This window comes from Pseudomonas sp. UBA6753, from assembly GCF_002453565.1.
In the GTDB taxonomy this organism is placed as follows: Bacteria; Pseudomonadota; Gammaproteobacteria; order Pseudomonadales; family Pseudomonadaceae; genus Aquipseudomonas; species Aquipseudomonas putida_Z.
Genome location: NZ_DKHD01000032.1, coordinates 414021 through 460001 on the forward strand (window position 1 = coordinate 414021; position 45981 = coordinate 460001).

Consider the following 45981-nt stretch of genomic DNA (forward strand, 5'->3'; position numbering starts at 1 on the left):
CCCGCGAAGAGGCCGGTAAAGGCAGCGAAAAATCAGGCAGTGGCACGCAGCTCGCGGGCAGCTGCGACCATGTTCACCAGCGCTGCCTCGGTCTCTGGCCAGCCACGGGTCTTCAGCCCGCAATCCGGGTTGACCCACAGGCGCTCGGCCGGGATACGCCGGGCAGCCTTGCGCAGCAGCTTGACCATTTCCTCACGGGTGGGCACCCGTGGCGAGTGAATGTCATACACACCCGGGCCGATCTCGTTGGGGTAGGCGAACCGCTCGAACGCCGCCAGCAGCTCCATGTCCGAGCGCGAGGTCTCGATGGTGATCACGTCGGCATCCATCGCCGCGATCGACTCGATCACGTCGTTGAACTCGCTGTAGCACATGTGGGTGTGGATCTGGGTTTCGTCACGCACCCCCGAGGCACACAGGCGGAAGGCCTCGGTGGCCCACTCCAGGTAATGGGCCCAGGCGCCGTGGCGCAGCGGCAAGCCTTCACGGAAGGCCGCTTCGTCGATCTGCACGATCCTGATACCCGCCGCTTCCAGGTCGACCACTTCGTCGCGGATCGCCAGCGCCAGCTGGCGCGCCTGCACTTCGCGGCTCACGTCTTCACGCGGGAACGACCACATCAGCATGGTCACCGGGCCGGTCAGCATGCCCTTCATCACCTTGCTGGTCAGGCCCTGGGCGTACTTTATCCATTCCACGGTCATGGCCTTCGGCCGGCTCAGGTCGCCAACGATCACCGCAGGCTTCACGCAGCGCGAACCATAGCTCTGAACCCAGCCAAAGCGGGTGAACACATAGCCATCGATCTGCTCGGCGAAGTACTCGACCATGTCGTTGCGCTCAGCCTCGCCGTGCACCAGCACATCCAGGCCCAGGTCCTCCTGGATTTTCACCGCATGGCGGATCTCGCTGTGCATGGCCTCGACGTAATCGGCCTCGGTCAGCTTGCCCTGCCTGTAGGCCTGGCGTGCCAGGCGAATCGCCGAGGTCTGCGGGAACGAACCGATGGTGGTGGTCGGGAACGCCGGCAGGTCGAGCCCCGCACGCTGCTTGGCGATACGTTGGGCAAACGCCGACTGACGCTGGCTATCAGCGGGCTTGATGGCCGCCAGGCGGGCCTGCACGGCCGGCTTGTGAATACGCGGCGAAGCGGCGCGGCTGGCCTGCACGGCCTGGCTCTGGGCCAATGCGGCGGCCACGTCGTCGGCTTGTGGGGCATTGATGGCCTTGGCCAGCAGCGCTACTTCCTGGCACTTCTGCACGGCGAAGGCAAGCCAGCTGTGCAGTTCGGCATCAAGCTGGTCTTCACGGTCCAGGTCCACCGGGCTGTGCAGCAGCGAGCAGGATGGCGCCACCCACAGCCGCTCACCCAGGCGCTCATGGGCATGGCGCAGTACCTCCAGCGCCTTTTCCAGGTCGCAGCGCCAGACGTTGCGGCCGTTGACCAGGCCCAGCGACAGCACCTTGTAGGCCGGCAGGCGGTCGAGGATGGTCGGGTACTGCTCGGGCGCACGTACCAGGTCGATGTGCAGGCCATCGACCGGCAGGTTGGCGGCCAGGCCCAGGTTGTCTTCCAGGCCGCCGAAGTAGGTGGCGATCAGCTTCTTCAGTGGCGCCCGCTGAAGGATGTTGTAGACGCGCTCGTAGCCATTCTTCCAGTCCTGAGGCAGGTCCAGGGCCAGGATCGGCTCATCGATCTGCACCCATTCCACGCCTTGGGCAGCCAGGCGGTTGAGGATCTGGTCATACAGCGGCAGCAGGCGATCGAGCAGCTCCAGCTTGTCGAAATCGCCACCCTTGGCCTTGCCCAGCCACAGGTAGGTCAGCGGGCCGATCACCACCGGTTTGACCGCGTGGCCCAGGGCCTGGGCTTCTGCCACTTCTTCGAACAGTTGCTCCCAGCTCAGGGCGAACTGCTGGTCGGCGGTGAATTCTGGGACCAGGTAGTGGTAGTTGGTATCGAACCACTTGGTCATTTCCTGGGCGTGCGCGCCGCCGCAGCAGCTGTCACCCACGGCGCCACGGGCCATGGCGAACAGGGTTTGCAGGGTTGGCCTGGCAGCGTCGTGGCTGCGGAAACGCTGCGGGATCACGCCGAAGGTCAGCGAGTGGGTGAGCACCTGGTCGTACCAGGCGAAGTCGCCGACCGGCAGCAGTTCGATGCCGGCGTCTTTCTGCACCTGCCAGTGGCGGGCACGCAACTCGCGACCGACGGCGCGCAGGCCGGCTTCGTCGAGTTCACCCTTCCAGAAGGCTTCCTGGGCCTTTTTCAGCTCGCGATCGCGGCCGATACGTGGAAAGCCCAGGTTGTGTGCCAGTGCCATGTCTTGTCCCTCAGCATGCATAAATGAATGAGGGGGATTTTCCGGGCACCGGCATCTTGAGACAAACTCATTAAATTTGAGATGAACTCAAGGTTTTCTCATGTTGATGATTTTGTACTGCCTGCACTGGCCCCTTCGCGGGCATGCCCGCTCCCACAGGGTTCCCACATGCTTCAAGGTTCATGCATTACCTGTGGGAGCGGGCGCGCCCGCGAAGAGGCCGGCACAGGCAAACCCCGGATGTCTCATTCAGAGCACCACCCTGCGCATCCGGACATGACCCCACCCGCCTTCTGCCGCACAATGCCACCCTGACCAAACCAGGTACCCGGCCCCATGAGCCTGCTGAAAACCGCGCTGCGCGAAAACACCTTCGTCTGCGTCATGGAGTTCGTCCCCAAGCCCTCCGCAGAACGCTTCGCCGCCATGGACGCCATCCTGGCCCGTGCGCACCTGTGCGGCTGGCCGATGACCGTGGCCATCGGCGACCGCGTCGGTAGCCCGCTGGACATGTCGCCACTGGACGCCCTCGCCTCGTTCAGCAACCCGGTACCCGCCCTGCCGCACTTCTCTGGCAAGGACCGCGAACGCCACCACCTGCTTGCCCAAATGCAACGCATGGATGCCGCCGGCCTCGACCAACTGTTGCTGCTCACCGGCGACCGCCTGCCGGGCCACCAGCCCGGCCAGCGCCCGGTACGCTACCTGGAATCGGTCGCAGCCCTGCAGATCGCCCGCCAGGCCTGCCCGCACTGGCTGCTTGGCGCGGCGCTCAACCCGTTCAAGTACTGCGAGGAAGAAGGCGGCGCCCAATACTTCAAGGCCGAGAAAAAACTGGCGGCAGGCGCCGATTTCCTCACCCTGCAACTGGGTTTCGATGCCGGCAAACACCAGGAAGCGATGCACTGGATGAGCCGCCAGGCCGCGCCCAGGCCGATGCTGGCCTGCCTGATGAGCCTCACCCACGGGCGTGCGACGATGCTCGAGCATGTGGCCGGCGTGACCGTCACGCCGTCCATGCGCGACATGCTGGAAGCGGAAGCGGCGAAGTCCAAGGCCTTTGCCTTGGCGCGCAGCGTCGACCGCCTGGCCTTGCAGATCATCGGCGTGAAACTGATGGGCTACGCCGGCGTGCATCTGTCGGGGGTTCACGAACTCAAGCAACTGCTGGCCCTGGAGGCACGCATCGAGCACTGGCAGGCGCAAATCCACACACTGGAACAATGGGCGCCGGCCTGGCAGGCCAGCTGGCAGATGCCCGGCCTGCCGGCAGTCAGCTTCCATCCGCCGCAGGCTAGCTGGTGCCAGGGCGAGTCACGGGTCGATGCCTCGTTCAAGGAGAAAGCGCGCTATCACCTGATGCATGGCATGCACTCGCTGCTGTTCAGCCGTCGCAATGGCCTGAGCAAGGCGTTTGGCTGGGCGGTGCGCCAGCCGATGTGGGCTACCCGGCTTGGCGCGCAGGTGCTGCACAAGGTGGAACACGCGGTGAAACGCCCGCTGGTAGGCTGCGACACCTGCGGCCGCTGCCGCCTGGAAGACACCCTGTACATCTGCCCGGAAACCTGCCCCAAGGGCCTGGCCAACGGCCCCTGCGGCGGCACCGCGCTCAACCGCTGCGAGTTCGGCGACCGCGAATGCATCCACAGCGTCAAGTACCGCACCGCCAAGGCGATGCGGCAGACGGAGCTGCTGACCGAGCGCCTGATCCCGTGCATCGAGCTCGAGACACGCCACCGTAGTTCTTGGCCGCAGTGGTTCCAGGCCCAGACGCCGCGTCAGTTCAGCTCGCAGCCAGCGCCTCGAACCCAGCCCGAATCGTAGCCTCGGGCAGTTCGTCGGCGATGAACACCATCACGCTCTCGCGGGTTTCACCCTCGGCCCACTCGGCGTCCCAGTCGAAGCCATAGAGTTTGAGCACGCCCTGGAACACCAGCTTGCGCGATTCACCGGCAATATTCAGTACGCCCTTGTAGCGCAGCAGTTGCTTGCCGTGGGTTTCCAGCAGTTCGTTCATGAAGTCGCTGAGCCGGTCTATGTCCAGCGCGCTTTCCGTGCGCAGCACCAAGGTGGAGATCCGATCCGGGGTAGCGGGCTTGAGCAGCGGGCGTAGTGCTGGCTTCAAGTTCGCGCCCAGGTCGGGGTTTAGGTTGAAACCACGTACATCCAGCAGCTCGGCCAGGTCGATGCGACCATGCTCGACCACGCGGATCGCAGCCCGCCCATTGATGCGGGCCAGGCGCTCGCGCAAGGCCTCTACCGCAGCGGGCTCGACCAGGTCGGTCTTGCTCAGCAGCAGGCGATCGGCAAAGCCGACCTGGGCCTGGGCGATGGTCTGGGTCAGGTGCAGTTCGGCGTGGGCGGTATCGACCAGGGTGATGATGCCGTCGAGGATATAGCGCTCACGCAGTTCCTCGTCGATGAAGAAGGTTTGGGCCACCGGCGCCGGGTCGGCCAGGCCGGTGCATTCGATTACCAGGCGGTCGAAGGCGATCTCGCCGGCATCCAGGCGTTCGAGCAGCAGGTACAAGGCGCGGGTCAGGTCGCCATGGATGCTGCAGCACACGCAGCCATTGGCCAAAGTCATCACCTGCACTGGCTCGTCGCCGAGCAGCTGGCTGTCGATGCCGGCCTCGCTGAATTCGTTCTCTATAACGGCGATCTTCAGGCCGTGCTCGGCCTTGAGCATGTGCTTGAGCAAGGTGGTCTTGCCGGCACCGAGGAAGCCAGTGAGTACGGTTACGGGAATAGGCGTCTGCACGCAGAACATCTCCTGTGCGGAAAAAACACTGGCCTCATCGCCGGCAAGCCAGCTCCCACAGATACCGCACAGACCTTGAGGCCTGTGGAGTACCTGTGGGAGCCGGCTTGCCGGCGATGAGGCCGGGGCAGGGGTAATCAACTTTGCGAANNCGGCGATGAGGCCGGGACAGGTTAACGCTTGTGGCTCAACAGCACTTGGGCCCGGACTTGCCGCCATAACGCGCTTCCTGGCGTTCGCGGAAGAACTCCTCGTACGTCATGACCGGCTTGTCCGGGTGCTTGGTCTGCATGTGCTCGACGTAGTTGTCGTAGTCGGGCATGCCGACCATCAGGCGGGCTGCCTGCCCCAGGTATTTACCCAGTCGACCCAGGTCGTTGAACATCGCAGCAGTCCTCTCAAGCGTCAGGCAGGGCCTGGAACGGGGTTTCCTTGTCGGTGCGCTCCTTGCGGCCGAGGGCGGCGAAGCCGACCTTTACAGCGAAGAACAGCACGCTGAACACCACCACCAGGAACAGCACAGTCAGGCCGGCGTTGGTGTAGGCGTTGAAGATCACGTGCTGCATCTGCCCGATGTCCTTGGCCGGGGCCAGTACCTGGCCGGCGTCCAGTGCGGTGCTGTACTTCTTGGCCAGGGCCAGGAAGCCGACTGCCGGGTTCGGGTCGAACAGCTTGATCAGGCCTGCGGTGGTGGTGCAGATCAGCAGCCACACGGCCGGTAGCAGGGTGACCCAGACGTAGCGCTGGCGCTTCATCTTGATCAGCACCACGGTGCCGAGCATCAGGGCGATACCGGCCAGCATCTGGTTGGAGATGCCGAACAGCGGCCACAGGGTGTTGATGCCACCCAGCGGGTCGATCACGCCCTGGTACAGCAGGTAGCCCCACAGGGCCACGCAGCCGGCAGTACCGATCAGGTTGGCAGTCCACGACTCGGTGCGCTTGAGCGCCGGTACGAAGCTGCCCAGCAGGTCCTGCAGCATGAAGCGCCCGGCACGGGTGCCGGCGTCCACTGCGGTGAGGATGAACAGCGCCTCGAACAGGATCGCGAAGTGGTACCAGAAGGCCATGGTATTTTCACCTGGCAGCACCTGGTGCAGGATCTGCGCGATACCCACGGCGAGTGTCGGCGCACCACCAGCACGGGCCAGCACGGTGTGCTCGCCAATGTCGCGGGCGGTGGCCTCGAGCTGCTCAGGGGTGATCAGGAAGCCCCAGCTGCTCACCGTTTGCGCAACCGACGCCACATCGGCACCGACCACCGCGGCCGGGCTGTTCATGGCGAAGTACACGCCTGGCTCGATCACCGAGGCGGCGACCATGGCCATGATGGCAACGAACGATTCCATCAGCATGCCGCCGTAGCCGATGTAGCGGGCGTTGGTTTCGTTGTCCAGCAGCTTTGGCGTGGTCCCCGAGGAAATCAGCGCGTGGAAGCCGGACACCGCGCCACAGGCAATGGTGATGAACAGGAACGGGAACAGGGTGCCTTTCCACACAGGGCCGGTGCCGTCGGTGAACTGGGTCAGCGCCGGCATCTTCAACTCGGGCGCGATGATCAGGATACCGATGGCCAGGCCGACGATGGTGCCGATCTTGAGGAAGGTCGAAAGATAGTCACGTGGCGCAAGTACCAGCCATACCGGCAGTACCGCGGCGACGAAGCCATAACCCACAAGCATCCAGGTGATCTGCACGCCGGTGAAGGTGAACGCCGGGCCCCAGGTCGGGTCCGCGGCAATCTGGCCCCCCAGCCAGATCGAAGCCAGCAGCAGCACCACGCCGATGACCGAGATCTCACCGATATGGCCCGGGCGGATGTAGCGCATGTAGATGCCCATGAACATCGCGATCGGGATGGTCGCCATCACCGTGAACATGCCCCACGGGCTTTCGGCCAGGGCCTTGACCACGATCAGTGCCAGCACCGCGAGGATGATGATCATGATCAGGAAGCAACCGAACAGGGCGATGGTGCCCGGAATGCGGCCCATTTCCTCACGTACCATGTCGCCCAGCGAACGGCCGTTGCGGCGGGTGGACAGGAACAGGACCATGAAGTCCTGCACCGCGCCAGCCAGCACCACGCCGGCGATCAGCCACAGCGTGCCGGGCAGGTAGCCCATCTGCGCGGCGAGCACCGGGCCGACCAGGGGCCCTGCGCCAGCGATGGCGGCGAAGTGGTGGCCGAAGAGGATGTGTTTGTTGGTCGGGACGTAGTCCAGGCCGTCGTTGTTGAGCACCGCCGGGGTGGCACGGCGTGGGTCGAGCTGCATCACCTTGGTGGCGATGAACAGGCTGTAGTAGCGATAGGCGACCAGGTAGATGGCCACTGCCGCGACCACGATCCACAAGGCATTGATCGCCTCGCCGCGACGCAGGGCAACCACACCCAGCGCACAGGCTCCTATGACTGCCAGCGCCAGCCACGGAATGTGGCGTAGCAGGCTATTATTGTTGTTCATGGTTTGCTTCCAGCTGGTGGATTGGAAAAGACCGCCCATCGAGTCTAGGGCGAGTCATCGCGCATTGCCACACTTGCTTTGGTCTAGAGCCTCTGCGGCGAGATTGCGGTACCTGATGTACATACCACTCTAACTATAGTCAGGATGACACCTGAGGACCTACGCGAGGATCTACCCCATGAGCGATCACGACGAACGCCGCCGTTTCCAGCGCATCGACTTCGACGCCCCCATCGAGCTGCGCCAGGGCGTGCAACGCTGGCCTGCCAAGCTGCTGGACCTTTCACTCAAAGGTTTGCTGATCGAACGCCCGGCAAATTGGGATGCCGACCTGACCCAGGATTTCGATGCCATCATTCACCTGGCCCCCGATGCACGGGTACAGATGCAGGTTGAACTGCGTCATGAGGAGACGGACCGCCTGGGCTTCATCTGCCTGTACATCGACGTCGAGTCGATGACCCATCTGCACCGTCTTGTGGAATTGAACGTGGCCGACAGCACCGAAATGATGCGTGAGCTGCGCGAACTCATCGAATAATGAAATCTCTTAGCTAGCTAATGGCCTCCCCGCCTTGTGTTTCCTGTCTACCCAGACAGCTTTAAGCCTGGGTAGCAGCGTTTTGTACACACCCCTCTAGCACAGCATCTGACAAGTTGGTACGCCTTCTGCATTGGGTTCTCGCACACCTTGCGGGCACTCTTGTGCGCGCTCCGATCAAAATATTGTATACAATTCTTGTGGCAATCATTTGTAGGAAGTGTCTACAGTAGCACCACAACAATAAACAGAGAGCCTGCTCCATGACTACGTCCCCTAGCACGTCTCCCGCCAAGCGCCCCGAGGATGAAAACCTAGGCCTTGGTGCCAACCTGGCCTATGGTCTGCAGCATGTGCTGACCATGTACGGGGGGATCGTCGCGGTACCCCTGATCCTGGGGCAGGCCGCGGGCCTGAACGGTGCCGAAATCGGCATGCTGATCGCCGCTTCGTTGTTTGCCGGTGGCCTGGCCACCCTGCTGCAGACCCTCGGCCTGCCGTTCTTCGGCTGCCAGTTGCCGCTGGTGCAGGGCGTTTCGTTCGCCGGCGTGGCAACCATGGGTGCGATCCTCAGCAGCGAGGGCGGCGGCGGCCTGCCGGGCGTGCTCGGGGCGGTCATGGCAGCGTCGCTGATCGGCTTTCTGATCACCCCGGTGTTCTCGCGCATTACCAAGTTCTTCCCGCCGCTGGTCACCGGCATCGTCATCACCACCATCGGCCTGACCCTGATGCCCGTGGCCGCTCGCTGGGTGATGGGTGGCAACAGCGCCTCGCCGGAATTCGGCAGCGTGGCCAACATCGGCCTGGCGGCCCTGACCTTCGCCATCGTGCTGCTGCTGAGCAAACTGGGCAGCGCGGCGATCTCGCGCCTGTCGATCCTGCTGGCCATGGTGGTCGGCACGCTGATCGCCTGGGCGCTGGGCATGGCTGACTTCAGCAAGGTCACTGAAGGCCCAATGTTCGCCTTCCCCACGCCGTTCCATTTCGGCATGCCGGAATTCCACATCGCCGCGATCCTGTCGATGTGCATCGTGATCATGGTGACCCTGGTGGAGACCTCGGCCGACATCCTCGCCGTGGGTGAGATCATCGACACCAAGGTCGACTCCAAGCGCCTTGGCAACGGCCTGCGCGCCGACATGGCATCGAGCATCCTGGCGCCGGTCTTCGGCTCGTTCACCCAGAGCGCGTTCGCTCAGAACGTCGGCCTGGTAGCCGTGACCGGGGTCAAGAGCCGCTACGTGGTGGCCACCGGTGGCGTGATCCTGGTGGTGCTCGGCCTGCTGCCGATCATGGGCCGGGTGATTGCCGCGGTCCCGACTCCGGTACTGGGTGGCGCGGGCATCGTGCTGTTCGGCACCGTGGCGGCCAGCGGTATCCGCACCCTGTCCAAGGTCAGCTACAAGAACAACGTCAACCTGATCATCGTCGCCGCCTCGCTGGGCTTCGGCATGATCCCGATTGCCGCACCGACCTTCTACCACCACTTCCCGAACTGGTTCGAGACCATCTTCCACTCGGGCATCAGCTCGGCGGCGATCATGGCCATTCTGCTGAACCTGATCTTCAACCACTTCACCGCCGGCAACTCGGACCAGCAGTCGGTGTTTGCCGCCGCGTACGAGCGCACCATCCAGTACTCGGACATTTCAGCGCTGCGTGATGGCGACTACTTCAAGGATGGCAAGCTGTTCGATGCCGAGGGTAATGAAGTGCCGATGCTGGAACTGGACGAGCATGGCAATGAAACGGTCAGGCGCAGTGCGGTTGCCGAGCATTGACCGCTGACTGAGCGGTGAGGTGGGGGGCCGACGCGCATCGTCGGCCCCTTTTTCATTTACCTGTACCGGCCTCTTCGCGGGCGCGCCCGCTCCCACAGGGACTGCACAAGCTTCGGAGACCGAGGTGATCCTGTGGGAGCGGGCGTGCCCGCGAAGAGGCCGGTACAGGCCACGAATTATTCGAACAGCGCATCCAGGGCCTGCTCCAGCCGGGTAACGGCAATCACCTGCAACCCTGCCGGAGCCTCTTTCGGCGCATTGCCCTTGGGCACGATGGCCCGCTTGAAACCATGCTTGGCGGCTTCCTTCAAACGCTCCTGGCCACTGGGCACCGGCCGCACCTCGCCCGACAGGCCGATCTCGCCAAACACCAGCAGGCCATGGGCCAGGGGCCGGTTGCGCAGGCTGGACATCACCGCCGCCAGCAGCGCCAGGTCCGAGGCGGTTTCCAGCACCTTCACCCCGCCCACCACATTGAGGAACACATCCTGGTCATGGGTGGGAATACCGCCGTGGCGGTGCAGCACTGCCAGCAACATGGCCAGGCGGTTCTGGTCCAGGCCCAGGGTCACCCGGCGCGGGTTGGCCAGGTGGCTGTCGTCGACCAGCGCCTGCACCTCCACCAGCATCGGCCGGGTGCCCTCCCAGGTCGCCATCACCACGCTGCCCGGTACTTCCTCCTGGGTGCGGTTGAGGAAGATCGCCGAGGGGTTGGACACCTCCTTCAGGCCACGATCGGTCATGCCGAACACACCCAGCTCGTTGACCGCGCCAAAGCGGTTCTTCACCGCCCGCAGCAGGCGCAGGCGGCCATCGGACTCGCCCTCGAAATACAGCACGGTGTCCACCATGTGCTCGAGTACCCGCGGGCCGGCCAGCGAGCCTTCCTTGGTCACGTGGCCGACCAGGAAGATCGCCGTGCCGCTCTGCTTGGCGTAGCGCACCAGCAACGCCGTGCTTTCGCGCACCTGGGCCACGCCGCCGGGTGCCGATTGCAACTGCTCGGTGAAAATGGTCTGGATCGAGTCGATCACCATGACCCGCGGTTTCTCGACGCGGGCCGTGGCGATGATGGTCTCGATGCAGGTTTCGGTCATCACCTTGAGCTGGTCCTGGGGCAGGCCCAGGCGCCGGGAGCGCATGGCCACCTGCTGCTGCGACTCCTCGCCGGTGACATACAGCGCCGGCATGCCCACGGCAATGTTGCACAAGGTCTGCAGCAGGATGGTCGACTTGCCGATGCCGGGGTCACCACCGATCAACACCACCGAGCCATCCACCAGGCCACCGCCCAGCACGCGGTCCAGTTCGGTGCTGCTGGTGGTGAAGCGCGGGATTTCCTCGACGCTGACTTCGGCCAGGGTCTTGATCTGCGCCTGCTGCCCGGTCCAGCCGGCACGGCCGCTACTGGGCGCAGCGGCGCCGCCGCTTTCGATCATGGTCTCGACCAAGGTGTTCCAGGCGCCGCATTCGCCACACTGGCCGGCCCATTTGGGGAAGGTCGCACCGCACTCGGTGCAGCCATACAAGCGCTTGGCCTTGGCCATGGCTGGGGTCTCCTGGAAAAAAACCGCCATGATAGCCGAGCCGGACGTGCCTCGAACGCCTCGGGATGCGACAAAACTATTCGTTCTAACAGCAGTCTGTGGCCCTGAGCACAACGCATGAAGCGTTTGAGTGGCTTACACTGCGTAAACCTTACCTTTTGTTACAAGGAACCAAACATGGGCATGATCAGTGAATTCAAGGCCTTCGCGGTCAAAGGCAATGTCGTCGACATGGCGGTTGGTATCATCATCGGCGCGGCCTTCGGCAAGATCGTCTCGTCTTTCGTCGGTGACGTGGTCATGCCGCCACTGGGCCTGTTGATCGGTGGCGTGGACTTCAGCGACCTGGCAATTACTCTGAAGGCTGCCGAAGGTGACATTCCGGCCGTGGTGCTGGCGTATGGCAAGTTCATCCAGACCGTGATCGACTTCCTGATCGTGGCCTTTGCCATCTTTATGGGGGTGAAGGCGATCAACCAGCTCAAGCGTGAAGAGGCCGTGGCGCCGACTGCACCGCCTGTGCCGACTGCAGAAGAAACCTTGCTGACCGAGATCCGCGACTTGCTCAAGGCGCAGAATCAGAACCGCTTGCCCTGAGGCTGTATAGGGAACGCTGTGGGAGCGGGCATGCCCGCGAAGAATCCAACGCGGTGGATGGCACCGGCTCCGCCGGTGTTCGCGGGCACGCCCGCTCCCACAACGGCCCCAACGGCCCTACCAGTAGTTCTCCACAGCCACCTGCCCCGGCCGCTTGCTCAGGCTCAATTGCAGGTCGCGCGCCTTCAGTACCTTGCGCGTTTCATCAATCATCTCCGGGTTGCCACACAGCATCACCCGCGAATGTTCCGGCGACAGCTCCAGCCCCGCCGCCTTCTCCAGCCCGCCATTCTCGATCAGCGTGGTAATACGCTGGTTCAACGCCCCCGGGTGCGGTTCACGGGTCACCACCGGAATGAACTGCAACTTGCCGGCGAATTCGGCCAGGTAATCGCGCTGCTCCAGCCCAGCGATCTCATCCACATAGGCCAGCTCTTTCGCTTCGCGCACCGAGTACACCAGCTTGATGTTGTCGAAACGCTCCCAGGCCTCGAAGTCCTGCAGGATCGACATGAACGGCGCAATGCCAGTACCGGTCGCCAGCAACCACAAGTCGCGGCCACCAACGAAGCGGTCGAGGGTAAGGAAGCCGAAGGCCTGGCGGTCGATCAGCAGGGTATCGCCTGCCCCCAGTCGGCTCAGCTCGCTGGTGAATTCCCCACCGGGCACCACGATGGAGAAGAAGTCGAGGTGTTCGTCATGGGGCGCGCTGACCATGGAATAGGCGCGCCACACCACGCTGCCATCGGCCTTGGTCACGCCAAGGCGGGCAAACTGGCCGGAACGGAAGCGGAACCCCGCATCGCGCGTAACCCGCAGGCTGAAGAGGTTCGGCGTGAGTGGCTGAACATCGAGCAGGGTCTGGCGGGTGAACTTTTCGGCGCTAGCGGTCATATCGGGCTCCAGGTTTGGCGTGCGCACAGTGTCGCGCAAAGTGGCGCGGATAAAAACCACTGCTTTGTAGGGCCTCATCTGCGGCGATCCTGCCGAAGTCGCATCGTATCCTGACCGCTATAACAAAAAAATCTCAGCACATTGGTAGGTCTTTTCCTACAATCATGCGGGCACCCAAACGGACTGGACCTGAGGCACAAGGAGTATTTCAGATGCGCCACTGGAAAACCGAGTATCTTTGTGCGTTCGACGCCGAACGCTGCCCACAGAAGTTGTTCGGCATGGCCGTGCATATGGCGCAGGATCTGGGCATGGAGTACGTGGGGCTGAACATTCGCATCCAGATCGCTACGCAAACACCCCACCTGTTCCTGTACAGCAACTACCCCAGTGAATGGATCGAGCGCTACCAGCGCGAAGACCTGTACAAGCAGGACCCGGCTGCCGATTTGAGCCACAAATCCACCATGCCTGTGCTATGGACCGATGACCTGTATCGCGAGGCTCCGCAATTTCGTGAAGCTGCCTGCCAGAGCGGTTTGCGCCATGGCTGGACGCAGTCATTGCACGACCAGCAGCACAACGAAAGCCAGATAAGCGTGGCCAGGTCCACCAAGCCCATCAGTATTGTCGAACTCTACAGAAAGGCCGGCAGTGTGCAGTGGCTGAGTCACAAACTGCATGAGGTGATCAGCGCACATCACCTCACTGCACTATGCCCGCCGCAGCCGAAGTTGAGCGATCGGGAACTGGAAGTGCTGAAATGGTCGGCCGCCGGCAAGACCGCCGCCGACGTTGCCTGCATCCTGTCACTGTCGCAAAGCACGGTAAACTTCCATATCCGCAGTGTCATCACCAAGACCAACGCCGCCAACAAGGCCGCCGCCATCGCCATCGCCGCCCTGCGTGGCTGGATCTGACCTTCAAACCTGCGACCTTGGGCAAAGCCCTGTAGAATCGCCCGGCAAAGCCCGGGGCGAACCGCAACGGGCAGTTTCGTACCCGAGCCAGACGCCATGCCCCTGTTGACCACCCCCTACGCCGAACTCGACCTGATCCGCCAGCCGGAACAGGCCAACGACCCGCTGCAGGCTTTCGATGCCGCCGATGAGTACCTGCTTGCGCAGCTGCACGAACAGGCTCCAGGGGCCGACTGTCGGGTGCTGGTGCTCAATGACAGCTTCGGCGCCCTGGCCGCCAGCCTGGCGGGCAAGCTGCAGGTAGTCAGCAGTGGCGATTCACACCTGGCGCACCTGGCCCTGGAAAAGAACCTGGCACGCAACGGCCTGCCATTTGACAGTGTGCCGTTCGTGCCGGCCAGCGAACACTGGCAAGGCCCGTTCGACCGAGTACTGGTGCGCGTGCCCAAGACCCTGGCCCTGCTCGAAGAACAGCTGATCCGCCTGCAAGGCCACCTGGCGCCCGGTGCGCAGGTGATTGCCGGGGCGATGATCAAGCACCTGCCACGGGCGGCCGGTGACCTGATGGAGAAGTACATCGGCCCAGTGCAAGCCTCGCTGGCACAAAAAAAGGCCCGCTTGCTGACCGCGACGGTGGCCGATCGGCCGGTCGCCCGCTCACCCTACCCTAGCCGCTACCGCCTCGACGCGCCGGCGCTGGAGCTGCTGAACCACGCCAACGTGTTCTGCCGTGAGGGGCTGGATATCGGCACGCGGGCGTTCCTGCCGCACCTGCCCCGCGAACTGGGCCGCGCGCGGGTGGCGGACCTGGGCTGTGGCAACGGCGTGCTGGCGATCGCCAGCGCCCTGGCCAACCCGGATGCCCAATACATCCTGGTCGACGAGTCGTATATGGCGGTGCAATCGGCGCGAGAGAACTGGCAGGCCGCGCTAGGCGAGCGCCCGGCGGTGTTCGAGGCAGCCGATGGGTTGGCGGGGGTAGAGAAGCAGTCGCTGGATGTGGTGCTGTGCAATCCGCCGTTCCACCAGCAGCAGGTGGTGGGCGATTTCCTCGCCTGGCGCATGTTCCAGCAGGCGCGTGAAGCGTTGGTGGTGGGCGGGGCGCTGTATATCGTGGGTAACCGGCACCTGGGCTATCACAGCAAGCTGGCGCGGTTGTTCCGGGGGGTGGAACAGGTGGCGGCAACGCCCAAGTTCGTTATCCTGAAAGCCCGCAAGTAAGCCTGTACCGGCCCTATCGCCGGCAAGCCAGCTCCCACAGGTACTGCACTGCATTCAAGGGCAGTGACTTACCTGTGGGAGCTGGCTTGCCGGCGATAGGGCCAGAGCAGGCTTACCTCAATGGGTGGTCAGCCCCGCAGCCCCCATGAACAGGCGCATCACGTAGGCCGCCACGCCCAGGGCCGCCACGCTCATCGCCCAGATCAGCAGCAGCCAGCCCAGCCGCTGCCACAGGGGTTTCTTCTCGTCCAAGCCATGCTTGCCGGTCATCATGCACCCCTCCTAGTGATAGCCGTCTTCATGGGTCACCTTGCCGCGGAACACGTAGTAGCTCCAGAAGGTATACATGAGGATGAACGGCAGGATGAACAGTGTGCCCACCAGCATGAAGCCCTGGCTCTGCGGAGGCGCCGCGGCATCCCAGATCGAAATCGACGGCGGGATGATGTTCGGCCACAGGCTGATGCCCAGGCCGCTGTAACCGAGGAAGATCAGCACCAACGTCAGCAGGAACGGCGTGTAGTGCGCATTGCGCGCCACCGCCTTGAGCAACCCGTAGAAGGTCACCAGCACCAGGATCGGCACCGGCATGAACCAGACCAGGTTAGGCATGCTGAACCAGCGGTCGGCGATCTGCGGGTAGGCGATCGGTGTCCACAGGCTGACGATGCCGATCACTACCAGCAGCACCAGCGCCAGCGGCCGGGCGATGTCGTGCATCTTCTGCTGCAGCGACCCTTCGGTCTTCATGATCAGCCAGGTGCAGCCCAGCAGGGTGTAGGCAACGATCAGCCCCAGGCCACAGAACAGGCTGAACGGGGTCAGCCAGTCAAGGGTGCCACCGGCGAAATGCCGGTCGACCACCTTGAAGCCTTCGAGGAAGGCACCCAGCGCCACGCCCTGGAAGAAAGTGGCGATCAACGAGCCCCAGATGAACGCCTTGTCCCAGATGTGGCGTTTGTCGGCCTTGGCCTTGAAGCGGAACTCGAAGGCCACGCCGCGGAAGATCAGGCCGATCAGCATCAGGATCAATGGCAGGTACAGGGCCTCCAGCACTACCGAGTAAGCCATCGGGAACGCCCCGAACAGCCCGGCACCGCCCAGCACCAGCCAGGTCTCGTTACCGTCCCACACGGGGGCGACGGTGTTCATCATCACATCTCGGTCCTGCTCGCCCTTGACGAACGGGAAGAGCATGCCGATCCCCAGGTCGAAACCATCCATCACCACGTACATCATGACGCCGAAGATGATGATCACGGCCCAGATCAGCGAAAGGTCGATACCCATGGCTCAGTTCCCCTTGCTCAGGCTGGCGGAGTTGGCCTCTCGGCCATCATCGGCGGCGGACAGCGGCCGCGCCGGCGTGCGTTTGGTGCCAGGGCCACCAGGTTTGTGCTCGTCACCCTCACCGGTCTGCGGCCCTTTGCGCACCAGGCGCATCATGTAGCCAAGGCCGGTGCCGAACAGGGCGAAGTACACCACCACGAAGGCCACCAGGGTGAAGCCGAGCTGGGCGTAACTGTGGTTGGACACACCGTCTGCCGTACGCATCAGGCCATACACCACCCAGGGCTGGCGGCCGATTTCGGTGGTGAACCAGCCGGCCAGCAGCGCGATCAGCCCGGAAGGGCCCATCCACAGGGCCAGGTACAGGAACGGCCGCGAGGTGTAGAGCGTGCCGCGCTTGCGCAGCCAGAGGCTCCACAGGCCGACGAAGATCATCAGGAAGCCCAGCCCGACCATGATCCGGAACGACCAGAAGACGATGGTCGAGTTGGGCCGGTCTTCGGGCGGGAACTCCTTCATCGCCGGCACCTGCTTGTCCAGGCTGTGGGTCAGGATCAGGCTGCCGAGCGCCGGGATCTCGAGCTTGAAGCGGGTGGTTTCGGCCTGCATGTCGGGAATGCCGAACAAGATCAGCGGGGTCGGCTCACCGGGCACGTTCTCCCAGTGGCCTTCGATCGCGGCGATTTTCACCGGCTGGTGCTTGAGCGTGTTGAGGCCATGGAAGTCACCGATCACCGCCTGGATCGGGGCGACGATCAGCGCCATCCACATGGCCATCGACAGCATCTTGCGCACCGCCGGGTTGTCACGCCCGCGCAGCAGGTGCCAGGCCGCCGAGGCACCGACGAAGAACGCGGTGGCAACGAACGCGGCCGTGGCCATGTGCATCAGGCGGTAGGGGAACGAGGGGTTGAATACCACCGCTAGCCAGTCCACCGGCACCACCCGGCCATCGATGATCTCGTGGCCTTGCGGGGTCTGCATCCAACTGTTGGAGGCAAGGATCCAGAAGGTCGAGACCAGGGTGCCGAGCGCCACCATCACCGTGGAAAAGAAGTGCAGGCCACGGCCGACGCGGTTCCAGCCAAACAGCATGACCCCCAGGAAGCCAGCCTCGAGGAAGAACGCGGTCAGCACCTCGTAGGTGAGCAGCGGACCGGTAATGGCGCCGGCGAAGTCGGAGAAGCGGCTCCAGTTGGTGCCGAACTGGTAGGCCATGACCAGGCCGGAAACCACCCCCATGCCGAAGTTGACGGCGAAGATTTTCGACCAGAAGTGATAAAGGTCACGGTAGACCTGGTTGTTGGTCCGCAGCCAGAGGCCTTCGAGGACCGCCAGGTAGCTCGCCAGGCCAATGGTGATGGCCGGGAACAGGATATGGAACGACACGGTAAAGGCGAACTGCATTCGGGCGAGCTCTAAGGCCTCTATTCCGAACATGGTGCTTCCTCTTCAGATAATCCGGCGTCCGGGCCGCTGGCCCCGTCGCCCACTGCCCCCACGGTAGTCGAGTGCGGCGCGTTGGAATTGTTCTGTTCGATCGCAGGGATTTCGGCCCAAGGGCCCGATCGTTACATCTGGAACGATTGACCCAGATCAACGATTGCTAGGAAGCATAGTCCTGAATGGCCCGCCGGGCCGTGTGGTTGATTGCCGCGTGACCGGTTGCCCCACCCCCTTTCATGACGCGTGAAAAAGTGCCGACCCCGGCAAACAGTAACTGTTTGTTACAAACAGATGATACGCTGCGCACCCCTCTACTGCGCCGAGGCCCCTGGTTTCCGATGTCCGATTCCGCACCGCAGTTGTTGCGTCACCACCGCCCTTTCCTGGCCTTCTGGCTGGCCCGCGTGTTCACCGCCAGCGGCTTCCAGATGCTCACCGTGGCCATTGGCTGGCACCTCTACCAATTAACCGGCAATGTGCTGGACCTGGGCCTGGTCGGCCTGGTCGAGTTCGCCCCAAGAGTGCTGTTCATGCTGCACACCGGGCATGTCGCCGACCGCTATGACCGGCGCAAGGTCGCTGCGCTGTGCCAGAGCCTGCAGGGGCTGATAGCCCTGGCGCTGGCGCTGGGCAGTGCCACCGACAACGTCACCCGCGAGCTGATCTTCGCCCTCGCCTTCCTGCTCGGTGCCACGCGTTCGTTCGAAATGCCGGCGACCCAGGCGCTGCTGCCCAACGTGGTACCGGCCGGGCTGTTCCCACGCGCGGTGGCGGCTTCGGCCTCGGCCACCCAGTCGGCAACCATTGTGGCGCCGGCGGTGGGCGGCTTCCTGTATGCCTTCGGCAGCATCTGGGTATACGGCCCCACCGTGGCCCTGTACGCCATCGCCTGCGTGCTGACCCTGAGCCTGCAGGCACGCGGCCAGGTGGCCCAGCGCGGGCGCGCCAGCATCGAATCGCTGCTGGCCGGCATCCGCTTCATCCGCAGCCGGCCGGACATCCTCGGCGCCATCTCGCTGGACCTGTTCGCCGTACTGCTGGGTGGGGCCACCGCGCTGCTGCCGGTGTTCGCCAAGGACATCCTGCTGACCGGCCCGCTGGGCCTCGGCCTGCTGCGCTCGGCGCCAGCGGTGGGGGCGTTGCTGATGTCGCTGTGGCTGGCGCGCTTCCCGTTCGAACGCAACGTGGGGCGGACCATGTTCACGGCAGTGGGCGTGTTCGGCGTGGCGACCATCGCCTTCGGCCTGTCGACCTCGTTCTGGTTCTCGCTGGCAGTGCTGGTGGTGCTGGGTGCGGCAGACATGATCAGCATGGTTATCCGCGGTGCCTTCGTGCAGTTGGAGACGCCGGATGAAATGCGCGGGCGGGTGAGTGCGGTGAACGGCTTGTTCATTGGTGCCTCGAACCAGCTCGGCGAGTTCGAATCGGGGGTGACCGCGCACTGGTTTGGCACAGTGCCGGCAGTGGTGCTGGGTGGGGTGGGCACTTTGGTGGTGACCGGGGTGTGGATAAAGCTGTTCCCGACACTGGCCAAGCGGGACCGGTTGCATAACGGTTGATCGCTCGCCTGTGCCGGCCTCTTCGCGGGCTTGCCCGCTCCCACAAGGACCGCGCCGCCCTCAGGCCCTGTGGTGTCCCTGTGGGCGCGGGCAAGCCCGCGAAAGGGCCGGTACAGGCTATAGAGAACCCATTCCCCAACGGCCATAGGCCCCCGCCAAGCATGCTGGTATGATGCGCGGCTTTTTTCCGCCCCACACAAAACCACGGCAACCGGTACGGTCTGTGCTTTGCTGATGGGGTCGATACATTCATGGCGCCGGGGGCGCCTCGGGGAGCGGGCATGCTGGAAAGGCTGTTTCAACTAAAAGCACACAACACCAATGTGCGCACCGAGATTCTCGCGGGCGTCACTACCTTCCTGGCCATGGCCTACATCCTGTTCGTCAACCCGAGCATCCTCGGCGAGACCGGCATGGACAAGGGCGCGATCTTCGTCGCCACCTGCCTGGCCGCGGCCATCGGCTCGGTGACCATGGGCCTGATCGCCAACTACCCGATCGCCCTGGCGCCGGGCATGGGCCTGAACGCGTTCTTCACCTACACCGTGGTCCTGCACATGGGCCACACCTGGCAGGTGGCACTGGGTGCGGTGTTCCTGTCGGCGGTGATGTTCTTCCTGCTGTCGATCTTCCGCATCCGCGAATGGATCGTGAACAGCATCCCGCTGCCGCTGCGTTCGGCCATTGCCGCGGGTATCGGCCTGTTCCTGGCATTGATCGCCCTGCATAACGCAGGCATCGTCGTCGATAACCCGGCCACCCTGGTGGGCCTGGGCGACCTCAAGCAGCCAGCACCGATCCTCGCCACCCTGGGCTTCTTCCTGATCGTCGGCCTCGAATCGCTGAAAGTGCGCGGCGCCGTGCTGATCGGCATTCTCGCCGTAACCATCGCCTCGATCCTGATGGGCGTGACGCCCTTCGGCGGCGTGGTCTCGATGCCGCCATCGCTGGCCCCGACCTTCCTGCAGCTGGACATCGCCGGCGCGCTGGACGTGGGCCTGGTCAGCGTGATCTTCGCCTTCCTGTTCGTCGACCTGTTCGACAACTCCGGCACCCTGATCGGCGTGGCCAAGCGCGCCGGGCTGATGGGCAAGGACGGCCACATGCCGAAGATGGGCCGTGCCCTGATCGCCGACAGTACCGCAGCCATGGCCGGCTCCCTGCTGGGCACCTCGACCACTACCAGCTACATCGAATCCGCCGCGGGCGTGAGCGCCGGTGGCCGCACCGGCCTCACCGCCATCGTGGTCGCCGTGCTGTTCCTGCTGGCGCTGTTCTTCGCCCCGCTGGCCGGTAGCGTGCCGGCCTTCGCCACCGCCCCGGCGCTGCTGTTCGTCGCGGTGCTGATGGCCTCGGGCCTGGCAGAAATAAACTGGGACGACGTCACCGAAGCCGCACCGGTGGTAGTGACCGCCCTGGCCATGCCGCTGACCTACTCGATCGCCAACGGCATCGCCTTCGGCTTCATTTCCTGGACCGCCGTCAAGCTGATCTCCGGCCGCCACCGCGACCTGAACCCGGCCCTGGTGATCCTTTCCATCCTGTTCGTCATCAAGCTGGGCTGGTTCAACGCATGAGTGCTGCTTTCGACCCCTCCTCCTACACCACCCAGCTGGACGCCAAGGTGGCCCGGCTGCGCGAGCTGCTGGCGCCGTTCGGCGCGCCGGAGCCGGCTGTTTTCGACTCGCCGCGCGAGCATTACCGCCTGCGCGCCGAATTCCGCCTGTGGCGCGAGGATGGCCAGCGCCACTACGCCATGTTCGCCCCGGGCGAGAAGCACAAGGCGATCCTGATCGACGACTTCCCCATCGCCAGCCAGCACATCAATGCACTGATGCCGCGCCTGAAGGCCGCCTGGCAAGCCAGCGAGGAGCTGGGTAACCGCCTGTTCCAGGTGGAGTTCCTCACCACCCTGGCTGGCGATGCCATGGTCACCCTGTGCTACCACCGCCCACTGGACGAGGCCTGGGAAACGGCCGCACGGCAGCTGGCCGAGGACCTGGGCGTGAGCATCATCGGCCGCTCCAAGGGCAAGCGCCTGGTCATCGGCCGTGACTATGCGGTGGAAAAACTCGACGTCGCTGGCCGTGTGTTCAGCTACCGCCAGCCGGAAGGCGCGTTCACCCAGCCCAACGGCGCGGTGAACCAGAAGATGCTGAGCTGGGCCTTCGAGGCCATCGGCGAGCGCGACGACGACCTGCTGGAGCTGTACTGCGGCAACGGCAACTTCACCCTGCCGCTGGCCACCCGCGTGCGCCAGGTACTGGCCACGGAAATCAGCAAGACCTCGGTCAATGCCGCGCTGAGCAACCTCGACGAGAACGCTGTGGATAACGTGCGGCTGGTGCGCCTGTCGGCAGAAGAGCTGACCCAGGCGCTGAACGAGGTGCGGCCGTTCCGCCGGCTGGAAGGCATCGACCTGAAGAGCTACGAGTTCGGTACGGTGTTCGTCGACCCGCCGCGGGCGGGGATGGACCCGGACACCTGCGAGCTGACCCGGCGTTTCGAGCGGATCCTGTACATCTCGTGCAACCCGGAGACGCTGGCGGCGAACATTGCCCAGTTGCAGGACACCCACCGCATCGAACGGTGTGCGTTGTTTGACCAGTTCCCCTATACCCACCATATGGAGAGTGGGGTTTTGCTGGTTCGGCGCTGACCTTCAGATCGCCGGGGCTGCTTTGCAGCCCATCGCCGGCAAGCCAGCTCCCACAGGTGCTGCACAGGCCTTGAGGGCCGCGCGGTCGGTGTGGGAGCTGGCTTGCCGGCGATGGGCCGCAAAGCGGCCCCAGGCTTCACTCAGAAGTCGAAGAACACCGTCTCCCCTTCCCCCTGAATACGGATATCGAAGCGATACGCCGTCTTCCCGTCCACCTCGCAACGCTTGGCCACCAGGGTCTCGCGCCGCTGCGGCTGCTCGATCAGGTTGAGCACCGGGCACTTGGCATTGGCCTCGGCCTCGTCATCGAAATACAGCCGCGTGTGCAGGTGGATGTTGATCCCCCGGGCAAACAGGCTGATGTTGATGTGCGGCGCCATCGGCACGCCCGCAGCGTTGTTCACCACGCCCGGCTTGACCGTGTGCAGGGTCCACTCACCGGCATCGAAGGTGGTGGCGGTGCGGCCGAAGCTGTTGAAGGCGTTTTCCAGGTTGTAGGCATCCTGGTACTCGCCGTTGGCATCGGCTTGCCACACCTCCAGGAACGAATCGCGCACCAGGTGGCCGTTACCGTCATACACCTGGCCGATCAGCAGGATGTGCTCGCCCGGCGCGTCCGGCTTGGCCAGGCGGTTCCAGATTTCCTGGTCGCGGGTCGGGTTGCCGGCCGCTTCCAGGGCCAGGCCGATGTGCACGTAGGGGCCGGCGGTCTGCGAAGGGGTTTCCGGCAGCAGTTCGATTGGCATGGCGGGGTCCTCAGCAGTTTTCGAAGTGGGTCTTGCGCTGGCCGCGCAGCACGATGTCGAAGCGGTAGGCCAGGCAGTCCATCGGGTTGGCGTTGCTCATGTCGAGCTTGGCGATCAACTGCTGCACGGCTTGCGGGTTGGCGATCGACTTGACGATCGGGCACATCGGGATCAGCGGGTCACCCTCGAAGTACAGCTGGGTGATCAGCTTGGTGGCGATCGACGGGCCGCTGATGGCGAAGTGGATGTGCGCCGGGCGCCAGTCGTTCGGGCCGTTGCGCCATGGGTACGGGCCCGGCTTGATGGTGCGGAAGCTGTAGTAGCCATCACGGTCGGTCAGGCAACGGCCGACGCCACCGAAGTTCGGGTCCAGCGGCGCCAGGTAGCGGTCGTTCTTGTGACGGTAGCGGCCGCCGGCATTGGCCTGCCACATTTCCACCAGGGTATTCGGCACAGGCTTGCCGTACTGGTCGACCACACGGCCGGCGACGATGATGCGCTCGCCGATCGGCAAGCCGCCGTTGTTGAAGTTCAGCAGCAGGTCATGGTCATGGGCGCCGAAGCCCAGGTGGGAAAAGTCCGGGCCGGTGGTTTCGCTGATCGACTGCGGGATGCTGACCAGTGCCTGGCGTGGCGAGCGGGCAATGGACGTCTTGTAGTCAGGCGTAAGGGCTTTCGGGTGCCAGTTGCGATCACGGATCACGAAGCGGCTGTTGTCCTGGGCGGGCATGCCGGTTTCCTCTCTTGGAATTATGGAAATGCGCGGGGGGTTATTTGAAACCCTGTCGCGGGCAAGCCCGCTCCCACATGCAGTTTCAGGCAGGTAGCGTGCAATGAATATTGAAATCAGCCACATCAAACATAACCATTTGGTTATGCATAAGCACCTTGGCCTGACACTCGCCGCCGTCGTGGACTAATCTTTGTCTTCTTGTTTCACGCTTCGGAGAGCATTCATGGATTGGCGAAAAGGCCGACGCAGCGACAATGTGGTCGATGCCCGAGGCGAAGGTGGTGGCGGCGGCATGCGTTTCGGCGGCGGCAAGGGGCTGGGGCTTGGTGCGGTGCTGCTGATTGTCGGCATCGGCTGGCTCACCGGCCAGGACCCGTTGCAGATTCTTGGCCAGCTCGCCGGCCAGATGGAGCAGCAACAACAGCAGGCACCCAGCAGCGCGGGCGGCAAGGCCCCGCCGGCCAACGACCAGCAGGCCGAGTTCGTCGCCTCTATCCTGGGCGATACCGAAGACACCTGGAAAGCCCTGTTCGCCGAGGGCGGCAAGCAATACCGCGACCCCAAGCTGGTGCTGTTCAGCGGCCAGGTCAATTCGGCCTGTGGCTTTGCCTCGGCGGCGGTGGGGCCGTTCTACTGCCCGGCAGACCAACGGGTCTACCTGGACATGTCGTTCTTCCGCGAAATGGAAACCCGCTTCGCCGCAGCCGGCGACTTTGCCCAGGCCTACGTGATCGCCCACGAAATCGGCCATCACGTACAGACCCTGCTGGGCGTGTCGGCCAAAGTCGATGCCGCGCGCCGCAGTGGCCAGCGCATGGAAGGCGACAATGGCCTGCTGGTGCGCCAGGAGCTGCAGGCCGACTGCCTGGCCGGTGTATGGGCCTACCAGGCGCAGAAGCGCCTGAACTGGCTGGAACCGGGCGACGTCGAAGAGGCGCTGAACGCGGCCAATTCCATTGGCGATGACCGCCTGCAGCAACAAGGCCGCGGGCGCGTGGTACCAGACTCGTTCACCCACGGCACCTCGGCGCAGCGGGTACGCTGGTTCAAGGCCGGGTTTGCCGAGGGCGAAGTGAACCGCTGCGATACCTTCAGCGCGCGCAACCTCTGAGGCTTCATGGGGCCGCTTTGCGGCCCTTCGCGGCGGTTCGGCGCCCCGACACGCCCGCTCCCACAGGTAAATCGCTGCCCTTGAAGTTGGCGCTATCCCTGTGGGAGCGGGCATGCCCGCGAAGGGCTGCAAGGCAGCCCCAATCAAGCCAGTTACAAATCTGCTGAAAAAGCGTTTCAGCTTCCTCCATCACTGCCGATAACCCCTGCACGAATCAGCGGGCATCCAGAACAACAACGCCTGGCGATCGAAGATCAAGCGAGCGAAAACAACTTCTGGAGAGCGTGCATGAACAGCTGGTTCGCCAACATCAGCGTCAACCTCAAACTCGGCCTGGGCTTCGGCCTGGTCCTGATCCTCACCGGCCTGCTGGCCCTGACCGGCTGGACCAGCCTGGGCAGCCTGATCGACCGCAGCAACTGGATGGGTGATATCGGCCAGCTCAACAAGGACCTGACCGACCTGCGCATTGCCCGCCTGCAGTACATGATCGCCAACGGCGACGATGCCGCCGCCGCCAACACCCAGACCAAGCTGGACGCCTTCAGCAAGCAGCAGGCCTACCTGGCCAGCACCTTCAAGAGCCCGGAAAACATCAAGCTGCTGGGTGAACTGGGCGAGACCATCAGCGCCTACAAGGTGTCGCTGAACAAGATGCGCCAGGGCTACGACGCCACCCGCACCGCGCGCACGGCCATGGACGGTTCGGCCAGCCGCGCCGACCAGGCCATGGACGCCCTCAGCCAGGTAGTCATGGCGCGCCCCGAAGCCGACAGCGTGCGCCTGGCCCAGTACCAGCTGGTCAGCAAGGCCCGCCAGCAACTGCTGCAGGTGCGCATCGACGTACGCGGCTACATTGCCGAAAACAGCGCTGCCAACGAGCAGGCCGCCCTGCGCCAGCTGGACGCCGCCCTGGCCGAAATCGACAATCTCAAGCGCCAGCTGCCGGCCGAAGACACACGCCTGCAACAGTTCGAAGGCTCGGTGCTGGCCTACCGTGACGCCGTGCGCCAGTTCCGCGATGCGGTCGCCAACATCACCACTGCGCGCGCCGAAATGACCGTGCAGGGTGCCGACATCGTCAAGCGCAGCGACGCTCTGTACCAGATCCAGCTGCAGCGCCGCGACATCGAAAGCACCCAGGCTCGCAGCCTGCAGGCCATTGCCACGCTGCTGGCGCTGCTGGTCGGCGTGCTGGCGGCAGTGCTGATCACCCGGCAGATCACCCGCCCGCTGCGCGACACCATGGTGGCAGTGGAAAAGATCGCCAGCGGCGACCTTACCCAGCACCTGCGCGTCACCCGCCGCGACGAACTGGGCGTGCTGCAACAAGGCATCGCCCGCATGGGCACCACTTTGCGCGAGCTGATCAGCGGCATCCGCGATGGCGTCACCCAGATCGCCAGCGCTGCCGAGGAATTGTCGGCGGTGACCGAGCAGACCAGCGCCGGCGCCAACAGCCAGAAGGTCGAGACCGACCAGGTGGCCACCGCCATGCACGAAATGGCCGCTACCGTTCAGGAAGTGGCGCGCAATGCCGAACAGGCCTCGCATGCCGCCACCGGTGCCGATGACGAAGCCCGTGCCGGCGACCGCGTGGTGGGCGAAGCAATTGGCCAGATCGAACGCCTGGCCGAAGACATGCACCGCTCCACCGAAGCCATGAACCTGCTGCAGCAGGAAAGCCAGAAGATCGGCAGCGTGATGGACGTGATCAAGTCGGTGGCCGAACAGACCAACCTGCTTGCACTTAACGCAGCGATCGAGGCGGCGCGTGCCGGCGAGGCCGGCCGTGGTTTTGCCGTGGTTGCCGATGAAGTGCGCGGCCTAGCCCAGCGCACGCAGAAATCCACCGAAGAGATCGAAGAGCTGATCGCCAGCCTGCAGCATGGGACCCAGCAAGTGGCTACGGCCATGCAAGGCAGCCGTACCCTGACCGACAGCAGCGTCGAGCTGGCGCGCAAGGCCGGGGCTTCGCTGGAGAGCATCACCAGCACGGTATCGAGCATCCAGTCGATGAACCAGCAGATTGCCGCGGCGGCGGAACAGCAGAGTGCGGTGGCGGAGGAGATTAGCCGCAGCATCCTGAATGTGCGCGATGTGTCGGAGCAGACGGCGGCGGCCAGTGACGAGACGGCGGCGTCCAGCGTGGAGCTGGCGCGGTTGGGTGGGCAGTTGCAGACGTTGGTCAGCCAGTTCCGCGTCTGATCCTGGAATCTGGGGCCGCTTTGCGGCCCATCGCCGGCAAGCCAGGCTCCCACAGGGATCGCACAGACCTCGGGGCTGCGCCGTACCTGTGGGAGCTGGCTTGCCGGCGATAGGGCCGGCACTGACGATCGCTTACTTGACGATCATCCCTACCCCACGCCCACGCGGATCCGAAGCGGTCTCCAGCTTCGTCCCATCAACCCGGATCGCCTGGATATCCCCCATCTCCCAGCCCTGGTCCTCCAGCACATAGCCCATCTTCTTCAGTTCATCAGCCACCGGCCCGGTCAGCGGCGCATAGCTGTCGAAGTAGATGGTGTCCTTGGGCAGCAACTGATGGTGCACGCGCTGCGCCGCCACCGCCTTGTCCAGCGGCATGTCGTAGTCGTACAGGTTGTTCATCACCTGGAAGATCGAGGTGAAGATCCGCGACCCACCCGGGGTACCGATGACCAGCTCGACCTTGCCATCACGGGTCATCAGGCTGGGGCTCATGGACGACAGCATGCGCTTGCCCGGGGCGATGGCATTGGCATCGCCGCCAACTACACCAAAGGCGTTCGCCGCCCCCGGCTTGGCGCTGAAATCGTCCATCTCGTCGTTGAGCAGGAAGCCGGCGCCTTTCACCACCACACCACTGCCGTAGTCGAGGTTGAGGGTGTAGGTGTTGCTGACCGCATTGCCCTGCTTGTCGACGATCGAGAAGTGCGTGGTCTGGTGCGGCTCCAGGCCCGGCTTGACCTTGTCGGTGTCGGAAATGGCCTTCGGGTTGACCTGCGCGGCGCGCTTGGCCAGGTAATCCTTGGCCACCAGCTGATCCACCGGCACTTTGGTGAAGGCCGGGTCGCCAAGGTAGTCGGCGCGGTCGGCGAACACGCGCTTCTCGATCTCGGCCAACAGGTGTATGTACTGCGCCGAGTTGTGCGCCACACCCTTGAAGTCCGCCGCGCGGTTTTCCTTGATGCCCAGCAGCTGGGCCAGGGCGACGCCACCGGAGCTTGGCGGTGGCGCGGTATACACCACGTTGCCACGCCAGCTCACGGCCATCGGCTCACGCCAAACGGCCTTGTAGTCCTTGAGGTCCTGTTTGGTGATCAGGCCCTTGTCGGCCTGCATCTGCGCCACCAGCAGGTCGGCGGTCTTGCCCTGGTAGAACTCGCTCACGCCCTTGTCGGCGATGCGTTCCAAGGTCTGGGCCATTTCCGGTTGCTTGAACAGCTCGCCGACCTTCATGTTGCCGAAATAGTCGTTGAAATTGGTCGCGGTCTTGAACATGCCCTGGGCATCGTTGCGGTACTGGTACTGCTTTGCGGCCACCTTGAAGCCGTTTTTCGCATAGCCGATGGCCGGGGTCAGCAGCTCGCTCCAGGGCAGCTTGCCGAACTTCTGGTGCGCCTCCCACAACCCCATCACCGTGCCCGGTACGCCAGCAGCGCGTGCCCCGACCAGGCTGAGGTTCTCGATGACCTCACCCTTTTCGTCCAGGTACATGTTGCGCGTGGCGGCCTGGGGCGCGACTTCGCGGTAGTCGAGGAAGTAGGGTTTGCCGTCGACGAACAGGGTCATGAACCCGCCACCGCCGATGTTGCCGGCCTCGGGATAAGTCACCGCCAGGGTGAAAGCCGTGGCCACTGCAGCATCCACCGCGTTGCCGCCTTTCTTGAGGATGTCGGCGGCTACCTGTGCACCATATTGATCGGGCGCGGCCACCGCGCCGCCCTCAAGGTTGGCGGCATGAACCGAGGAACAGCTCAGGATCGCGGCTGCGAGAGCCAGGTACTGGAACGGAGCAATACGCATGACACTTCCTTGGTGTTGTTTTTGTTGAGCAGTCAGTAAGGCCGAAGCGCTTCGACTGTGCAATCAACCGCAGGAAGTTTCGCCGCCTGTGGGCAGGATTTGTCGCGTTCAGGCAACTCAGCTGGCGTACATCGCCAACTTGCGCTGGATGAAATCGAGGAAGCACTGGATACGCAGCGCCAGCTGGGTGTTGCGGTAGTACACCGCATGGATCGGCTGGCGGTAGCCGTTGTTGGCTTCGCTCAGCAGCACTTGCAGGCGCCCGGTGCGGATATCCTCGTGGGTCATGAAGTGCGACAGGCTGACGATGCCCTCGCCGGCCAGCGCCAGTTGGCGCAAGGTCTCGCCGCTGGAGGCGATCAGCGCCGGGCGGATGCTCCAGCGGTCACCCTGGGCATGGCGCAGTGGCCAGTGGTTGAGCGATTCGGGCTGGCTGAAGCCAAGCAGGCAGTGGTTGGCCAGGTCCTCGACCCGCTGCGGCGTGCCGTGCTGCTCGAGGTAGGCCGGGCTGGCCAGCACCTGTACCGGGCTGCAACCCAGGCTGCGTGCGTGCAGGCTGGAGTCAGCCAGTTCACCGATGCGGATCGCCACATCGGTGCTTTGCTCCAGCAGGTCGATAATCAGGTCGTCGGTATTGAGTTCCAGTTCGATGCCAGGGTATTGGCGGCGGAACTCGCCGATCCACGGCAGGATGGCATGCAGCATGAACGGCGCGGCGGCGTTGATGCGCAGGCGCCCGGTGGGGGTCTGGCGGTTCATCGACAGGCGCTCTTCCATCTCGTCCATCTGCTCCAGGATCAACCGCGCGCGTTCGAGGAAGAAGCGGCCCTCCTCGGTCAGGTCCATGCGCCGAGTGGTGCGGTTGACCAGCGTGGTACCCAGCTTGCCCTCAAGGCGCGACAGGGTACGGCTGACGGCGGACGGGGTCTGGCCCATCTGCTCGGCAGCAGCGGAAATCGAGCCGCAGTCGATGACGGTGACGAATACCTGGAGTTCTTCGGATCGGGTTTTCACATCTGCGCCTGTGGTTGGTCTCTGCAGGGATTAGATAGCCGCTTGTCGAGGCCAAGTCCAGCGGTGCCTGTGTTGGCCTCTTCGCGGGCTTGCCCGCTCCCACAGGGATCACACAGATTTCAAGGAGTGTGGAGTACCTGTGGGAGCGGGCAAGCCCGCGAAGAGGCCGGCACAGAGAAAACCTTACTGTGCCTTGCCAAATACCTTGTCCAGATGCGCCTCATAGGCCGCCAAAGCAGCCGGCACATCCGGCCGCTTCATCACATCCACTGCCAGGAAAGTCGGCAGCCCGGTCATGCCGAGGAACTGGTTGGCCTTGTGGAACGGGAAGTACACCGCGTCCACCCCCTTGCCCTCGAAGAAATCGCTCGGGTCGTCGAATGCCTGCTGCGGTGCATTCCAGGTCAGCGAAAGCATGTACTGCTTGCCGTGCACCAGGCCGCCGCTGCCGTACTTCTGCGAGTGGTCCGCACGGGTACGGCCGTCGTTGGCATACAGGCTGCCGTGGCCTGCGGTGAACACCTCGTCGATGTACTTCTTCACGGTCCATGGCGCGCCCATCCACCAACCGGGCATCTGGTAGATCACCACATCGGCCCAGAGGAACTTCTCCACCTCTTCCTGGGCGTCGTAACCGCCGTCGATGAAGGTGTGGCGCACATCGAAACCGGCCCGGTCCAGGTGAGCGATGGCCGCTTCGTGCAAGGTCGCGTTGAGGCGACCGTCGGAGTGAGCGAATTGTTTACCACCGTTGAGCAAAAGGATCTTCTTCATGCGGGCCTCGCGGAAAAGTCAGGCCGGCAGGTTAGGGGCTCGCGGGCGCGGGATACAGTAATGCATAGGCAAAATACAATTGACCTGAAGTCACGAATGAACAATACATTATTGCCTTAGAATCGCATCACCTCCCATCAACGAGTAGCGACCCATGAGTGAGCAGTACGCCTTCATCCTCAAAGCCAAGACCCGCCCGGAAATGGCTGAAGCGTTCGAAACCCTGTTCCGCGCCTACGTCGAGCCAAGCCGCCAGGAGCCGGGCTGCATCGAGTACCACATGCTGCGCGACAAGCAGGACCCGAGCCTGTTCGTGTTCTTCGAGGTCTGGGCCGACAAGGCCGCGCTGGATGTGCATTCGGCCCTGCCGCACATGACAGCGTTCTTCGAAAAACGCATGGACTACCTGGAACGCGACTTCGACATCCAGATGATCGACATGCTCAGCGCATCAAGCGCTAACCGCTGATCAGCAAATGGCCGCCGAGTGCGGCCAGGCCGATGAAGAAGCAGCGTTTGAACAGCAGCGCGCTGATGCGCTGACGCAGCCACTGGCCGGCCAGCATGCCGAGCAAGGCCGGCGCCAGCATCAGCAGCGAAGCACCCAGTGCCTGGCCACCCAGGGCATCCTGCCCGGCCAGGCCAACGGCCAAGGCCAGGGTCGAAACAGTGAACGACAGGCCCAGGGCCTGGACCATCTGATCCCGACTCAAACCCAGGCTCTGCAGGTAGGGCACAGCCGGTATCACGAACACCCCGGTCGCCGCCGTGACCACGCCCGTGACCAGCCCGCAAAGCGGCGCCAGCCAAGGCTCCCGCCCCGGTGCCAGGCGCAGGCCCGGGCCGACCAGCCCGTACAGCGCATACACCATCAAGGCCGCGCCCAGTGCATGTGCGGCCCAAGGGCCGCTGTTGATTCCCAGCCAGGCACTGCCCAGCAAGGTACCGACGAAGATCATCGCCAGCATCGGCCACAGGCGTGCCAGCAAACCCCGCAGGTGCCCACCGCTGGCCAGCTGCCACAGGTTGGTGAGGGTTGACGGCACGATCAGCAATGCCGCAGCCTGCGCCGGTGACATAGCCAAGCCCAGCAGGCCCATGGCGATGGTCGGCAGGCCGAGGCCGATCACGCCCTTCACCGCGCCGGCCAGCAGGAAGGTCAGTACCACCAGCAGCGACAGCGCTAGGCCAATGTTCTGGTAGAAAGCGAGCAAGGTATTCATGGGCCGATGATGGCGTGCGTCGGCCGGGCTGAAAATCTGCCATATACTCAGCCAGACTCTTGCCAGGACAGAGCCACATGCATTTCGACCTGATCGACCTCAGGCTGTTCCAGCACACCCTGGAGTGCGGCAACATCACCGCCGGTGCCAGCCGCAGCCATCTGTCGCTGGCAGCAGCCAGTGCGCGCATCCGCGCCATGGAGGCATCGCTGGGCATCCCTTTGCTGGAACGCAACCGCCGTGGCGTACAAGCAACTCCGGCCGGCCAGGCACTGCTGCAGCATGCCCGGCTGATATCGCAGCAGGTCGAGCGCCTGCAGTTCGACCTGGGCCAGTACGCGCAAGGGCAGCAGGGCCAGGTGCGCCTGCTGTGCAACACGGCGGCACTCACGGAGTACCTGCCAGAGCTGCTGGCCGGCTACCTGGCTGAAAACCCTGGAGTCAGCGTGGACGTGCAGGAGTTGCCGAGCCTGCGCATCGTGCAGTCGATTACCCAGGGCATGGCAGACCTGGGCATCGTTTCGACCGCCGCACCCAGCGCGCACCTGCAGACCCGGCCGTTTCGCGAAGACCCGCTGGTGCTGGTAACGCCGCAGCGCCACCCGCTGGCCAACGAGGTCGCGCCGAGCTTCATCGATAGCCTGGCCCATGGCTATGTCGGCCTGGGGGCTGGCAGTGCACTGGCGTTGTACCTGGAAGAGCAGGCACTGCGCGAGGGGCGGCGCATGCGGGTTCGAGTGCGTGCCGAAGGGTTCGATGGCGTGATCCGCATGGTTGCGGGCGGGGCCGGGGTGGGGGTGGTGCCGCTGGCTGCGGTGAAACGTTGGCAAGGGGTATTGCCGTTGCACTGGGTGGCGCTGACGGAACCATGGGCCAATCGCCGGTTGCTGGTGTGTGCACGCGATTTTGCGGCATTGCCGGGGTATGCCGCAGGGTTGGTAACTACCCTCACCCGCTGACGGAGTGGATGGCACGGGCTTCGCCCGTGTTCGCGGGTGAACCCGCTCCCACAGGATATGTGGTATCTCTCGGATGGACGCTATACCTGTGGGAGCGGGCGAGCCCGCGAAGCAGGCACCGCGATTGATGGCACGGGCTTCGCCCGTGTTCGCGGGTAAACCCGCTCCCACAGGGTATGCGGTATCTCTCGGATGGACGCTATACCTGTGGGAGCGGGTTTACCCGCGAAGAAGGCTCACACACAATGGCGCCGTAACGCCCCACCGAAAAGGACTTTCCAGTGGCATCGATCTACCAGCTCAAACCGCGCTTCCAGGCCATGCTCCGCCCTGCTGTCCAGCGCCTCTACGACCGCGGAGTCACCGCCAACCAAGTCACTGTCGCCGCCGCCCTGCTGTCGATCCTGCTGGGCCTGCTGCTGGCCGCCCTGCCCCATCTCACCTGGCTGTTCATCCTGATTCCAGTCTGGATGCTGCTGCGCATGGCACTGAACGCCGTCGACGGCATGCTCGCCCGGGAGTTCGGCCAGCAATCCACCCTCGGCGCCTACCTCAACGAACTGTGCGACGTGATCGCCGATGCCGCGCTGTACCTGCCCTTCGCCCTGCTGGCGGGTGTAACGCCAACCTTGGTCGTACTCGTGGTGCTCAGCGCCACCTTCAGCGAATACGCCGGTGTCATGGGCCCGCTGGCCGGCGCCTCACGGCGCTACGACGGCCCCATGGGCAAGAGCGACCGGGCGTTCGCCTTCGGCGTGCTGGGTACCGGCGTCGCCTTTGGCGTGCTGAACGGCGCCTGGATCAACGGCTTGTTGCTGGTCATCCTCGCACTCTCGCTCTATACCCTCTACAACCGGGTTCGCCAGGGGCTGGCCGAAACCCGCTGAGCCCACAGCCGTCGTAAAAGGATGTCGACCATGCGCCAAGCGCAAGCGCTGCACTTCTCCACCCATGACGGCGTCGAGCTGCACTACCGTCACTGGCCTGCCACCCGTAACCAACACCAACCACGCCGGGCCGTGGTGATGTTCCACCGCGGCCACGAACACGGCGGGCGCATGGCCCACCTGGCCGATGAGCTGGATATGCCGGGCTACGATTTCTTCGCCTGGGTTGCCCGCGGCCACGGCCAGTCGCCGGGCGCGCGCGGCGACAGCCCGGGGTTCGCCACCAGTGTGCGCGACGTGCAGACCTTCATCGAGCACATCCAGGCCCGCCATGGCATTGCCGAACAGGACCTGGTGGTGCTGGCGCAAAGTGTCGGGGCCGTGCTGGTCGCCACCTGGGCCCACGACTACGCGCCGAAGGTGCGCTGCCTGGTGCTGGCCTCGCCAGCGTTCAAGGTCAAGCTGTACGTGCCGTTCGCCCGCCCCGGCCTGAAACTGCTGAAGGCCCTGCGCGGCAACTTCTTCGTCAACAGCTACGTAAAGCCTCGCCTGCTCACCCACGACCCCGAACGGGTCATGTCGTATGTGGCCGACCCGCTGATCAGCCGGCCGATTTCGGTAACCATGCTGCTCGGCCTGTACGAAGCCGCCGACCGGGTGGTGGCGGATGCCCAGGCCATCCAGCTGCCGACCCAGCTGCTGGTGTCCGGTGCCGACTTCGTGGTCGAACGCCAGCCGCAGGAACGCTTCTTCGAACGCCTGGGCAGTGCGCGCAAGGAAATGCACATCCTGCCAGGCTTCTTCCACGACACCCTTGGCGAGCGTGATCGGGCCCATGCCTTGCGCCGTATCGAGCGGTTCGTCGAACATTGCTTCGCCAGCCCCGCCGCCCTGCCGTCACTGCTCGATGCCGACAAGACCGGCGCCACCTGCGCCGAGGCCGAAAGCCTGGCCGCACCGCTGCCGCGCAACTCGCCCCGCGACCTTTACTGGCGTGCCACCCGCGCCGGGCTGCACCTGGGCAAGGGGCTGTCCGAAGGTGTGAAGCTGGGTTTCGATACCGGTTTCGACTCGGGCAGTACCCTGGACTACGTGTACCGCAACCAGCCGACCGGCAAAGGCAAGCTCGGCCGCCTGATCGACCAGAACTACCTCGACGCCATCGGCTGGCGTGGCATCCGCCAACGCAAGCTGCACGTAGAGGAACTGCTGCGCCTGGCCATCGCCCGCCTGCGCGAACAGCAGCGGCCGGTGCACATCGTCGATATCGCCGCTGGCCATGGCCGCTACATCCTCGAGGCCCTGCAGGAACTCGAACAGCTGCCGGACTCGATCCTGCTGCGCGACTACAGCGAACTGAACGTGCAGCAAGGCAGCGCACTGATTGCCGAAAAGGGCCTGGCCGACATCGCCCGCTTCGTCCAGGGCGATGCCTTCGACCGCCAGAGCCTGGCCACCCTGGAACAACCACCGACCCTGGCCGTGGTCTCCGGGCTGTACGAACTGTTCGCCAGCAACCAGTTGGTAGGCAACTCGCTGGCCGGCCTGGCCGATGCGCTGGAAGATGGCGGCTACCTGGTCTACACCGGCCAGCCGTGGCACCCGCAACTGGAAATGATCGCCCGCGCCCTCACCAGCCACCGCGGCGGCGAGGCCTGGGTGATGCGCCGCCGCAGCCAGGCCGAAATGGACCAGCTGGTAGAGGCGGCGGGGTTCCGCAAGCTGGCCCAGCGCATCGATGAATGGGGCATTTTCAGCGTCTGCCTGGCGCAACGGGTGCGCTGAATGAGCCCATCACGCGAGCCCGGGCTGATCCGCCGGGGCGTATTCTGGCTTCTGCTGCTGGGGCCGCTGTTTTTCCTCAGCTACGGGCTGGCGAACAACCACACGGCCGGGCGCAGTGATGTCGGCAGCCTGGTGTTCGGCTGGGAAAGCCGCATGCCGTTGTGGCCGTGGACGATCATCCCGTACTGGTCGATCGACCTGCTCTACGGTTTGTCCTTCCTGCTGCCGCGCACGCGCCAGGAAATGGACCGGCACGCGCTGGCGCTGCTCACCGCGCAGCTGATCAGCGTCAGCTGCTTCCTGCTCTGGCCGCTGCGCTTCACCTTCGAGCGGCCGGAACTGGGCGGGGTGTTCGGCTGGATGTTCGATGTGCTGATGGGCTTCGACAAGCCGTTCAACCAGGCGCCTTCACTGCATATTGCCCTGCTGGTGATCATCTGGACGATGTTTGCCCGGCACGTACAACGCCAGCCCTGGCGTTGGCTGATGCATGGCTGGATGGCACTGATCGGGGTGTCGGTGCTGACCACCTGGCAGCACCATTTCATCGACGTGCCGACCGGGGCATTGGCGGGGTTCGTCTGCGTCTGGTTGTGGCCACATCAAGGGCAGCTGCCCTGGCAGCAGGTGCGCCTTGCGCGGGATGCCAAGCGTTGGCGGTTGGCGTTGTTCTATACAGTGGGTGGGCTGCTGTGCGCAGTGCCTGCCGTTGCGTTGGGCGGCGCCTGGCTGTGGTTGACCTGGCCGGCCGTGTCGCTGGCCTTGGTGGCGCTGAACTATGGCGTGCTCGGTGCAGGCGGGTTTCAGAAAGGCGCCGATGGGCGCTTGTCGAATGCGGCCAGCTGGCTGCTGGCGCCGTACTTGGTGGGGGCGTGGGTCAACTCGAGGTTGTGGACCTGGCGACACCCGCAGGCGGATGAAGTGTGTGATGGCGTCTACCTCGGGCGGATTCCTGGGTGTGGTGCGCAGTTCGCTGCGGTAGTCGATTTGTGCGCGGAGCTACCGTGTCATGTTCAGGACAGCGCTCCTACACAGGTCGCGTCCGCCGTTGGCTACGCATGTTTTCCTACCCTGGACCTGATCGCCCCGGAAAGCCCATTGCTGCACCAGGCCGCCATCGCCATCGAACGCCTGCGCTCCCAAGGCCCGGTGCTGGTCTGTTGCGCCCTGGGCTATTCGCGCAGTGCCAGCGCCGTGGCCGCCTGGCTGGTGCTCACGGGCCGCTGCACTGATGCTCGCCAAGCCGAGGCGCTGATCCGCAAGGCCCGCCCCGGCGTGGTCCTGCACAGCGCACACCGCCAGGCCTTGCAACAGCTAGGGACACAACCATGACGCTGTACGTAGTGGCCAGCCTGCTGGGCCGTGGCAAACAACTGGAACGCCTGTCGGACGGCCTCACCCTGCTGGCCCTGGCCTACGGCCTGGCGCCCTTGCTGGGTGCACAGTTGCAACCACTGGCCAGCCTGCTGTGCATTGCGCTGCTGGTACTAGGCGTGCTGCACAAGTACTGGGCCATTCGCGTGGCCCTGGATGCCGAACTGTTCGCCCGCCTCGCCGCCAGCCGCGACCTGGCGGCGGACACCCAGGCCCTGGACCACGCCCTGGTCGAGCTGAAGCTCAAACCGCAGACCACCGATTCCCGCGCCTGGCCTGCACGCAGCCAGGCCGCGCTGGCCCTGTTACGCCGCCAGGCAGTGTGCCTGGGCCTGCAGCTGTCGCTGGCCTTGGCTACCCTGCTGACACTGCCTTTGAAGGGATGACTACCGATCCATGCTCGCCGACCTGACCGCCTACCTCATCACGTCCGCCGCCCGCCTGATCACCGGCGCCCGCGCCCTGTGGCTGGGCTGCACGCCGCTGCCGGTGCAACGCCTGTATTTCGCCAACCACAGCAGCCATGGCGACTTCGTACTGCTGTGGGCCTCGCTGCCGCAACCGCTGCGCAAGCGTACCCGTCCGGTAGCCGGCGCCGACTACTGGGCCAAGCCGGGCATTCGCGACTTTCTCATCCGCAAGGTCTTCAATGGTGTGCTGATCAACCGGCAACACAGCGCCGGCCAGGGCAGCCCGTTGCAGCCGATCCTCGAAGCCGTGGCCCAGGGCGACTCGCTGATCTTCTTCCCGGAGGGCACTCGCAATCTCGGCGACGAGCCGCTGATGCCGTTCAGGAGCGGGCTGTACCACCTGGCAGCAGCCAACCCCGAAGTCGAACTGGTGCCGGTATGGATCGCCAACCTCAACCGGGTGATGCCCAAGGGTCGCGCCCTGCCGTTGCCGTTGTTGTGCACATTGAGCTTTGGCGAGCCGCTGCACCTGCAGGCGGATGAAAGCAAGCAAGCCTTTCTCGAGCGGGCCAGCCAGGCCCTGCTGAACCTGGCCCCCAAGGATGCCTGAGATGGACGACAACACCCTTTCCCTGTTCGCCGGCATCGGCGCCCTGCTGCTGCTCGCCAGCGTGATCGGCCGCCTGCTCAAATGGCGCGCCGGCCCGGCACCGCACGCGGTGATCGACAACCTCAACGCCCGCATCAACGCCTGGTGGGTGATGGTACTGGTGATCGGCATCGCCTTCCTGTTCGGCAAGTACGGCGTGATCGTGCTGTTCTACGGCGTATCGTTCTATGCCTTGCGCGAGTTCATGACGCTCACCCCGACCCGGCGCAGCGACTACCCGGCACTGGTGGCGGCGTTCTACGTGGCGCTGCCGGTGCAGTACGTGCTGATCGCCATGGACTGGTACGGGTTGTTCAGCATCTTCATCCCGGTGTACCTGTTCCTGTTGCTGCCGATCCTGGCCAGCTTCGGCGGCGACACCACGCGCTTTCTCGAGCGCGCCTCGAAGGTGCAGTGGGGGCTGATGATCGCGGTGTACTGCGTGTCGTCGGTACCGGCATTGATGACCCTGGACATCCCGGGTTACGAGGGCCGCAACCTGCTGCTGATTGCCTGGCTGATCCTGGTGGTGCAGATCAGCGACGTGCTGCAGTACGTGTGCGGCAAGCTGTTCGGCAAGCACAAGGTAGCGCCCAACCTGTCGCCATCCAAGACCGTCGAAGGCCTGGCCGGCGGCGTGGCACTGGCCACCCTGATCGGCGCCCTGCTGTGCTGGATCACCCCCTTCACCTTCTGGCAGGCCGCACTCATGGCGCTGGCGGTGAACGCCATGGGCTTCTTCGGCGGGCTGGTGATGTCGGCGATCAAGCGCGACCGTGGGGTGAAGGACTGGGGGCACATGATCGAAGGCCACGGCGGCATGCTCGACCGCATGGATTCGGTGTGCTTTGCCGCGCCGGTGTTCTTCCACTTTGTGCGGTATTGGTGGGCGTAGCGAAAGTGAGCCTACCGATCAGTGCGAAAGGGCCAACTCTCGCAGTGCAGCCGACGCCAGAAAACCGGAGCGGGACGCATAGCGATGATCACGCTTCACTTTTTCGTCGATTCGTTGAAGCAGGTTTTCCGGCAGCGTTGCATTGAAGCGAACCGCCTTGCCCAGGTACGGGGTGACATCAAAATCCACAACAGCCCAGACCCCACCTTCATAGTCAGGGTTCGCCACATGGACATCGACTTCCTGTGCCTGCGGCAACGCCTCGTTATCTGCGACCAACCCTTCAAAATGCAGTGCCAGCGCTTCCTGAACATTCTCCAGTGCTTTTGCAACAGTGGCACCGGCGCTGAAGCAACCGGGCACATCGGGTACGGTCACGCCGTAGTCCGAGTCGGCGTCTTTGTGCAATACGACCGGGAATTTCATTGACTACCTCCGTTGATGCTCGTGCTGGCAGTGCCGTTGGCTTGAATCAAGCCAGCCTGCTTCAAGATGCTGCGTACTGTGCCCTTGGGGAGCTCACTCTTGGGATGAGGAACCGTGACTCGCCCCCTTTTTTTCGGGTGCCTGAACTGGTGATGACTACCTTTCACATCAACCTGGTACCAGCCGTCGGCTTCAATAAGCTGGATAACTTCACGACTGCGCATTCATTCTTCCTCGGCAGTCGATGTGTATCATACACACCGAATTGACCAGAACAAAGCGCACTACACACTATGCACACGCGTCGCGACTAGCGGACAGATTGGATGGCAAAGTAAGAACATGCCTTCTGACACGTAGGAAATCAGCAAGTACCATCGGGTACCAATACCCCCCTAGGGTATTGGTGCCGTTGGTCTGCTACTTGAGGTACGACCGCAGCAACGTCGCCACCTTGTCCGCCTCCTCCTGCCGCTCCTCGGCACTCAGCCCGTCCGCCACCAGGTGTTCGCGGATATGCCCTTCCATCACTTCGGCCATCAGCCCGTTCACCGCACCGCGCACGGCGGCGATCTGCTGTAGTATCGCCAGGCAGTCCTTGTCCTGCTCCAGCGCTGTCTCCAGGGCGGCGGCCTGGCCTTTGATCTTGCGCACCCGGGTCAGCAGCTGCTTCTTGCTCTTCAGGGTATGTGCCATTGGGTTTCACACCATGCTAGGTATACTGGGGTATAGTATATTTCTCGACGTTCCGGGAGCATGATAAACCATGGCGACACAAACCTCAGACCGCTGGCAGCACAGCCACCAGTTCCATACCAGCAACCTGGGCGCCGAGCGCAAGACGCGCCTGGCCGTGTGGCTGACCGCGGTGATGATGGTGGCGGAAATTACCGGGGGCTGGTTCTTCAATTCCATGGCGTTGCTGGCCGACGGCTGGCACATGAGCTCCCACGCCCTGGCCCTGGGCCTGTCGCTGCTGGCCTATGCCGCCGCGCGGCGTTATGCCGGCGACCGGCGCTTTGCCTTCGGCACCTGGAAGATCGAGATTCTCGGTGGCTACTCCAGCGCCCTGCTGCTGCTGGGCGTGGCCGGGCTGATGGCATTCCAGTCGGTGGAGCGCCTGCTGGCACCGGGAGCGATCCTCTATGACGAGGCGATCTTCATCGCCGTCGTGGGCCTGGCCGTCAACCTGATCTGCGCCTGGCTGCTGCGTGACGACCATCACCATCACGATCATCACCACCATGGCCACGACCATCACCATGACCATGGCCACCATCACCACGACCTGAACCTGCGCTCGGCCTACCTGCATGTAATGGCCGACGCCGCGACTTCGGTGCTGGCTATCGTCGCCCTGCTGGCCGGCAAGTACTGGGGCGCCGGCTGGCTCGACCCGGTCATGGGCCTGGTCGGTGCGCTGCTGGTGGCGCTGTGGGCCCGCGGGCTGCTGCGCGATACCGGGCGAGTGCTGCTGGATGCGGAGATGGACGCGCCGGTAGTGGAAGAAATCCGCGCGGTGGTCGCGCAGCTGCCGGTGCCGGCCAGTATCACCGACCTGCACGTGTGGCGCGTGGGCAAGGACCAGTACGCCTGCATTCTCGGTCTGGCCGCCCGGGCCGAACTCAGCGCCGACAGCGTGCGCCAGGCCTTGGGCGTACACGAGGAACTGGCGCACATCACCGTCGAGGTCAACCGCCTGGCATAGCGCGACCAGACAGCTGGACGTCGAGCCCAGGCAACTGCGGCTCGGCCGATGGCCCTATGGTGACGAGTCATTCAGTCAGTCACCAGGAGTTGTGCCATGTCCGATTTCATCACCGTCCTGCGCGAAACCTGCCCGACGCCGGTCGTGGACGCCACCAAGTGGAAGCGCATCGGCGGCGATCCGCACACCGTCAACCTCAACGCCTATCTGTCGGCCGACGGCAGCAAGATCATGGGCACCTGGATCTGCACCCCGGGCAAGTTCGAGGTCAACTACGAGAAGTGGGAGTTCTGCCACTTCCTCGATGGCTACTGCATCATCACCCCGGAAGGCGAAGAGCCGAAGCACCTGAAAGCGGGTGATGTGTTCGTGATCGAACCGGGGATGAAAGGCACCTGGGAAGTGGTCGAGACCGTGCGCAAGTACTTTGTCTTCGCTTGATTCATAAGCGGACTTTGCCTGGTCATGTGGGATGCACAATAAATCCCACATGACGCCGCTCAGGTTCAAGCATGATAACCAATGAGTCCGCGAGACGAATAAAATATCCTGCCGCAAGTACAAATAGTAGCCTTTGGCACATCTCCCCTCGACTACGAGCGGTCACTCTTCAAAGGTTTTACACCCTTCTGAGAAAGACAAACGACTCTGTAATTTACTTTGTCTCGTGAGGTACGACTTTCGATAGACCTCAGGAACTTTTCCGGGTCTGCCATATTCAGTTCTCTCAAGGTAGCGGTATCCAAATCCCACCACTCGCTGTCCATGAGCCTGGCAATGATGTCTTCAGCATGTCGATACTTGATGACTTTGGCCGGATTCCCACCGACGATCGCATACGGCGGCACATCACGCGACACCAAAGCCTTGGTCGCGATGATGGCTCCGGTCCCGACCTTCACGCCTGCAAGGACAGTGGCTCCGGCGCCAATCCATACGTCGTGGCCTATCTGGGCAAGCGCTTCATCAGCTCGGTACTCCAGATTTCCTCCATCTTCATACTGAAATGGATGGGTACTTACCCAGGAGGATGGGTGTGAGTGTTTCTCTTGACCAATGACACAATCGGAGCCAATGGAGCAGAATCGACCTATGGAAGATACAAATGAAAGATGGGTACCACTTCTAATATAGGTGTAAGCACCAATTCCGACTTGGGAAGACCGGATTTTTATATGGCCGAGCTGAACATATTCCTCTAGATCAGCACTGGCATATTTACTGAATGTTGATGGCCCGGCAGCAATCTTACCCCCATGAGACCTGACTAGTCGTTTGTAACGAGCGGCTTTGATTGACTCTATTATTTTGAACATGAAGATGGCTCGGGCTTCGCTATCTGGAAACTATAGCAAATTGACATCTTGGGTTGAAGATGCTTGTTGCCTGCGCAAATGTAAGTAAATCCATCACAACACGCGGAATAAATCTGGCCGCCCGGCGGCAAAAAAAAATCGCGGATCAGACGCCCTTCCCTCTGGTGCGCAGTTACAGAGGGAAGGCCGCCTGGCCCGCGATGAAGTCCTCGCTCGTCAATCTTTCTTGCGGTAACCCTCGACGATCGCCGAGAAGTCCTTGCCACCCTCGCCGCGCAGGCTCATGGCCTGGTACAGCTGCTGGGCCACGGCCCCCAGGATCACCGGTTGATGCGCCTGGCGTGCAGCCTCGGTGGCCAGCCCCAGGTCCTTGAGCATCAGCTCGGCGCCAAAGCCACCGGTATAGCCACGCGATGCCGGCGCGGTTTCGATGATGCCCGGCCACGGGTTGTAGGTGTCCGAGCTCCAGCAACGCCCGGTCGAACTGTTGATGATGCCGGCCAGCACCTTGGTGTCGATGCCCAGCGCATTGCCCAGAGCCATGGCCTCGGACACGCCGATCATCGAGATGCCCAGCAGCAGGTTGTTGCAGATCTTGGCGATCTGCCCTGTGCCCACTTCACCGCAGTGCACGATGTTGCGGCCCATCTGCTCCAGTACCGGCTTGAGGGTGGCGAACAGCTCGGTGCTGGCACCGACCATGAAGGTCAGGGTGCCTGCCGCCGCGCCGCCGGTACCACCGGACACCGGCGCATCGCCCATGTCCACGCCCTTGGCCGCTGCGGCCTTGGACACATCACGCGCAGTCTGTGGGTCGATGGTGCTGCAATCCACGGTCGGCGTGCCGGGGCGAATGCCGGCCAGCACGCCATCTTCATTCAGGTACACGCTGCGCACATGGGTAGCAGCCGGCAGCATGGTGATCACCAGCTCGCTGTTGGCCGCCGCGTCCTTGGGCGAGGGGCTGATCTGCCCGCCCAGTTCTGCCAGCTCGGCCAGCACGGCCTTGTTCAGATCGAACAGGTTCAGTTGGTGCCCGGCCTTGATCAGGTTGCGGGCCATGGGTGCGCCCATGTTGCCGAGCCCGATGAATGCGATACGCATGACTCTCTCCTTAGCGCAGGCTGATGGTGGTGTTCACACCGTCGTTGACGCTGTCATCATCGAACCAGCGGGCGGTGACGGTCTTGGTCTGAGTGTAGAACTGCACCACTTGCTTGCCGTACGGGCCGAGGTCGCCGAGCTTGGAGCCACGCGAGCCGGTGAAGCTGAAGAACGGTACCGGGACCGGGATCGGGATGTTGATGCCGACCTGGCCGATGTCGATTTCGCTCTGGAACTTGCGCGCTGCCGCGCCGCTCTGGGTGAACAGGCCGGTGCCGTTGCCGAACGGGTTGGCGTTGACCAGGGCGATGGCCTCGTCGAGGGTATCGACTTCCAGGGTCACCAGCACGGGGCCGAAGATTTCCTGGGTGTACACCTGCATGTCGGTCTTCACGCCCGAGAACAGGGTCGGGCCGATGAAGTTGCCTTGCTCGTAACCCGGCACCGTGACGTCACGGCCGTCGAGTTCCAGCTTGGCGCCTTCCTTGATGCCGCTTTCGATCAGGCCCAGCACACGCTCCTTGGCGCGCTTGGAAACCACCGGGCCCACATCGGTGCCTGGCTCGCAACCGGCATTTACCTTGAGCTTGCTGGCCGCGTCCTTGATATCCGGCAGCCATTCGCGGGCCTTGCCCACCAACACCGCCACCGAGGTGGCCATGCAGCGCTGGCCTGCTGCACCAAAGGCGGCACCGACCAGGGCGTTGACGGTTTGCGTGCGGTTGGCATCGGGCAGCACCACCGCGTGGTTCTTGGCGCCCATCATCGACTGCACGCGCTTGCCGTGCTGGCTGCCCAGGTTGTACACGTGGGTGCCCACTTCGGTGGAGCCGACGAAGGAAATCGCCTTGATGTCCTGGTGGGTGCAAATGGCATCCACCACTTGCTTGCCGCCATGCACCACGTTGAGCACGCCAGCCGGTATGCCGGCTTCCAGCGCCAGTTCGACCAGCAGCATGGTCGACAGCGGGTCTTGCTCGGACGGCTTGAGCACGAAGGTGTTGCCGCAGACGATGGCCATCGGGAACATCCACAGCGGGATCATCGCCGGGAAGTTGAACGGGGTGATGCCGGCGCACACGCCGATCGGCTGGCGCAGGGTATAGGTATCGACGCCGCCGGCAACGTTCTCGGCGAATTCGCCCATCTGCAGGGTGCCGATGGAGGCGGCGTGCTCGACCACTTCCAGGCCGCGGAAGATATCACCTTCGGCGTCGGCCAGGGTCTTGCCCTGCTCGGCACTGAGGACTTGGGCGATGCGTTTGGTGTTTTCGCGGATCAGCGCCTGCAGCTTGAGCATGATGCGCATGCGCGCACCGATCGGCGTGTTACGCCAGGTCTGGAAGGCACGTTGGGCAGCGGCCACGGCCGCGTCGACTTCTTCGACGGTGGCGAACGGTACGCGCGCCAGTACCTCTTGGGTGGCCGGGTTGACGATGTCGCGCCATTCGGTGGTCGTGGACTCGACCCATTGGCCGTCGATCAGCAGCTTGACCTGCTCGATTTTGGTCTGGTTAGGGGATTGCGGTGCGTTCATCTGCGTTCTCCTTGGAATTATTGTCGGGACGAGATCGCCAGCGCCGTGCAAACGCGAGGTGGCGTCCTGAGGCTTGTTTCGAGTATAGATGTGCAAACATCCAACAAGAACGCACAAAAAAACCGGATCATCATGCAAAAAGACCTCACATCCCTGAGCGCGCTCAACTGGGACGACCTGAAGTTCTTCCTGGAAGTGGCGCGTACGCGCAAGGCCAGCAGCGCCGCCAAACGCCTGAGCGTGGACTACACCACTGTGTCGCGGCGCATCAGCTCGCTGGAGGGGGCGCTGGGCACCTTGCTGTTCGAGAAATCCCGAACCAACGGCTTTGTCCTCACCGCCGAGGGCCAGCGCCTGCTGGGCTATGCCGAGTCGATCGAGAGCACGCTGCACATGGCCTGCGAGCAGGTGTCCGGGTCGGGTGTGGCGTTGTCGGGGCATGTGCGCATGGGCTGCACCGAAGGCTTCGGCAGCTTCTTCGTCACCCCGCAGCTAAGCCACTTCGTCGATGCCTACCCGGCGATTTCGGTGGATATCCTGCCGCTGCCGCACTTCATCAGCCTGTCCAAGCGCGAGGCAGACATCGTCATCGCCCTGGAGCGGCCGGAGCATGGGCCTTATGTGTGCTGCAAGCTGTGCGACTACCGCTTGCGGCTGTACGCGACCCAGGGCTACCTGGACAGCCATGCACCGATCAACCAGATCGCGGACCTGGCCAGGCACCCGTTCATCAGCTACGTGGACGACCTGGCGTTCAGTTCGGAGCTGCTGTACCTGGCCAACCTGATCCCCAGCGCCAGCGCGCATTTGCGCAGTACCAGCGTGATTGCGCAGTACACGGCTGCGTTACAGGGGCGTGGGCTGGCGATCTTGCCGTGCTTCCTGGCGGCGCAGGACCCGCGGCTGGTGACGGTGTTGCCGGAGGAGATCGAGGTGACACGGCAGTTCTGGATGTATTGCCGGGAGGATTTGAGGAAGTTGAAGCGGATAACCCTGCTGTGGGATTACATCCGAGGGGTGACGGAGGCGAATGCGCCGCTGTTGATGGGGGAGACCCGGGAGATGCGGTTTGCTCAGGAATGAGGGGCTGCTGCGTAGCCCATCGCCGGCAAGCCAGCTCCCACAAGGTCTGCGCTGGATTCAAGGCATGCGCAGGACCTGTAGGAGCGGGCGTGCCCGCGAACACCGGCGCAGCCGGTGCCAGACACCGCGTTGCCTGCTTCGCGGGCTTGCCCGCTCCCACAGGCACTGTGCTGGATTCAAGACAGGTGCTGTAACTGTGGTAGCCGGCTTGCCAGCGATCACCGGCACAGCCGG

The 45981-nt window shown here is 63.8% G+C and carries 43 protein-coding genes and 1 pseudogene; 23 read left to right on the forward strand and 21 right to left on the reverse strand.

All coding sequences use genetic code 11. The features are described 5' to 3' along the window. Nucleotides 1-32: 32 nt before the first annotated feature. Nucleotides 33-2324 carry a 5-methyltetrahydropteroyltriglutamate--homocysteine S-methyltransferase gene (gene metE / locus B2790_RS13620; RefSeq protein WP_286918986.1) on the reverse strand — a complete coding sequence of 764 codons (2292 nt, stop codon included), beginning with the start codon at nucleotides 2322-2324 and terminating at the stop codon, nucleotides 33-35. A 336-nt stretch (nucleotides 2325-2660) separates the two neighbouring features. On the opposite strand from metE, the gene B2790_RS13625 reads away from it, so the two are divergent. Next, nucleotides 2661-4148 (forward strand): methylenetetrahydrofolate reductase C-terminal domain-containing protein, encoded by a 1488-nt coding sequence (locus B2790_RS13625; protein ID WP_286918987.1) that lies wholly within the window; start codon nucleotides 2661-2663, stop codon nucleotides 4146-4148. Here B2790_RS13625 and yjiA read toward each other — a convergent pair. The 3 genes from yjiA to B2790_RS13640 all read right to left on the reverse strand — a co-directional run bounded on the left by yjiA (nucleotide 4108) and on the right by B2790_RS13640 (nucleotide 7550). After that, entirely contained in the window at nucleotides 4108-5085 is a 978-nt protein-coding gene (gene yjiA, locus B2790_RS13630; RefSeq protein WP_108479963.1) for a GTPase, read from the reverse strand. The two genes, B2790_RS13625 and yjiA, sit on opposite strands and share 41 nt — an antisense overlap. 187 nt (nucleotides 5086-5272) lie before the next feature. Continuing rightward, a complete protein-coding gene (locus B2790_RS13635; protein ID WP_013974210.1) occupies nucleotides 5273-5470 on the reverse strand; it encodes a YbdD/YjiX family protein in 198 nt (65 codons plus the stop codon). 13 nt (nucleotides 5471-5483) lie between these two features. Next, nucleotides 5484-7550, reverse strand: coding sequence for a carbon starvation CstA family protein (locus tag B2790_RS13640; protein ID WP_024087740.1), 2067 nt, complete (start codon nucleotides 7548-7550; stop codon nucleotides 5484-5486). A gap of 178 nt (nucleotides 7551-7728) precedes the next feature. Here B2790_RS13640 and B2790_RS13645 point away from each other — a divergent pair, with 178 nt between their 5' ends. Further along, a complete protein-coding gene (locus B2790_RS13645; RefSeq protein ID WP_286918988.1) occupies nucleotides 7729-8091 on the forward strand; it encodes a PilZ domain-containing protein in 363 nt (120 codons plus the stop codon). 263 nt (nucleotides 8092-8354) lie between these two features. After that, nucleotides 8355-9872 (forward strand): nucleobase:cation symporter-2 family protein, encoded by a 1518-nt coding sequence (locus tag B2790_RS13650; RefSeq protein WP_286918989.1) that lies wholly within the window; start codon nucleotides 8355-8357, stop codon nucleotides 9870-9872. A 176-nt stretch (nucleotides 9873-10048) separates the two neighbouring features. On the opposite strand, the gene radA is transcribed toward B2790_RS13650, so the two are convergent. Then, the gene (radA, locus tag B2790_RS13655; RefSeq protein WP_003251626.1) at nucleotides 10049-11419 is read right to left on the reverse strand and encodes a DNA repair protein RadA; all 1371 of its coding nucleotides are present in this window, start codon (nucleotides 11417-11419) and stop codon (nucleotides 10049-10051) included. Between the two features lie 177 nt (nucleotides 11420-11596). On the opposite strand from radA, the gene mscL reads away from it, so the two are divergent. After that, nucleotides 11597-12016 carry a large-conductance mechanosensitive channel protein MscL gene (mscL, locus tag B2790_RS13660; protein WP_137162411.1) on the forward strand — a complete coding sequence of 140 codons (420 nt, stop codon included), beginning with the start codon at nucleotides 11597-11599 and terminating at the stop codon, nucleotides 12014-12016. Nucleotides 12017-12133: 117 nt separating this feature from the next. Here mscL and B2790_RS13665 read toward each other — a convergent pair whose 3' ends face one another. Beyond that, complete coding sequence (locus B2790_RS13665; protein WP_286100569.1) at nucleotides 12134-12910, reverse strand: ferredoxin--NADP reductase; 777 nt, start codon at nucleotides 12908-12910, stop codon at nucleotides 12134-12136. A gap of 212 nt (nucleotides 12911-13122) precedes the next feature. On the opposite strand from B2790_RS13665, the gene B2790_RS13670 reads away from it, so the two are divergent. Then, nucleotides 13123-13830: an autoinducer binding domain-containing protein gene (locus tag B2790_RS13670; RefSeq protein WP_286918990.1), complete on the forward strand. Its 708-nt coding sequence runs from the start codon at nucleotides 13123-13125 to the stop codon at nucleotides 13828-13830. A 96-nt stretch (nucleotides 13831-13926) separates the two neighbouring features. Next, nucleotides 13927-15051: a methyltransferase gene (locus B2790_RS13675; protein ID WP_286918991.1), complete on the forward strand. Its 1125-nt coding sequence runs from the start codon at nucleotides 13927-13929 to the stop codon at nucleotides 15049-15051. A 117-nt stretch (nucleotides 15052-15168) separates the two neighbouring features. Here the strand turns inward: B2790_RS13675 and B2790_RS13680 are convergent, their stop codons facing one another. The 3 genes from B2790_RS13680 to B2790_RS13690 are packed head-to-tail and all read right to left on the reverse strand — an operon-like array spanning nucleotide 15169 to nucleotide 17781. Then, nucleotides 15169-15324, reverse strand: a complete 156-nt coding sequence (locus B2790_RS13680; protein ID WP_008094148.1) for a DUF2474 domain-containing protein — start codon at nucleotides 15322-15324, stop codon at nucleotides 15169-15171. A gap of 9 nt (nucleotides 15325-15333) precedes the next feature. Then, entirely contained in the window at nucleotides 15334-16341 is a 1008-nt protein-coding gene (gene cydB / locus B2790_RS13685; RefSeq protein WP_025340644.1) for a cytochrome d ubiquinol oxidase subunit II, read from the reverse strand. 3 nt (nucleotides 16342-16344) lie between these two features. Next, a complete protein-coding gene (locus tag B2790_RS13690; protein WP_025340645.1) occupies nucleotides 16345-17781 on the reverse strand; it encodes a cytochrome ubiquinol oxidase subunit I in 1437 nt (478 codons plus the stop codon). A gap of 344 nt (nucleotides 17782-18125) precedes the next feature. Between B2790_RS13690 and B2790_RS13695 the strand changes: the two genes are divergently transcribed. The 3 genes from B2790_RS13695 (at nucleotide 18126) to trmA (ending at nucleotide 22005) form a co-directional block, all read left to right on the forward strand. Beyond that, a complete protein-coding gene (locus tag B2790_RS13695; protein WP_025340646.1) occupies nucleotides 18126-19346 on the forward strand; it encodes an MFS transporter in 1221 nt (406 codons plus the stop codon). 281 nt (nucleotides 19347-19627) lie between these two features. Continuing rightward, the gene (locus B2790_RS13700) at nucleotides 19628-20923 is read left to right on the forward strand and encodes an NCS2 family permease (RefSeq protein ID WP_015271803.1); all 1296 of its coding nucleotides are present in this window, start codon (nucleotides 19628-19630) and stop codon (nucleotides 20921-20923) included. Further along, the gene (gene trmA, locus B2790_RS13705; protein ID WP_286918992.1) at nucleotides 20920-22005 is read left to right on the forward strand and encodes a tRNA (uridine(54)-C5)-methyltransferase TrmA; all 1086 of its coding nucleotides are present in this window, start codon (nucleotides 20920-20922) and stop codon (nucleotides 22003-22005) included. Before B2790_RS13700 ends, trmA begins: the two co-directional genes overlap by 4 nt. Before the next feature lie 140 nt (nucleotides 22006-22145). On the opposite strand, the gene pcaG is transcribed toward trmA, so the two are convergent. Both pcaG and pcaH read right to left on the reverse strand, forming a co-directional pair. Beyond that, complete coding sequence (gene pcaG / locus B2790_RS13710; protein ID WP_015271805.1) at nucleotides 22146-22751, reverse strand: protocatechuate 3,4-dioxygenase subunit alpha; 606 nt, start codon at nucleotides 22749-22751, stop codon at nucleotides 22146-22148. A gap of 10 nt (nucleotides 22752-22761) precedes the next feature. Beyond that, complete coding sequence (gene pcaH / locus B2790_RS13715) at nucleotides 22762-23481, reverse strand: protocatechuate 3,4-dioxygenase subunit beta (protein WP_003251597.1); 720 nt, start codon at nucleotides 23479-23481, stop codon at nucleotides 22762-22764. A gap of 226 nt (nucleotides 23482-23707) precedes the next feature. Here pcaH and ypfJ point away from each other — a divergent pair, with 226 nt between their 5' ends. The 3 genes and pseudogenes from ypfJ to B2790_RS25020 all read left to right on the forward strand — a co-directional run bounded on the left by ypfJ (nucleotide 23708) and on the right by B2790_RS25020 (nucleotide 26803). Beyond that, nucleotides 23708-24595 carry a KPN_02809 family neutral zinc metallopeptidase gene (gene ypfJ, locus B2790_RS13720; protein WP_286918993.1) on the forward strand — a complete coding sequence of 296 codons (888 nt, stop codon included), beginning with the start codon at nucleotides 23708-23710 and terminating at the stop codon, nucleotides 24593-24595. 423 nt (nucleotides 24596-25018) lie between these two features. Next, nucleotides 25019-25948, forward strand: a pseudogene (locus B2790_RS25015) (methyl-accepting chemotaxis protein); the annotation flags it as partial. After that, nucleotides 25940-26803 carry a methyl-accepting chemotaxis protein gene (locus tag B2790_RS25020; RefSeq protein ID WP_414058112.1) on the forward strand — a complete coding sequence of 288 codons (864 nt, stop codon included), beginning with the start codon at nucleotides 25940-25942 and terminating at the stop codon, nucleotides 26801-26803. The pseudogene B2790_RS25015 and the gene B2790_RS25020, both read left to right, overlap by 9 nt. A 132-nt stretch (nucleotides 26804-26935) precedes the next feature. Here B2790_RS25020 and ggt read toward each other — a convergent pair whose 3' ends face one another. The 3 genes from ggt to B2790_RS13740 form a co-directional block, all read right to left on the reverse strand. Beyond that, on the reverse strand, nucleotides 26936-28603 hold the full coding sequence (gene ggt, locus B2790_RS13730; protein WP_025340650.1) for a gamma-glutamyltransferase: 1668 nt from the start codon (nucleotides 28601-28603) through the stop codon (nucleotides 26936-26938). Between the two features lie 117 nt (nucleotides 28604-28720). After that, nucleotides 28721-29617: a LysR family transcriptional regulator gene (locus B2790_RS13735; RefSeq protein WP_061303631.1), complete on the reverse strand. Its 897-nt coding sequence runs from the start codon at nucleotides 29615-29617 to the stop codon at nucleotides 28721-28723. 183 nt (nucleotides 29618-29800) lie between these two features. Next, a complete protein-coding gene (locus tag B2790_RS13740; protein ID WP_075046384.1) occupies nucleotides 29801-30391 on the reverse strand; it encodes an NAD(P)H-dependent oxidoreductase in 591 nt (196 codons plus the stop codon). Between the two features lie 154 nt (nucleotides 30392-30545). Here B2790_RS13740 and B2790_RS13745 point away from each other — a divergent pair, with 154 nt between their 5' ends. Further along, nucleotides 30546-30860, forward strand: a complete 315-nt coding sequence (locus B2790_RS13745) for a putative quinol monooxygenase (RefSeq protein ID WP_003258316.1) — start codon at nucleotides 30546-30548, stop codon at nucleotides 30858-30860. Here the strand turns inward: B2790_RS13745 and B2790_RS13750 are convergent. After that, nucleotides 30850-31614 carry a sulfite exporter TauE/SafE family protein gene (locus B2790_RS13750; protein WP_286918995.1) on the reverse strand — a complete coding sequence of 255 codons (765 nt, stop codon included), beginning with the start codon at nucleotides 31612-31614 and terminating at the stop codon, nucleotides 30850-30852. The two genes, B2790_RS13745 and B2790_RS13750, sit on opposite strands and share 11 nt — an antisense overlap. Nucleotides 31615-31691: 77 nt before the next feature. Between B2790_RS13750 and B2790_RS13755 the strand changes: the two genes are divergently transcribed. The 7 genes from B2790_RS13755 to B2790_RS13785 all read left to right on the forward strand — a co-directional run bounded on the left by B2790_RS13755 (nucleotide 31692) and on the right by B2790_RS13785 (nucleotide 38573). Beyond that, a complete protein-coding gene (locus B2790_RS13755; RefSeq protein WP_274079094.1) occupies nucleotides 31692-32573 on the forward strand; it encodes a LysR substrate-binding domain-containing protein in 882 nt (293 codons plus the stop codon). Nucleotides 32574-32854: 281 nt separating this feature from the next. Beyond that, the gene (locus B2790_RS13760) at nucleotides 32855-33460 is read left to right on the forward strand and encodes a CDP-alcohol phosphatidyltransferase family protein (protein WP_286918996.1); all 606 of its coding nucleotides are present in this window, start codon (nucleotides 32855-32857) and stop codon (nucleotides 33458-33460) included. Nucleotides 33461-33490: 30 nt separating this feature from the next. After that, nucleotides 33491-35245, forward strand: coding sequence for a bifunctional alpha/beta hydrolase/class I SAM-dependent methyltransferase (locus B2790_RS13765; protein WP_286918997.1), 1755 nt, complete (start codon nucleotides 33491-33493; stop codon nucleotides 35243-35245). Then, the gene (locus B2790_RS13770) at nucleotides 35246-36577 is read left to right on the forward strand and encodes a phosphatase PAP2/dual specificity phosphatase family protein (RefSeq protein WP_286918998.1); all 1332 of its coding nucleotides are present in this window, start codon (nucleotides 35246-35248) and stop codon (nucleotides 36575-36577) included. Continuing rightward, nucleotides 36574-37005, forward strand: a complete 432-nt coding sequence (locus B2790_RS13775) for a hypothetical protein (RefSeq protein WP_286918999.1) — start codon at nucleotides 36574-36576, stop codon at nucleotides 37003-37005. The genes B2790_RS13770 and B2790_RS13775 overlap by 4 nt, the downstream gene beginning before the upstream one ends. A gap of 10 nt (nucleotides 37006-37015) precedes the next feature. Continuing rightward, entirely contained in the window at nucleotides 37016-37639 is a 624-nt protein-coding gene (locus tag B2790_RS13780) for a lysophospholipid acyltransferase family protein (RefSeq protein ID WP_196182061.1), read from the forward strand. A 1-nt stretch (nucleotide 37640) separates the two neighbouring features. Continuing rightward, a complete protein-coding gene (locus B2790_RS13785; RefSeq protein WP_015271818.1) occupies nucleotides 37641-38573 on the forward strand; it encodes a phosphatidate cytidylyltransferase in 933 nt (310 codons plus the stop codon). 18 nt (nucleotides 38574-38591) lie between these two features. Here B2790_RS13785 and B2790_RS13790 read toward each other — a convergent pair whose 3' ends face one another. The 3 genes from B2790_RS13790 to B2790_RS13800 all read right to left on the reverse strand — a co-directional run bounded on the left by B2790_RS13790 (nucleotide 38592) and on the right by B2790_RS13800 (nucleotide 39695). Further along, nucleotides 38592-38999, reverse strand: coding sequence for a type II toxin-antitoxin system HicB family antitoxin (locus B2790_RS13790; RefSeq protein WP_003258416.1), 408 nt, complete (start codon nucleotides 38997-38999; stop codon nucleotides 38592-38594). After that, nucleotides 38996-39223, reverse strand: a complete 228-nt coding sequence (locus B2790_RS13795) for a type II toxin-antitoxin system HicA family toxin (protein WP_075046392.1) — start codon at nucleotides 39221-39223, stop codon at nucleotides 38996-38998. Before B2790_RS13795 ends, B2790_RS13790 begins: the two co-directional genes overlap by 4 nt. Nucleotides 39224-39419: 196 nt before the next feature. Continuing rightward, complete coding sequence (locus B2790_RS13800; RefSeq protein WP_075046393.1) at nucleotides 39420-39695, reverse strand: metal/formaldehyde-sensitive transcriptional repressor; 276 nt, start codon at nucleotides 39693-39695, stop codon at nucleotides 39420-39422. A gap of 70 nt (nucleotides 39696-39765) precedes the next feature. Here B2790_RS13800 and dmeF point away from each other — a divergent pair, with 70 nt between their 5' ends. Together dmeF and B2790_RS13810 are read left to right on the forward strand one after the other, a co-directional pair. Further along, on the forward strand, nucleotides 39766-40707 hold the full coding sequence (dmeF, locus tag B2790_RS13805) for a CDF family Co(II)/Ni(II) efflux transporter DmeF (RefSeq protein ID WP_075046394.1): 942 nt from the start codon (nucleotides 39766-39768) through the stop codon (nucleotides 40705-40707). A gap of 96 nt (nucleotides 40708-40803) precedes the next feature. After that, a complete protein-coding gene (locus tag B2790_RS13810; protein ID WP_003258412.1) occupies nucleotides 40804-41148 on the forward strand; it encodes a cupin domain-containing protein in 345 nt (114 codons plus the stop codon). 152 nt (nucleotides 41149-41300) lie between these two features. Here the strand turns inward: B2790_RS13810 and B2790_RS13815 are convergent, their stop codons facing one another. The 3 genes from B2790_RS13815 to B2790_RS13825 all read right to left on the reverse strand — a co-directional run bounded on the left by B2790_RS13815 (nucleotide 41301) and on the right by B2790_RS13825 (nucleotide 44664). Continuing rightward, entirely contained in the window at nucleotides 41301-42023 is a 723-nt protein-coding gene (locus B2790_RS13815) for a CatB-related O-acetyltransferase (protein WP_075046395.1), read from the reverse strand. Nucleotides 42024-42239: 216 nt separating this feature from the next. Next, the gene (mmsB, locus tag B2790_RS13820; RefSeq protein ID WP_075046396.1) at nucleotides 42240-43127 is read right to left on the reverse strand and encodes a 3-hydroxyisobutyrate dehydrogenase; all 888 of its coding nucleotides are present in this window, start codon (nucleotides 43125-43127) and stop codon (nucleotides 42240-42242) included. 10 nt (nucleotides 43128-43137) lie between these two features. After that, nucleotides 43138-44664: a CoA-acylating methylmalonate-semialdehyde dehydrogenase gene (locus B2790_RS13825; protein ID WP_075046397.1), complete on the reverse strand. Its 1527-nt coding sequence runs from the start codon at nucleotides 44662-44664 to the stop codon at nucleotides 43138-43140. Between the two features lie 132 nt (nucleotides 44665-44796). Here B2790_RS13825 and B2790_RS13830 point away from each other — a divergent pair, with 132 nt between their 5' ends. Continuing rightward, nucleotides 44797-45747, forward strand: coding sequence for a LysR family transcriptional regulator (locus B2790_RS13830; protein ID WP_025340665.1), 951 nt, complete (start codon nucleotides 44797-44799; stop codon nucleotides 45745-45747). The last annotated feature ends 234 nt before the right edge of the window (nucleotides 45748-45981 follow it).

Excerpts from the sequence above, each read along its gene's own strand:
- ggt (WP_025340650.1), bottom strand. The coding sequence starts at position 28,603 with ATGCGTATTGCTCCGTTCCAGTACCTGGCTCTCGCAGCCGCGATCCTG.
- B2790_RS13800 (WP_075046393.1), bottom strand. The coding sequence starts at position 39,695 with ATGGCACATACCCTGAAGAGCAAGAAGCAGCTGCTGACCCGGGTGCGC.
- B2790_RS13635 (WP_013974210.1), bottom strand. The coding sequence starts at position 5,470 with ATGTTCAACGACCTGGGTCGACTGGGTAAATACCTGGGGCAGGCAGCC.
- B2790_RS13825 (WP_075046397.1), bottom strand. The coding sequence starts at position 44,664 with ATGAACGCACCGCAATCCCCTAACCAGACCAAAATCGAGCAGGTCAAG.
- pcaG (WP_015271805.1), bottom strand. The coding sequence starts at position 22,751 with ATGCCAATCGAACTGCTGCCGGAAACCCCTTCGCAGACCGCCGGCCCC.
- B2790_RS13700 (WP_015271803.1), top strand. The coding sequence starts at position 19,628 with ATGCTGGAAAGGCTGTTTCAACTAAAAGCACACAACACCAATGTGCGC.
- B2790_RS25020 (WP_414058112.1), top strand. The coding sequence starts at position 25,940 with ATGGGCACCACTTTGCGCGAGCTGATCAGCGGCATCCGCGATGGCGTC.
- B2790_RS13815 (WP_075046395.1), bottom strand. The coding sequence starts at position 42,023 with ATGTTCAAAATAATAGAGTCAATCAAAGCCGCTCGTTACAAACGACTA.
- trmA (WP_286918992.1), top strand. The coding sequence starts at position 20,920 with ATGAGTGCTGCTTTCGACCCCTCCTCCTACACCACCCAGCTGGACGCC.
- B2790_RS13645 (WP_286918988.1), top strand. The coding sequence starts at position 7,729 with ATGAGCGATCACGACGAACGCCGCCGTTTCCAGCGCATCGACTTCGAC.
- B2790_RS13665 (WP_286100569.1), bottom strand. The coding sequence starts at position 12,910 with ATGACCGCTAGCGCCGAAAAGTTCACCCGCCAGACCCTGCTCGATGTT.
- B2790_RS13675 (WP_286918991.1), top strand. The coding sequence starts at position 13,927 with ATGCCCCTGTTGACCACCCCCTACGCCGAACTCGACCTGATCCGCCAG.
- B2790_RS13740 (WP_075046384.1), bottom strand. The coding sequence starts at position 30,391 with ATGAAGAAGATCCTTTTGCTCAACGGTGGTAAACAATTCGCTCACTCC.
- B2790_RS13795 (WP_075046392.1), bottom strand. The coding sequence starts at position 39,223 with ATGCGCAGTCGTGAAGTTATCCAGCTTATTGAAGCCGACGGCTGGTAC.
- B2790_RS13810 (WP_003258412.1), top strand. The coding sequence starts at position 40,804 with ATGTCCGATTTCATCACCGTCCTGCGCGAAACCTGCCCGACGCCGGTC.
- mmsB (WP_075046396.1), bottom strand. The coding sequence starts at position 43,127 with ATGCGTATCGCATTCATCGGGCTCGGCAACATGGGCGCACCCATGGCC.
- B2790_RS13650 (WP_286918989.1), top strand. The coding sequence starts at position 8,355 with ATGACTACGTCCCCTAGCACGTCTCCCGCCAAGCGCCCCGAGGATGAA.
- metE (WP_286918986.1), bottom strand. The coding sequence starts at position 2,324 with ATGGCACTGGCACACAACCTGGGCTTTCCACGTATCGGCCGCGATCGC.
- B2790_RS13640 (WP_024087740.1), bottom strand. The coding sequence starts at position 7,550 with ATGAACAACAATAATAGCCTGCTACGCCACATTCCGTGGCTGGCGCTG.
- B2790_RS13690 (WP_025340645.1), bottom strand. The coding sequence starts at position 17,781 with ATGTTCGGAATAGAGGCCTTAGAGCTCGCCCGAATGCAGTTCGCCTTT.
- B2790_RS13780 (WP_196182061.1), top strand. The coding sequence starts at position 37,016 with ATGCTCGCCGACCTGACCGCCTACCTCATCACGTCCGCCGCCCGCCTG.
- B2790_RS13790 (WP_003258416.1), bottom strand. The coding sequence starts at position 38,999 with ATGAAATTCCCGGTCGTATTGCACAAAGACGCCGACTCGGACTACGGC.
- dmeF (WP_075046394.1), top strand. The coding sequence starts at position 39,766 with ATGGCGACACAAACCTCAGACCGCTGGCAGCACAGCCACCAGTTCCAT.
- B2790_RS13625 (WP_286918987.1), top strand. The coding sequence starts at position 2,661 with ATGAGCCTGCTGAAAACCGCGCTGCGCGAAAACACCTTCGTCTGCGTC.
- pcaH (WP_003251597.1), bottom strand. The coding sequence starts at position 23,481 with ATGCCCGCCCAGGACAACAGCCGCTTCGTGATCCGTGATCGCAACTGG.
- B2790_RS13770 (WP_286918998.1), top strand. The coding sequence starts at position 35,246 with ATGAGCCCATCACGCGAGCCCGGGCTGATCCGCCGGGGCGTATTCTGG.
- B2790_RS13830 (WP_025340665.1), top strand. The coding sequence starts at position 44,797 with ATGCAAAAAGACCTCACATCCCTGAGCGCGCTCAACTGGGACGACCTG.
- radA (WP_003251626.1), bottom strand. The coding sequence starts at position 11,419 with ATGGCCAAGGCCAAGCGCTTGTATGGCTGCACCGAGTGCGGTGCGACC.
- B2790_RS13750 (WP_286918995.1), bottom strand. The coding sequence starts at position 31,614 with ATGAATACCTTGCTCGCTTTCTACCAGAACATTGGCCTAGCGCTGTCG.
- ypfJ (WP_286918993.1), top strand. The coding sequence starts at position 23,708 with ATGGATTGGCGAAAAGGCCGACGCAGCGACAATGTGGTCGATGCCCGA.
- mscL (WP_137162411.1), top strand. The coding sequence starts at position 11,597 with ATGGGCATGATCAGTGAATTCAAGGCCTTCGCGGTCAAAGGCAATGTC.
- B2790_RS13695 (WP_025340646.1), top strand. The coding sequence starts at position 18,126 with ATGTCCGATTCCGCACCGCAGTTGTTGCGTCACCACCGCCCTTTCCTG.
- B2790_RS13755 (WP_274079094.1), top strand. The coding sequence starts at position 31,692 with ATGCATTTCGACCTGATCGACCTCAGGCTGTTCCAGCACACCCTGGAG.
- B2790_RS13745 (WP_003258316.1), top strand. The coding sequence starts at position 30,546 with ATGAGTGAGCAGTACGCCTTCATCCTCAAAGCCAAGACCCGCCCGGAA.
- B2790_RS13775 (WP_286918999.1), top strand. The coding sequence starts at position 36,574 with ATGACGCTGTACGTAGTGGCCAGCCTGCTGGGCCGTGGCAAACAACTG.
- cydB (WP_025340644.1), bottom strand. The coding sequence starts at position 16,341 with ATGGGTATCGACCTTTCGCTGATCTGGGCCGTGATCATCATCTTCGGC.
- B2790_RS13765 (WP_286918997.1), top strand. The coding sequence starts at position 33,491 with ATGCGCCAAGCGCAAGCGCTGCACTTCTCCACCCATGACGGCGTCGAG.
- B2790_RS13680 (WP_008094148.1), bottom strand. The coding sequence starts at position 15,324 with ATGATGACCGGCAAGCATGGCTTGGACGAGAAGAAACCCCTGTGGCAG.
- B2790_RS13785 (WP_015271818.1), top strand. The coding sequence starts at position 37,641 with ATGGACGACAACACCCTTTCCCTGTTCGCCGGCATCGGCGCCCTGCTG.
- B2790_RS13670 (WP_286918990.1), top strand. The coding sequence starts at position 13,123 with ATGCGCCACTGGAAAACCGAGTATCTTTGTGCGTTCGACGCCGAACGC.